Annotated in this window: 56 protein-coding genes and 2 tRNA genes (1 of these 58 cut by a window edge); 26 read left to right on the top strand and 32 right to left on the bottom strand. The window is 64.7% G+C overall.

The annotated features are described in order from the left end of the window. The 4 genes from V7Q53_RS03710 to V7Q53_RS03695 all read right to left on the bottom strand — a co-directional run. Positions 1-73: the 5' portion of an LptA/OstA family protein gene (locus tag V7Q53_RS03710; protein WP_333827031.1), read on the bottom strand. The gene continues 422 nt to the left of window position 1, outside the view; the window shows 73 of its 495 coding nt (coding positions 1-73); its start codon is at positions 71-73; its stop codon lies off the left edge, out of view. Between the two features lie 15 nt (positions 74-88). Beyond that, positions 89-661, bottom strand: coding sequence for a hypothetical protein (locus V7Q53_RS03705; RefSeq protein ID WP_333827030.1), 573 nt, complete (start codon positions 659-661; stop codon positions 89-91). A gap of 58 nt (positions 662-719) precedes the next feature. Further along, positions 720-1,331 carry a ribonuclease D gene (locus V7Q53_RS03700; protein ID WP_333827029.1) on the bottom strand — a complete coding sequence of 204 codons (612 nt, stop codon included), beginning with the start codon at positions 1,329-1,331 and terminating at the stop codon, positions 720-722. A 35-nt stretch (positions 1,332-1,366) separates the two neighbouring features. Next, positions 1,367-1,453: transfer RNA gene (locus V7Q53_RS03695), tRNA-Leu, on the bottom strand. Positions 1,454-1,679: 226 nt separating this feature from the next. On the opposite strand from V7Q53_RS03695, the gene V7Q53_RS03690 reads away from it, so the two are divergent. Beyond that, entirely contained in the window at positions 1,680-2,669 is a 990-nt protein-coding gene (locus V7Q53_RS03690) for a complex I NDUFA9 subunit family protein (RefSeq protein WP_333827028.1), read from the top strand. Between the two features lie 62 nt (positions 2,670-2,731). On the opposite strand, the gene V7Q53_RS03685 is transcribed toward V7Q53_RS03690, so the two are convergent. Beyond that, positions 2,732-3,538, bottom strand: coding sequence for an undecaprenyl-diphosphate phosphatase (locus tag V7Q53_RS03685; RefSeq protein WP_333827027.1), 807 nt, complete (start codon positions 3,536-3,538; stop codon positions 2,732-2,734). Between the two features lie 208 nt (positions 3,539-3,746). Here V7Q53_RS03685 and V7Q53_RS03680 point away from each other — a divergent pair, with 208 nt between their 5' ends. The 11 genes from V7Q53_RS03680 to V7Q53_RS03630 all read left to right on the top strand — a co-directional run bounded on the left by V7Q53_RS03680 (position 3,747) and on the right by V7Q53_RS03630 (position 17,167). Further along, positions 3,747-5,183 (top strand): NAD(P)-dependent oxidoreductase, encoded by a 1,437-nt coding sequence (locus V7Q53_RS03680; RefSeq protein ID WP_333827026.1) that lies wholly within the window; start codon positions 3,747-3,749, stop codon positions 5,181-5,183. Then, positions 5,180-5,644, top strand: coding sequence for a GFA family protein (locus V7Q53_RS03675; RefSeq protein ID WP_333827025.1), 465 nt, complete (start codon positions 5,180-5,182; stop codon positions 5,642-5,644). Before V7Q53_RS03680 ends, V7Q53_RS03675 begins: the two co-directional genes overlap by 4 nt. Beyond that, entirely contained in the window at positions 5,641-10,188 is a 4,548-nt protein-coding gene (gene gltB, locus V7Q53_RS03670; protein WP_333827024.1) for a glutamate synthase large subunit, read from the top strand. Before V7Q53_RS03675 ends, gltB begins: the two co-directional genes overlap by 4 nt. 120 nt (positions 10,189-10,308) lie before the next feature. Further along, positions 10,309-10,809, top strand: a complete 501-nt coding sequence (locus V7Q53_RS03665; RefSeq protein WP_333827023.1) for a Na+/H+ antiporter subunit E — start codon at positions 10,309-10,311, stop codon at positions 10,807-10,809. Next, positions 10,806-11,141, top strand: coding sequence for a monovalent cation/H+ antiporter complex subunit F (locus tag V7Q53_RS03660; RefSeq protein WP_333827022.1), 336 nt, complete (start codon positions 10,806-10,808; stop codon positions 11,139-11,141). Before V7Q53_RS03665 ends, V7Q53_RS03660 begins: the two co-directional genes overlap by 4 nt. Further along, positions 11,131-11,427 (top strand): cation:proton antiporter, encoded by a 297-nt coding sequence (locus V7Q53_RS03655; protein ID WP_333827021.1) that lies wholly within the window; start codon positions 11,131-11,133, stop codon positions 11,425-11,427. The genes V7Q53_RS03660 and V7Q53_RS03655 overlap by 11 nt, the downstream gene beginning before the upstream one ends. Beyond that, positions 11,427-12,350, top strand: a complete 924-nt coding sequence (locus V7Q53_RS03650; RefSeq protein ID WP_333827020.1) for a hydrogenase subunit MbhD domain-containing protein — start codon at positions 11,427-11,429, stop codon at positions 12,348-12,350. The genes V7Q53_RS03655 and V7Q53_RS03650 overlap by 1 nt, the downstream gene beginning before the upstream one ends. Continuing rightward, positions 12,347-12,637 carry an NADH-quinone oxidoreductase subunit K gene (locus tag V7Q53_RS03645; protein WP_333827019.1) on the top strand — a complete coding sequence of 97 codons (291 nt, stop codon included), beginning with the start codon at positions 12,347-12,349 and terminating at the stop codon, positions 12,635-12,637. Before V7Q53_RS03650 ends, V7Q53_RS03645 begins: the two co-directional genes overlap by 4 nt. Next, positions 12,634-14,073, top strand: a complete 1,440-nt coding sequence (locus tag V7Q53_RS03640) for a complex I subunit 5 family protein (protein WP_333827018.1) — start codon at positions 12,634-12,636, stop codon at positions 14,071-14,073. Before V7Q53_RS03645 ends, V7Q53_RS03640 begins: the two co-directional genes overlap by 4 nt. Next, the gene (locus V7Q53_RS03635; RefSeq protein ID WP_333827017.1) at positions 14,070-15,533 is read left to right on the top strand and encodes a complex I subunit 5 family protein; all 1,464 of its coding nucleotides are present in this window, start codon (positions 14,070-14,072) and stop codon (positions 15,531-15,533) included. Before V7Q53_RS03640 ends, V7Q53_RS03635 begins: the two co-directional genes overlap by 4 nt. Then, positions 15,530-17,167, top strand: coding sequence for a complex I subunit 5 family protein (locus V7Q53_RS03630; protein ID WP_333827016.1), 1,638 nt, complete (start codon positions 15,530-15,532; stop codon positions 17,165-17,167). Before V7Q53_RS03635 ends, V7Q53_RS03630 begins: the two co-directional genes overlap by 4 nt. A 399-nt stretch (positions 17,168-17,566) precedes the next feature. Here V7Q53_RS03630 and V7Q53_RS03625 read toward each other — a convergent pair whose 3' ends face one another. The 8 genes from V7Q53_RS03625 to V7Q53_RS03590 all read right to left on the bottom strand — a co-directional run bounded on the left by V7Q53_RS03625 (position 17,567) and on the right by V7Q53_RS03590 (position 22,885). Further along, positions 17,567-17,920: a hypothetical protein gene (locus tag V7Q53_RS03625; RefSeq protein ID WP_333827015.1), complete on the bottom strand. Its 354-nt coding sequence runs from the start codon at positions 17,918-17,920 to the stop codon at positions 17,567-17,569. Between the two features lie 16 nt (positions 17,921-17,936). Continuing rightward, on the bottom strand, positions 17,937-18,323 hold the full coding sequence (locus tag V7Q53_RS03620; protein ID WP_333827014.1) for a response regulator: 387 nt from the start codon (positions 18,321-18,323) through the stop codon (positions 17,937-17,939). A gap of 17 nt (positions 18,324-18,340) precedes the next feature. Further along, positions 18,341-19,225, bottom strand: coding sequence for a CheR family methyltransferase (locus tag V7Q53_RS03615; RefSeq protein ID WP_333827013.1), 885 nt, complete (start codon positions 19,223-19,225; stop codon positions 18,341-18,343). After that, positions 19,222-19,689: a chemotaxis protein CheW gene (locus V7Q53_RS03610; RefSeq protein WP_333827012.1), complete on the bottom strand. Its 468-nt coding sequence runs from the start codon at positions 19,687-19,689 to the stop codon at positions 19,222-19,224. The genes V7Q53_RS03615 and V7Q53_RS03610 overlap by 4 nt, the downstream gene beginning before the upstream one ends. Before the next feature lie 4 nt (positions 19,690-19,693). Then, the gene (locus V7Q53_RS03605; RefSeq protein WP_333827011.1) at positions 19,694-21,781 is read right to left on the bottom strand and encodes a chemotaxis protein CheA; all 2,088 of its coding nucleotides are present in this window, start codon (positions 21,779-21,781) and stop codon (positions 19,694-19,696) included. Next, the gene (locus V7Q53_RS03600; RefSeq protein WP_333827010.1) at positions 21,778-22,158 is read right to left on the bottom strand and encodes a response regulator; all 381 of its coding nucleotides are present in this window, start codon (positions 22,156-22,158) and stop codon (positions 21,778-21,780) included. The genes V7Q53_RS03605 and V7Q53_RS03600 overlap by 4 nt, the downstream gene beginning before the upstream one ends. Further along, entirely contained in the window at positions 22,155-22,445 is a 291-nt protein-coding gene (locus V7Q53_RS03595) for an STAS domain-containing protein (RefSeq protein ID WP_333827009.1), read from the bottom strand. Before V7Q53_RS03595 ends, V7Q53_RS03600 begins: the two co-directional genes overlap by 4 nt. 95 nt (positions 22,446-22,540) lie before the next feature. After that, positions 22,541-22,885, bottom strand: coding sequence for a protoglobin domain-containing protein (locus V7Q53_RS03590; protein WP_333827008.1), 345 nt, complete (start codon positions 22,883-22,885; stop codon positions 22,541-22,543). 245 nt (positions 22,886-23,130) lie between these two features. Between V7Q53_RS03590 and V7Q53_RS03585 the strand changes: the two genes are divergently transcribed. Further along, entirely contained in the window at positions 23,131-24,132 is a 1,002-nt protein-coding gene (locus tag V7Q53_RS03585) for a CheB methylesterase domain-containing protein (protein ID WP_333827007.1), read from the top strand. A gap of 7 nt (positions 24,133-24,139) precedes the next feature. Next, positions 24,140-24,688: a chemotaxis protein CheD gene (locus tag V7Q53_RS03580; protein WP_333827006.1), complete on the top strand. Its 549-nt coding sequence runs from the start codon at positions 24,140-24,142 to the stop codon at positions 24,686-24,688. A gap of 70 nt (positions 24,689-24,758) precedes the next feature. Here V7Q53_RS03580 and V7Q53_RS03575 read toward each other — a convergent pair whose 3' ends face one another. After that, a complete protein-coding gene (locus V7Q53_RS03575; protein WP_333827005.1) occupies positions 24,759-25,217 on the bottom strand; it encodes an Lrp/AsnC family transcriptional regulator in 459 nt (152 codons plus the stop codon). Positions 25,218-25,361: 144 nt separating this feature from the next. On the opposite strand from V7Q53_RS03575, the gene V7Q53_RS03570 reads away from it, so the two are divergent. Then, positions 25,362-28,763 (top strand): indolepyruvate ferredoxin oxidoreductase family protein, encoded by a 3,402-nt coding sequence (locus tag V7Q53_RS03570; RefSeq protein WP_333827004.1) that lies wholly within the window; start codon positions 25,362-25,364, stop codon positions 28,761-28,763. Positions 28,764-28,766: 3 nt separating this feature from the next. Here the strand turns inward: V7Q53_RS03570 and V7Q53_RS03565 are convergent, their stop codons facing one another. The 3 genes from V7Q53_RS03565 to V7Q53_RS03555 all read right to left on the bottom strand — a co-directional run bounded on the left by V7Q53_RS03565 (position 28,767) and on the right by V7Q53_RS03555 (position 32,284). Continuing rightward, positions 28,767-29,108: a carboxymuconolactone decarboxylase family protein gene (locus V7Q53_RS03565; RefSeq protein WP_333827003.1), complete on the bottom strand. Its 342-nt coding sequence runs from the start codon at positions 29,106-29,108 to the stop codon at positions 28,767-28,769. 77 nt (positions 29,109-29,185) lie between these two features. Beyond that, a complete protein-coding gene (locus V7Q53_RS03560) occupies positions 29,186-30,259 on the bottom strand; it encodes an NAD(P)/FAD-dependent oxidoreductase (protein WP_333827002.1) in 1,074 nt (357 codons plus the stop codon). 57 nt (positions 30,260-30,316) lie between these two features. Continuing rightward, complete coding sequence (locus V7Q53_RS03555) at positions 30,317-32,284, bottom strand: lytic transglycosylase domain-containing protein (RefSeq protein ID WP_333827001.1); 1,968 nt, start codon at positions 32,282-32,284, stop codon at positions 30,317-30,319. Positions 32,285-32,406: 122 nt separating this feature from the next. On the opposite strand from V7Q53_RS03555, the gene dapA reads away from it, so the two are divergent. Beyond that, entirely contained in the window at positions 32,407-33,282 is an 876-nt protein-coding gene (gene dapA / locus V7Q53_RS03550; RefSeq protein WP_333827000.1) for a 4-hydroxy-tetrahydrodipicolinate synthase, read from the top strand. A 21-nt stretch (positions 33,283-33,303) separates the two neighbouring features. Here the strand turns inward: dapA and V7Q53_RS03545 are convergent, their stop codons facing one another. The 4 genes from V7Q53_RS03545 to leuC form a co-directional block, all read right to left on the bottom strand. Then, complete coding sequence (locus V7Q53_RS03545; protein WP_333826999.1) at positions 33,304-34,344, bottom strand: endonuclease/exonuclease/phosphatase family protein; 1,041 nt, start codon at positions 34,342-34,344, stop codon at positions 33,304-33,306. 14 nt (positions 34,345-34,358) lie between these two features. Continuing rightward, a complete protein-coding gene (locus tag V7Q53_RS03540; protein WP_333826998.1) occupies positions 34,359-35,210 on the bottom strand; it encodes a hypothetical protein in 852 nt (283 codons plus the stop codon). Between the two features lie 242 nt (positions 35,211-35,452). Then, on the bottom strand, positions 35,453-36,058 hold the full coding sequence (gene leuD, locus V7Q53_RS03535; protein ID WP_333826997.1) for a 3-isopropylmalate dehydratase small subunit: 606 nt from the start codon (positions 36,056-36,058) through the stop codon (positions 35,453-35,455). Between the two features lie 12 nt (positions 36,059-36,070). After that, on the bottom strand, positions 36,071-37,492 hold the full coding sequence (gene leuC / locus V7Q53_RS03530) for a 3-isopropylmalate dehydratase large subunit (protein WP_333826996.1): 1,422 nt from the start codon (positions 37,490-37,492) through the stop codon (positions 36,071-36,073). 344 nt (positions 37,493-37,836) lie between these two features. On the opposite strand from leuC, the gene rsfS reads away from it, so the two are divergent. Together rsfS and rlmH are read left to right on the top strand one after the other, a co-directional pair. After that, positions 37,837-38,256, top strand: a complete 420-nt coding sequence (gene rsfS, locus V7Q53_RS03525) for a ribosome silencing factor (protein WP_333826995.1) — start codon at positions 37,837-37,839, stop codon at positions 38,254-38,256. Further along, a complete protein-coding gene (gene rlmH, locus V7Q53_RS03520; RefSeq protein ID WP_333826994.1) occupies positions 38,256-38,726 on the top strand; it encodes a 23S rRNA (pseudouridine(1915)-N(3))-methyltransferase RlmH in 471 nt (156 codons plus the stop codon). Before rsfS ends, rlmH begins: the two co-directional genes overlap by 1 nt. 15 nt (positions 38,727-38,741) lie before the next feature. Here the strand turns inward: rlmH and lpxK are convergent, their stop codons facing one another. The 8 genes from lpxK to V7Q53_RS03480 all read right to left on the bottom strand — a co-directional run bounded on the left by lpxK (position 38,742) and on the right by V7Q53_RS03480 (position 46,020). Next, entirely contained in the window at positions 38,742-39,737 is a 996-nt protein-coding gene (gene lpxK, locus V7Q53_RS03515; protein WP_333826993.1) for a tetraacyldisaccharide 4'-kinase, read from the bottom strand. Beyond that, entirely contained in the window at positions 39,734-40,921 is a 1,188-nt protein-coding gene (locus V7Q53_RS03510) for a 3-deoxy-D-manno-octulosonic acid transferase (protein WP_333826992.1), read from the bottom strand. Before V7Q53_RS03510 ends, lpxK begins: the two co-directional genes overlap by 4 nt. A gap of 7 nt (positions 40,922-40,928) precedes the next feature. Further along, positions 40,929-41,171 (bottom strand): DUF4170 domain-containing protein, encoded by a 243-nt coding sequence (locus V7Q53_RS03505; protein ID WP_333826991.1) that lies wholly within the window; start codon positions 41,169-41,171, stop codon positions 40,929-40,931. Then, complete coding sequence (locus V7Q53_RS03500; RefSeq protein WP_333826990.1) at positions 41,168-42,025, bottom strand: 3'(2'),5'-bisphosphate nucleotidase CysQ; 858 nt, start codon at positions 42,023-42,025, stop codon at positions 41,168-41,170. The genes V7Q53_RS03505 and V7Q53_RS03500 overlap by 4 nt, the downstream gene beginning before the upstream one ends. Beyond that, entirely contained in the window at positions 42,012-43,364 is a 1,353-nt protein-coding gene (locus V7Q53_RS03495; protein ID WP_333827075.1) for a TldD/PmbA family protein, read from the bottom strand. The genes V7Q53_RS03500 and V7Q53_RS03495 overlap by 14 nt, the downstream gene beginning before the upstream one ends. A 73-nt stretch (positions 43,365-43,437) precedes the next feature. Continuing rightward, positions 43,438-44,796 (bottom strand): class-II fumarase/aspartase family protein, encoded by a 1,359-nt coding sequence (locus V7Q53_RS03490; RefSeq protein ID WP_333826989.1) that lies wholly within the window; start codon positions 44,794-44,796, stop codon positions 43,438-43,440. A 1-nt stretch (position 44,797) separates the two neighbouring features. After that, positions 44,798-45,523, bottom strand: a complete 726-nt coding sequence (locus V7Q53_RS03485) for a response regulator (RefSeq protein ID WP_333826988.1) — start codon at positions 45,521-45,523, stop codon at positions 44,798-44,800. Then, positions 45,520-46,020, bottom strand: coding sequence for a MarR family winged helix-turn-helix transcriptional regulator (locus tag V7Q53_RS03480; RefSeq protein WP_333826987.1), 501 nt, complete (start codon positions 46,018-46,020; stop codon positions 45,520-45,522). The genes V7Q53_RS03485 and V7Q53_RS03480 overlap by 4 nt, the downstream gene beginning before the upstream one ends. Before the next feature lie 169 nt (positions 46,021-46,189). On the opposite strand from V7Q53_RS03480, the gene V7Q53_RS03475 reads away from it, so the two are divergent. Both V7Q53_RS03475 and V7Q53_RS03470 read left to right on the top strand, forming a co-directional pair. After that, positions 46,190-47,056, top strand: a complete 867-nt coding sequence (locus V7Q53_RS03475) for a branched-chain amino acid aminotransferase (RefSeq protein WP_333826986.1) — start codon at positions 46,190-46,192, stop codon at positions 47,054-47,056. Between the two features lie 156 nt (positions 47,057-47,212). Further along, positions 47,213-47,689 (top strand): hypothetical protein, encoded by a 477-nt coding sequence (locus V7Q53_RS03470; protein WP_333826985.1) that lies wholly within the window; start codon positions 47,213-47,215, stop codon positions 47,687-47,689. Here V7Q53_RS03470 and V7Q53_RS03465 read toward each other — a convergent pair. Then, the gene (locus tag V7Q53_RS03465; RefSeq protein WP_333826984.1) at positions 47,680-48,336 is read right to left on the bottom strand and encodes a winged helix-turn-helix transcriptional regulator; all 657 of its coding nucleotides are present in this window, start codon (positions 48,334-48,336) and stop codon (positions 47,680-47,682) included. The two genes, V7Q53_RS03470 and V7Q53_RS03465, sit on opposite strands and share 10 nt — an antisense overlap. An 86-nt stretch (positions 48,337-48,422) precedes the next feature. Between V7Q53_RS03465 and V7Q53_RS03460 the strand changes: the two genes are divergently transcribed. The 4 genes from V7Q53_RS03460 to V7Q53_RS03445 all read left to right on the top strand — a co-directional run bounded on the left by V7Q53_RS03460 (position 48,423) and on the right by V7Q53_RS03445 (position 50,823). After that, on the top strand, positions 48,423-49,148 hold the full coding sequence (locus V7Q53_RS03460) for a DUF1428 domain-containing protein (protein ID WP_333826983.1): 726 nt from the start codon (positions 48,423-48,425) through the stop codon (positions 49,146-49,148). Continuing rightward, a complete protein-coding gene (locus tag V7Q53_RS03455) occupies positions 49,145-49,819 on the top strand; it encodes a glutathione S-transferase family protein (RefSeq protein WP_333826982.1) in 675 nt (224 codons plus the stop codon). The genes V7Q53_RS03460 and V7Q53_RS03455 overlap by 4 nt, the downstream gene beginning before the upstream one ends. 89 nt (positions 49,820-49,908) lie before the next feature. Beyond that, complete coding sequence (locus V7Q53_RS03450; protein WP_333826981.1) at positions 49,909-50,388, top strand: VOC family protein; 480 nt, start codon at positions 49,909-49,911, stop codon at positions 50,386-50,388. A gap of 171 nt (positions 50,389-50,559) precedes the next feature. Beyond that, positions 50,560-50,823 (top strand): I78 family peptidase inhibitor, encoded by a 264-nt coding sequence (locus tag V7Q53_RS03445; protein WP_333826980.1) that lies wholly within the window; start codon positions 50,560-50,562, stop codon positions 50,821-50,823. 193 nt (positions 50,824-51,016) lie between these two features. Here the strand turns inward: V7Q53_RS03445 and V7Q53_RS03440 are convergent, their stop codons facing one another. Both V7Q53_RS03440 and V7Q53_RS03435 read right to left on the bottom strand, forming a co-directional pair. Then, on the bottom strand, positions 51,017-52,531 hold the full coding sequence (locus V7Q53_RS03440; protein WP_333826979.1) for an ABC-F family ATP-binding cassette domain-containing protein: 1,515 nt from the start codon (positions 52,529-52,531) through the stop codon (positions 51,017-51,019). A gap of 327 nt (positions 52,532-52,858) precedes the next feature. Further along, a tRNA-Arg gene (locus V7Q53_RS03435) sits at positions 52,859-52,935 on the bottom strand. A gap of 225 nt (positions 52,936-53,160) precedes the next feature. On the opposite strand from V7Q53_RS03435, the gene V7Q53_RS03430 reads away from it, so the two are divergent. Both V7Q53_RS03430 and V7Q53_RS03425 read left to right on the top strand, forming a co-directional pair. Then, a complete protein-coding gene (locus tag V7Q53_RS03430; protein WP_442954408.1) occupies positions 53,161-53,745 on the top strand; it encodes an ImuA family protein in 585 nt (194 codons plus the stop codon). After that, a partial coding sequence (locus V7Q53_RS03425; RefSeq protein ID WP_333826977.1) for a Y-family DNA polymerase occupies positions 53,660-54,832 on the top strand: 1,173 nt, incomplete at its 3' end. The genes V7Q53_RS03430 and V7Q53_RS03425, both read left to right, overlap by 86 nt.

Here is a 54,832-nt window from a genome sequence, read left to right as displayed (position 1 = left end):
GCATGTCCTGCGCCAAGACCGCGCTGGTGCTCAGCAACATGGCCAAGGTGATTGACAGAAAACTGCGCAGCATCGGCCTCTCCTGGGTCTAGGGTTGGTATATCAAACGCACACCGCCGCCGAAAACAAGCTTATACGCCGCAGGCCCGGTCGTTGCAGCCTCGATCAGCAGATTTCCGGCAGTGATTTCGCCCGCCGGCCCCGCGCCCGTCAGGGTGCCGGGCACCTCGATGCGGGTGTTGTCAAGCAGGCCGGTCATCCGCCCGGTTTCAAGCCGGTAGCCCGGTGAGGCGGAAATTTCGACCGTGCCATCCATGGAAAAGATACCCTGCCCACGGTCCAGCGCACCGGCCTCGGCGCGGGCCTCGATGGTTTCGCCGCGCGGCCCGTCCAGATAGAGTTCAAGCCCCGTGACATCAAAGCGCAGCATGGCAAGCGGATCGGTGCGCACGGTTTCGGTGACAAGGCGCAGCGCGGCGCCGTCATCGGTCACTCCGGCAAAGCGCGCGCCCGAAATGCGCGGGTCGCGCGCCCGCTCTTCGACATCAATCTCCGCCATTTCGATGGCGCGGCTGGTATCGACCGGGCGGGCCAGCAGAAACACCATCGACAGAAGCGCCAGCGCCGTCAGCGGCAGAACCAGCTTGAGCAGGCTAATCATCCGCGAGTACCGTTTGGCATGTAGCAGCGAGCGTATCATGGCGCTGGCCTAGCACAGCTCAATGGGCGAAGATATCGACATCCGGCCAGCCCGCCAGGTCCAGATCGGCGCGGGCGGGAAGGAAATCAAAGCAGCGCTGCGCCAGTTCGCTGCGCCCCTCGCGCGCCAGCATCGGCTCAAGCGTGGCTTTCAGCCGGTGCAGATGCAGCACATCGGACGCCGCATATTCCGTCTGCGCCACGCTGAGTTTGCCTGCCCCCCAGTCCGAGCTTTGCTGTTGTTTGGAGACGTCGACATTCAGCAGTTCCTGAAGCAGGTATTTCAGCCCGTGCCGGTCGGTATAGGTGCGCACCAGTTTTGAGGCGATCTTGGTGCACCAGACCGGCGCTGTCAGCACACCAAAGCGGTGGCGGAGCACGGCGATATCGAACCGGCCGAAGTGGAAAAGCTTCAGCACCGCCGGGTCAGCCAGCATCCGTGTCAGATTTGGCGCGGCGGTCTGATCCTGAGTGATCTGCACCAGATGCGCATGGCCGTCACCGCCGGACAGTTGCACAAGGCACAAACGGTCCCGGTAGGGCAGCAGCCCCATCGTTTCGCAGTCGATGGCAACGACCGGGCCAAGGTCAAGCCCGTCCGGCAGATCATTCTGGTAGAGGTGGATTGTCATGTCATATCCCTTGTTGCCAATTGCGGCGGGGATATTGGTGCCCAGGAGAGGACTCGAACCTCCACGCCCTTACGGGCACTAGCACCTGAAGCTAGCGCGTCTACCAGTTCCGCCACCTGGGCAGGTTGCGTGGAGGGTGATTATCCCCGGCCTGCGGGACTGTCAACGGGGGAGAGAGGGGAAAAATGATCCGCCCGGAAAAGTTTTGCACGGCGCAGGGCTGGTGAGGGCGCGGGGCGGGTGCGGCAGGTGGCGCGGCATGGGCGCGCGGCAAAGGGTTTTGGCTTGTCCGGGCTGGGGTGCGGCGGTATTGAGCAGGGGTAAGGCGACGCAGATGCGGAGGCAGGCATGACGAAACTGGTCACGATCATTGGCGGCTCGGGGTTTGTGGGGCGCTATATCGCGCGGCGCATGGCGCAGGCGGGCTGGCGGGTGCGGGTGGCAACGCGGCGGCCCAGCCAGCACCTTCAGGTGCGCACCTATGGCGTTGTCGGTCAGGTTGAGCCGGTTTTGTGCAACATCCGTGACGAGGCGTCGCTGCGCGCGGTGATCGCGGGTGCCGATGCCGTCATCAATTGCGCAGGAATTCTGGCGGAAAGCGGCAAGAACCGCTTCGCCGATGTTCAGGCCGAGGGGGCGGGCCGCGTGGCGCGGCTGGCTGCCGAGGCTGGTGTGGCGCAGCTGGTCCAGATTTCGGCGATCGGTGCCGATGCCGGGTCTGACAGTGAGTATGCGCGCACCAAGGCTGCCGGCGAAGAGGCCGTGAAAGCGGCCTTCCCCAACGTCGTGATCCTGCGCCCCTCGATCATCTTTGGCACCGAAGACCAGTTCTTCAACCGATTCGCCGGAATGGCCCGGTTTGGCCCCTTCCTGCCGATCGCGGAGGGCAACACGATGTTCCAGCCGGTCTATGTCGATGACGTGGCCAAGGTTGCCGCCATGGCCGCGCAGGGCACGGTTCCCGCAGGCACCTATGAGCTGGGCGGGCCGGATGTGCGCAGCTTCCGCGAGCTTATGGTGATGATGCTGGCCGAGATCCGGCGCAAGCGGGTGATCATCAACATGCCGGGCTTCATGGCGCGTATCGTTGCCTGGAAGCTGAGCGCGGCGCAGTTCCTGACCGCCGGGCTGTTCACCAATACGGTGCTCACCAAAGATCAGCTGCGCAATCTGGCGCGCGACAATGTGGTGTCACCCGGTGCGAAGGGCTTTGCCGATCTTGGGGTTGAGCCGGTGCCGATGGAGCTGGTTCTGCCCGGCTATCTGTGGCGCTTCCGCCCCGCCGGGCAATACACTGCCATCGGCGAATCGGCCAAGGGGCTGCGCCGTCAGGGCTGACAGCGTGGGGTGAGCGGGCAGGGCCTCCTCAGCCCTGCCCGCCGTTTCAGGCCTCGCAATTTTCAGGAATAAACAATCACCAGCAGCACAACGCCCAGAATGATCCGGTAGATCACATAGGGCGTGAAGCTGACCCGGTTGAGCAGCTTCATCATCACCGCCACCGCCAGATAGGCCGCGATGAACGAGAACACGGCCGCGATGCTGGCGTTCAGCAGCAGCTCATCGCTTACCGGGCTGCGCAGAACCTTCATCACCAGCAGCGCGCCGGTGGCCAGTGTGATGGGAATCGACATGAGCATGGCGACGCGCGCCGCCGCATGACGCTCGAACCCCAGAAACCGCGCCGAAGTCATGGTAATGCCCGAGCGTGACACGCCGGGGATCAGCGCAACCGCCTGCCACAGGCCCATGATGACCGCATCGCGCAGCCGCCATTCGGTCGCCGGGCGGGCCTCAGGGCTGTAGCGGTGCGCAACCCAGAGCAGGACGCCGAAGATGATCATCGTCCAGCCGATGATGGCAGTGTTGCGCAGCAGGTCAACCCAGCCGGTCAGCGCCAGCACCGCGCCCACCAGAACTGCCGGGATGGTGGCGATGATCAGCCCGAACGCCAGCCGTGATTCGTATCTGTCACGCTCACCGCGTGCCAGATGCCCCAGCCCGGCCAGCGCCGCGCGTACATCGGCCCAGAAATAGATGACCACCGCGCCGATGGAGCCCAGATGCACGGCGACATCAAGCGCCAGCGCATCGCCGGTCGGCCCGCCCAGTTCGTGCAGCAGCACAAGGTGGGCCGAGGAGGAGATGGGCAGGAATTCGGTGATTCCCTGAACGACGGCAAGGATGAAAAGCTGGAGGAGGGTCATGGGGGCTTCCGGTGTTTTTCGGCACAATAGCGGGCTGTGCGGGGAGGGGAAGGGGGATGATAGGTATCATTCACTGACCTAAAAACAGGGTAAAGTGGCGACTTATTTTATTCAGGAGCCATTTTTCTGCATAATAGGTAACACATGCTGACTTTTCTTTGTTCCGGACCCGGAGTATTCCGTCGCTGTACCTTTGGGAGGGCTCTCCATGGCAACGCAGCGTATGCTTCAATTCGTGACAAAAGCCCGGCAGATGCCCGAGAAACGGGATGCCGCCGACCGGCGCACCGATTTTGGCGAAATCTACCGCGAATACGCCTCTGAAAAGGCCGCTGAGCAGGCAAGCCGGTGCAGTCAGTGCGGTGTGCCCTATTGCCAGACCCATTGCCCGCTGCACAACAACATCCCCGACTGGCTGATGCTGACCGCCGCCGGACGCCTCGAAGAGGCGTATGAGATGAGTCAGGCAACGAACACCTTCCCCGAAATATGCGGCCGCATCTGTCCGCAGGACAGGCTGTGCGAAGGGAACTGCGTGATCGAACAATCCGGCCATGGCACGGTGACCATCGGCGCGGTGGAAAAATACATCACGGATACTGCCTGGGAAAAAGGCTGGGTCAAGCCCATCAAACCGGCGCAGGAGCGGGTGGAAACGGTGGGTATCATCGGCGCTGGCCCCGGCGGGCTGGCGGCGGCTGACCGGCTGCGGCGCGCGGGCGTTCAGGTCACGGTCTATGACCGCTATGACCGGGCGGGCGGGCTGATGACCTATGGCATTCCGGGCTTCAAGCTGGAAAAGCCGGTTGTCATGAAGCGGGTCGAGCAGCTTGAAGCGGGCGGCGTGCAATTCGTTCTCAACTGCACGGTGGGCGAGGATATCAGCTTTGCCGCGATCCGGGGTCAGCATGACGCGGTGCTGATTGCCACCGGCGTCTATAAATCGCGCGATCTTGAGGGGGCGGGGGTTGACCTGCCGGGGATCGAGCGCGCGCTGGACTATCTGACGGCCTCCAACCGCAAAAGCTTTGGCGATGACGTGCCCGAATATGACAGCGGCGCGCTGAATGCTGCTGGCAAGCGGGTGGTGGTGATCGGCGGCGGCGACACGGCGATGGACTGCGTGCGCACCGCCATCCGGCAGGGTGCGGAAAGTGTCAAATGCCTGTATCGCCGCGACCGTGAGAACATGCCGGGCAGCCAGCGCGAAGTGCAGAACGCCGAGGAAGAGGGCGTGGAATTCGTCTGGCAGGCCGCGCCCGCCGGGTTTGTCGGTGATGTGGCCGTGACCGGCGTGCAGGTGCAGCGCATGCGCCTTGGCCCGCCCGATGCCACCGGCCGCCGTGCGCCCGAGGTGATCGAGGGGGCCGACTACATTGAAGAGGCCGATCTGGTGATCAAGGCGCTGGGGTTCGAGCCCGAGGCGCTGCCCAAGCTGTGGGACGAACCCGAACTCTCCGTCACCCGCTGGGGCACGATCCGCGCGGAATACGGCACCCATGCCACCAAGTTGCCCGGCGTCTATGCCGTGGGCGACATCGTGCGCGGCGCCTCGCTGGTGGTCTGGGCGATCCGCGACGGGCGCGAGGCGGCGGATGCGATGCTGGAGTATCTGGCCCAGCCGGTCGCGGTGGCAGCGCAATGAGCGCGCCTGCTGTCCTCAGCACCCGCACGGGCGGTTGCCTGTGCGGCGCTGTCCGCCTCAGCGCCGGGCTGACCTCCCATGAATTCGGCGCCTGCCATTGCGAGATGTGTCGCCGCTGGACCGGCTCATCCCTGCTCGCCATCTCGGTCCCCGAAGTGAATGTTACCTGGCAGGGGGCCGAAAACATCGCCCGCTTCAAAAGCTCTGACTGGGCCGAGCGCGCGACCTGCCGCAAATGCGGATCGCCGCTTTTCTATCACATCACGTTGGACGGGCCGATGGCCGCCAATCTGGAAGTTCCGATCGGCCTGCTGGATGACGCCAACGGCCTGACCTTCACCAGCGAAATCTACATCGACCACAAACCCGACAGCTATGCCTACAGCGGCGACCGACAGCGCATGACGCGCAAGGAAACGCTGGCGCAACTCGGGATCTCGGATGAGGAAGACCTGACATGACCAAGTTTGACGAGAAGTGGGTTGCCGCCGAGGAAGCGAAGCGCCAGTGGCTGGACGAGAACGGCCTCTACAAGGCCGATGATGAGCACGCCTCCTGTGGGGTGGGGCTGGTTGTGGCGATCAATGGCAAGCCCTCGCGCCAGGTGGTGGAAAACGGGATCAACGCGCTGAAGGCCGTCTGGCATCGGGGCGCTGTCGATGCCGATGGCAAGACCGGCGATGGTGCGGGCATCCATGTGCAGATTCCGGTGCCGTTCTTTTATGACCAGATCCGCCGCACCGGGCATGAGCCGGACATGAACCGCCTGATCGCGGTGGGGCAGGTCTTTCTGCCGCGCACCGATTTCGGCGCACAGGAACGCTGCCGCACGATCATCGAATCCGAAGTGCTGCGGATGGGCTATTACATCTATGGCTGGCGCCATGTGCCGGTCGATATCTCGGTGCTGGGCGAAAAGGCCAATGCCACCCGCCCTGAGATTGAGCAGATCCTGATCAAGAACACCAAGGATATCGACGAAGAGACCTTTGAGCGCGAGCTTTACGTCATCCGCCGCCGGATTGAGAAGGCGGCGATTGCGGCGCAGATTCAGGGGCTTTACCTGTGCAGCCTGTCTTGCCGCTCGATCATCTACAAGGGGATGATGCTGGCTGAACAGGTTGCCACCTTCTATCCTGACCTGATGGATGAACGCTTTGTTTCGGCCTTCGCGATCTACCATCAGCGCTATTCGACCAACACCTTTCCGCAATGGTGGCTGGCCCAACCCTTCCGCATGCTGGCGCATAACGGCGAGATCAACACGCTCAAGGGCAACGTCAACTGGATGAAAAGCCATGAGATTCGCATGGCGTCGAACACCTTTGGCGAACTGGCTGAAAGCATCAAGCCTATCATCCCCGCCGGTGCCTCGGATTCGGGCGCGCTGGATGCGGTGTTTGAGGTGCTGGTGCGCGCCGGGCGCAACGCGCCGATGGCCAAGACCATGATGATCCCCGAGGCATGGTCCAAGACGGCGGTCGAGATGCCGCAGGCGTGGCAGGACATGTATTCCTACTGCAACTCGGTCATGGAGCCATGGGACGGCCCCGCCGCGCTGGCCATGACCGATGGTCGTTGGGTCTGCGGCGGGCTGGACCGCAACGGGCTGCGGCCCATGCGCTACGTCGTGACCGGCGATGGCATGCTGATCGCGGGCTCGGAGGCCGGGATGGTGCCGGTGGATGAGATGACGGTGCGCGAAAAAGGCGCGCTGGGGCCGGGGCAGATGATTGCTGTCGATATGAAGGATGGCAAGCTCTACCGCGACACCGCGATCAAGAACAAGCTTTCCGCCAGCCAGCCCTTTGGCGACTGGATCGAAAAGATCGTTGAGCTGAACAGCCTGCTGCGCGAAGTGCCGGAAACCGCCCTGCATCAGGGCGAGGCGCTGCGCCGCCGCCAGATCGCCGCCGGCTACACGATGGAAGAGATCGAGCAGGTTCTGGTGCCGATGGCCGAGGACGGCAAGGAAATGATCGCCTCGATGGGCGATGATACACCGCCGGCGGTGTTGAGCCAGGTCTACCGCCCGCTGAGCCATTATTTCCGCCAGAACTTCAGCCAGGTGACCAACCCGCCCATAGACAGCCTGCGCGAGGCGCGGGTGATGAGCCTGAAAACACGCTTCGGCAACCTCAAGAACGTGCTGGACGAAAGCTCGGCCCAGACGGAAATCCTGGTGCTTGAAAGCCCGTTCATCGCCAATGAGGAATTCGCGGTCATGGCCGCGCAGTTCGGCGACAGCGTGGCCTATATTGACTGCACCATCGGCACGGGAGCGGGCGGCGCTGGCGAGGATGCCTTGCGCGCAGGGTTGACGCGCATCCGCGCCGAGGCTGAGGATGCCGTGCGCTCGGGCGCGGGGCATATCGTTCTGAGCGATGAAAAGCAGGGGCCGGGCCGGGCGGCGATGCCGATGATCCTTGCCACCAGCGCCGTGCATTCGTGGCTGACAGGCAAGGGGCTGCGCACCTTTACCAGCCTCAATGTGCGTGCCGCCGAATGCATCGACCCGCATTACTTCGCGGTGCTGATCGGGTGCGGGGCGACCACGGTGAACCCCTATCTGGCGCAGGACACCATCGCCGACCGCATCGCGCGCGGGCTGCTGGAAGGCAACCTGACCGATGCGATGCGCCGCTACCGCGATGCGATTGACGCGGGCCTGCTGAAGATCATGTCGAAGATGGGGATTTCGGTGATTTCCTCCTATCGAGGTGGTCTGAACTTTGAGGCGGTGGGCCTGTCACGCGCCATGGTGGCCGAGTATTTCCCCGGCATGCACAGCCGCATTTCCGGCATCGGCCTGCACGGTATCCAGCGCAAGCTGGAGGAGGTTCATGCGCGTGGCTGGACCGGCGAAACCGGGGTGCTGCCGGTCGGCGGGTTCTATAAGGCGCGGCGTTCGGGCGAGAAACACGCCTGGGAAGCGCAGACCATGCATCTGCTGCAATCGGCCTGTGACCGCGCCAGCTATGACATGTGGCGCAAGTATTCCGCCGCGATTCAGGCCAACCCGCCCATTCACATCCGCGACCTGCTGGATTTCAAGCCGATGGGCCGCCCGCTGCCCATTGAAGAGGTGGAATCCATCACCGCGATCCGCAAGCGGTTTGTCACGCCGGGCATGTCGCTGGGCGCGCTCAGCCCCGAGGCGCATAAAACCCTCAATGTGGCGATGAACCGGATCGGCGCCAAATCTGACAGCGGTGAGGGCGGCGAAGACCCCGCGCATTTCCTGCCCGAGGCCAATGGCGACAATCCTTCCGCCAAGATCAAGCAGGTGGCCAGTGGCCGTTTTGGCGTGACGGCGGAATATCTGAACGCCTGCGAAGAGCTGGAAATCAAGGTGGCACAGGGTGCCAAGCCCGGCGAGGGCGGCCAGCTTCCGGGCATGAAGGTGACCGCGCTGATCGCCCGTCTGCGCCACGCCACCCCCGGCGTGACGCTGATCAGCCCGCCGCCGCACCATGATATCTATTCGATCGAGGATCTGGCGCAACTGATCTATGACCTCAAGCAGATCAACCCACGCGCCAAGGTCACCGTCAAATTGGTGGCATCAAGCGGTGTGGGGACGATTGCGGCGGGTGTGGCCAAGGCCAAGGCCGATATCATCCTGATTTCCGGCCATAACGGCGGGACGGGCGCCAGCCCCGGCACCTCGATCAAATACGCGGGCCTGCCGTGGGAAATGGGCCTGACCGAGGCGCATCAGGTTCTGGCGATGAACAACCTGCGCGAGCGGGTGACGCTGCGCACCGATGGGGGCCTGCGCACGGGGCGCGACATTGTCATGGCAGCGATGATGGGGGCCGAGGAATTCGGCATCGGCACCGCCGCCCTGATCGCCATGGGCTGCATCATGGTGCGGCAGTGCCAGTCCAACACCTGCCCCGTGGGCGTGTGCACGCAGGATGAACGCCTGCGCGCCAGGTTCACCGGCTCGGCTGACAAGGTGGTGAACCTGATCACCTTCTACGCCCAGGAAGTGCGCGAGATTCTGGCATCGCTGGGCGCGCGTTCGATTGACGAGATCATCGGGCGGGCCGATCTGCTGACGCAGGTCAGCCGGGGTTCGGCGCATCTGGATGATCTGGACCTCAACCCGCTTCTGATCACCGTCGATGGCGCGCAGAACATCCGTTATGACCGGGACAAGCCGCGCAATGCGGTGCCGGAAACGCTGGATTCCGAGATCATCCGCGACGCCGCGCGGTTCTTCGAGGAAGGCGAGAAGATGCAGCTGTCCTATGCCGTGCGCAACACGCACCGCACGGTGGGCACCCGCGCCTCCAGCCATATCGTGCGCCGTTTCGGGATGCGCAATGACCTGCAGCCGGACCATCTGACGGTCAAGCTGGCAGGAAGCGCCGGGCAGTCGCTGGGGGCTTTCGCGGTGCGGGGCCTGAAGCTGGAAGTGTTCGGCGATGGCAATGATTACGTTGGCAAAGGCCTGTCGGGCGGGCTTATCGTGGTGCGTCCGCGCATGTCCTCGCCGCTCAAGGCCAGCGAGAACACCATCATCGGCAATACCGTGCTCTATGGGGCCACGGATGGCGCGCTCTTTGCAGCGGGCCGGGCGGGTGAGCGTTTCGCGGTGCGCAACTCGGGCGCGAAGGTGGTGGTCGAGGGCTGCGGCTCCAACGGGTGTGAGTATATGACCGGCGGTGTGGCGGTCATTCTGGGCGATATCGGCGCCAATTTCGGGGCCGGGATGACGGGTGGCATGGCCTATCTCTATGACCCGGCACGTCTGGCGCAGCCGCTGATCAATATGGATACGCTGGTGAGTTGTCCGGTGACGGTTGATCACTGGGAAGCGCAGTTGCGCGGCCTGATCGAGCGGCATGTGGCTGAAACCGAAAGCGTGAAAGGCGCCGAGATCCTGCGGCGCTGGGATGTGGAAAAGCACCACTTCCTTCAGCTTTGCCCGAAAGAGATGCTGGCGCATATCCCGCACCCGCTGGTCATCGAACAGGCGGCGATGCCAGCCGAGTAACAGGGCCGGGTGAAGCTCAGGCAACGATCACAAACCGCACCCCGGTCAGGAACCGGGGTGCGGTTTACCTTGTTAAGTTGATGGGTTAGCTTTGATCAGAGGGGTTTAACAGGACACCCGATGCTGCCAGCCATCACCAAACGCACCCTGCTGTTCGCCGCGATCTGGGTCATCCTGACCGGGGCCGCGCCGGATGCGCTGCTCTTCGGTATGCCCACCGTCGCGGCCGCGGTGTGGCTCAGCCTGCGGCTGCTGCCGCCGGTCGGCGCGCTGCGGCTGATGCGGGCGCTCGCCATGCTGCCCGGTTTTCTTTCAGGCTCGCTCTCGGGCGGACTTGATGTCGCGCGGCGGGCGTTCAGCCTGCGCCCGGCGTTGCGGCCCGGCTGGGTCGCCTATCCCACGCTGTTACCTCGCGGCGGGCGGGTGGCGCTGGGCGGGGAGTTGTCACTGATGCCGGGCACTCTGGCCGCAGGCTGCGCCGAGGGGCAGCTGCTGGTGCATGTGCTGGACCGGGATGCGGGGTTTGAGGAGGGGATCGCGCGGGAAGAGGGGCGGATCGCCGCGATTGTGCGCCGCCGATCATCCGGCCGATCATCCGACCGAGCGCCGGAAAGGCAATGAACGGCTGGCTCGCCTTTGTTGCGCTGGTGCTGCTGGGTAGCCTGGCGGGTGCGCTGTGGCGGGTCTGGCGCGGGCAGGGGGATGCCGACCGGATGATGGCCGCGCAACTGGTGGGCACGGCGGGCGTGGGCCTTCTGCTGACTCTCTGGGCACTGGGCGAGCGCGCGGCGCTGGATGTGGCGCTGGTGCTGGCATTGCTGGCGGCGCTGGCGGCAGTAGGCTTCGTCAAGGCCGCCAGCCCCGATGGCGCAGGCGATCCTGAGGAGGAAGCGCCGGATGCCGACACCATCGCCAATGTCGCCACGCTGAAAGAACCCGCGCATGAGCCTTGATCTGTTGCGCGCGCTTGCAACCCTGGTGCTGACCGGCGCAGGGCTCGCGTTCTATCTGGCCGGAACGCTGGGCCTGTTGCGCTTCCCCGACACGTTCAGCCGCCTGCACGCCCTGACGAAGGCTGACAATCTGGGCCTTGGCCTTCTGGCGTTGGGGCTGGCGTTTCAGGCCGAGGGCTGGGCCGACGTGGCGAAACTGGCACTGATCTGGGTGCTGGCGCTGTTCGCCGCCGGAACCGTGGCGCAGCTGGTGGCACGCGTGGCGCTGGTGCGGGGCGGGCGCTGATGGCGGTGTTTGATCTGGCCCTGTGTGCGCTGATCCTGCTGGCTGCCACGGCGGCGGTGGCGGGCCCGGGGATGTTTCGCGCCGTGGTGTTCTTTGTCGTCTACGGTGTGCTGATCGCACTGGCATGGGTGCGGCTGGGCGCGCCTGATGTCGCGCTGGCCGAGGCGGCGATCGGCGCCGGGTTGACGGGTATCCTGCTGCTGGGTGCCGTGGGCCGTCTGGCCCGCGCCGGGGCCGATGAACCCCCCGCGCCACTTGTTGACTGGCCGGTGGCAGCGGCGGCAATGGCGGTGGCGGCGCTGCTGGTCTGGGCGGTTCTGTCCATCGTGCCCGGCCCGGGCCTTGCGCCGCAGGTGGCCGGGGTCTTGCCGCGCAGCGGGGTGGAAAACCCGGTGACAGCGGTGCTTCTGAACCTGCGCGCTTGGGATACGCTGCTGGAAAGCGTGGTGTTGCTGGCCGCGCTGATCGGCCTGTGGCCGCTGGCGCAAGGGGGGGCGTGGCAGGAACCGGCAGGCCCCGCGCATCACGCCAGCCCGGGCGGCGTGCTGGCCGGATTCGGCAGGTTGCTGCCGCCGGTCGCGCTGATGGTGGGGGTCTATCTGGTCTGGGCCGGGGCGAGCCAGCCCGGCGGCGCGTTTCAGGGCGGCACGGTGCTGGCGGCGGCAGGTGTGCTGTGTGTCATGGCCGGGCTGGTGCGCGCGCCGGGCATGGCCGCGCCCCTGTGGCGGCTCGCGTTGATTGTGGGGCCTGCGCTGTTTCTGGCGCTGGGTCTGGCGGGCCTTGCCATGGGCGGATTCCTGACATTTCCGCCCGCGCTGGCCAAGGGGATGATTCTTGCCATCGAGATGCTTCTGACGCTGTCCATCGCGGTGACCCTTGCACTGATGGTGCTCGGCCCGCCCGAAAACGGGGGCGCGCGATGATCGTCTATGCCGTGACCGGCGCGCTTCTGGTGGCTCTGGGCCTGTACGGGCTGATCGCCGCGCGCGGGCTGTTGCGCCGGGTGGTGGCGTTCAATGTGGTGGGCTCGGGCGTGTTTCTGATGTTCGGCGCGCTGGGCTGGCATGAGGGGCGCACTGATCCGGTGCCCCAGGCGCTGATCATCACCGGCATCGTGGTGGCTCTGTCCGCCAGCGCGCTGGCGGTGGGGCTGGTGGTGGCCTATGCCCGCGCCACCGGTCGTCAGGTGCTGGAGGATGACGCGCCATGAGCGCCTTGATCACTCTGCTCGCCCTGCCGCTGGCCGGTGCGCTGGCGACAGTGGCCGCACCGCGCCGGGGTGTGGTGATCGCCGGGGCGGTGGTGCTGGCCTCAGTGGTGGCGCTCGCGCTGCTGATCGGGCAGATGACCGGCACAGGCGTGGTGCGGGTGGCCCCGGGCGGCTGGGGTGCTCCGCTGGGTATCGTGCTTGAGGCAGACGGGCTGGCGGTGGTTTTCATGGTGCTCGCGCTGGCGGTGATGGCCGGGGTCTTTGCCCTTGCCGCCGCCATGCCGGGCCTCCCTGCGCCGTTCTGGCCGCTGGCGATGCTTGCCTGGGCCGCGCTGAACGCGATCTTTGTGTCGCGCGATCTGTTCAACCTCTATGTCGGGCTGGAACTGCTGACCCTTGTCGCCGTCGCGCTGGTGGCCACCGGCGGTGACAAGGCGCTTGGGGCGGCGCTACGCTATCTGTTCTTCGCGCTGAGCGGGTCTATTCTGTATCTGGCCGGGGTCGTGCTGACCTATGCCACCCATGGCGTGCTGGATATCGCGCTTCTGGCCGCCGCACCCCGCGCGCCCACTGACACGCTCGCCATGGCGCTGATGAGCGTGGGGCTGCTGATCAAGACCGCGCTTTTTCCGTTCCATGTCTGGCTGCCGCCGGCCCATGCCGCAGCGCCCGCCCCGGCCTCGGCCATGCTGTCGGCGCTGGTACCGAAAGCATCCTTCGTGATTCTGCTCAGGCTCTGGTTCGAGGCGATGCCGGGTGCCGCCGACGCGCGCCTGCTTCTCATGCTGGGGGCGCTGGGCGCGCTTGCGGTGGTGCATGGTGGCATACTGGCGCTGCGCCAGGGGCGGCTGAAACAGATCATCGCCTATTCGACCGTCGCGCAGATCGGCTATCTGTTTCTGGTCTTCCCCCTCGCGGGCGGCGACAGCGTGGCGCAACCATGGGCGGCAGGGGCATGGAGCGGCGTGGTCTTTCAGGCGCTTGGCCACGGGCTGGCAAAGGCGTCGATGTTTCTATGCGCGGGGCTGTGGATTGTCGCCGTCGGCTCTGACCGGCTGGAGGCGTTGCGCGGGCTGGCGCGGGCGCTGCCGATGACCGCCATGGCCTTTGCCATCGCCGCCGTCACGCTGGTGGGCCTGCCGCCCTCAGGCGGGTTCACGGCGAAATACCTGATGATGACCACGGCCTTCGCCTCGGGGCAGGCGGGCTGGGGGCTGGTCCTGCTGGGCGGCGGGCTTCTGGCGGGGGCTTATCTGTATCGCCCGATGGCCGCCCTTTTTGCCCGCGAGACACCGGAGTTTACGCCCGTGCCACGCGCACTGCAGGCGGTGCCGCTGGTGCTGGCCCTGCTGGCGGTTGCCATGGGCCTTCTGTCAGACGGGATCTATGGTTTTGTGCAGATCGGGCGGCCCGGCGCCGCCGAGGCGGGGTTATGAGCGCGCTCCTGCCCGTGGCGATCCTGCTTTCGTCGCTGATCCCGGCGGGGGTGACCTTTTTTCTGGCGCAGGAAAGTCACCGGCTGCGCAATACCCTGTGTCTGGGCGGCGCAGCCGTGAAACTGGCGCTCATCGTGGTGATGCTGGTCGCCGTGGGGCAGGGCGCGGAATATGAGGCGCGACTGAGCCTTGCACCGGGGCTTTTCCTGCTGCTGCGCATCGACGCGCTGTCGCTGCTGTTCATGTCCCTGTCGGCGGTGCTGTGGCTGCTGACCACGATCTATGCGATCGGCTATTTCGGCTCCAAGCCGGATCTGTCGCGCTTTTTCGGCTTCTTCAGCCTGTGCGTTGCGGCCACGACGGGGCTGGCCATGGCGGGCTCGCTGATCACCTTCTTCATCTTCTTTGAGCTGCTCACCCTCTCCACCTGGCCGCTGGTGGTTCACAAGCAGGATGCGAAGTCGCTTGCGGCAGGGCGCAGTTATCTGGCCTTTGCCCTGCCGGGAAGTGCGGTCCTTCTGGTGGCGATCGTCTGGCTGGAAAGCGCCACCGGGCCGGTCGAATTCGCCCGCCCGCCGGACCTGTCGGTTCTGCCCGAGGCCAGCCTGCGCTGGATCTTCGCGCTGTTCATCGCCGGGCTGGGGGTGAAAGCGGCGTTGGTGCCCCTGCATGGCTGGCTGCCCGGCGCGATGGCCGCGCCCGCGCCGGTATCGGCCCTGTTGCACGCGGTGGCGGTGGTCAAGGCGGGGGCCTTTGGCATTGTGCGGGTGGTATATGATGTTTTTGGCATCACCACGGTTCAGGAACTGGGGATGGGCACACCGCTGGCCGTGCTGGCCTCGGTGACCATCCTGTGGGGGTCGCTGCGCGCGTTGCAGCAGGACGAGATCAAGAAGCGGCTGGCGTTTTCAACGGTTTCGCAGGTGTCCTACATCGTGCTGGGCGCGGCGCTGGCGGGGCCCTATGCAACCATCGGCGGGCTGGCGCATCTGGTGCATCAGGGGTTGATGAAGATTACCCTGTTCTTCTGCGCCGGAATCTATGACGAGCGCGCCGGGGTGAAACGGATCGAGGGGCTGAACGGGATGGGCGCGCGGATGCCCGTGACCTCGGTCTGTTTCTCGCTGGGCGCGCTGGGGATGATCGGCCTGCCGCCGATGGCCGGGTTTGTCAGCAAGGTCTATCTGGGAATCGGTGCGTTGCAGGCCGATGCGCCATGGGTGCTGGCCGTGCTGGCGGGCTCCACCCTGCTGAACGCGGCGTATTTTCTGCCGCTTCTGTACCGGCTGTGGTTTCTGCCCGCCGCTGACGATGCCGCAGGCGATGAGCGTGCGCCGATGCTGGTCTGGCCCGCCGCGGTGACGGCGCTCGCCTCGCTGGCGGTGGGGGTCTTCGCGGCCTCCGTGCTGAGCCCGCTGGGCTGGGCCACGCTGATCGTCATGCGGGAGTATCTGCCATGACCCTCTGGACCGGCCCGTTTCTGCCCCTCGCCGCGCTGATCTGGCCGCTGCTGCTGGGCCTTTCCATGGCTCTGCCCCGCCTGCGCCCGTATGCCCTGCGCCTGTTGCTGCTCGCCCCCTTGCCGGCGCTGCTTCTGGCACTGACCGGACAGGAGGCCACCACCGGCGCGCCCGAGGTGCTGCTGGGGGTAACGCTGGCGCTGACCGAGGCGGGGCGCCTGCTGCTGGGCATGACGGCGGGGTTGTGGCTGGCCGCGGGCCTCTTTGCCCAGTCCATGGCGGGCGGGCGTAATCTGGCGCTGTTCGCGGGCTTCTGGTGCCTCACGCTGGCGGGCAATCTGGGCGTGTTTCTGGCTGCGGATGTGATCACCTTTTATGTCGCTTTTGCAGCCGTCTCGCTGGCGGCATGGGTTCTGGTTGTCCATGAGCGCACGGCGGAAGCCCTGCGGGCAGGGCGGCTCTATATTCTGCTGGCGGTTGTGGGCGAGGTCTGCCTGCTGATGGGGTTTCTGATCGGCGTGCAGGCGGCGGAAAGCTTTGTTATCGCCGATATCCGCGCGGCGCTGGCGGAGGCGCCCCTGAGGGCGGTGGCCGTGGCGCTGATGGTTGCGGGTTTCGGCATCAAGGCGGGGATGGTGCCGCTGCATATCTGGTTGCCCCTCGCGCATCCGGCAGCGCCGGTCGCGGCATCGGCGGTGCTGTCGGGGGCAATCGTCAAGGCGGGTCTGGCCGGTTTCTGGCTGTTCCTGCCGCCCGGTGCTTTCGCTGAGGGGTTGGTGGTGTTGGGGCTGGCGGGTGCCTTCACGGCAGCGCTCTGGGGCGTGACGCAGATCAATCCGAAGGCGGTGCTGGCCTATTCCACGGTCAGCCAGATGGGGCTGATGCTGGCGCTGATCGGCGGCGGAGTGGCCCCGTTGTCGGTTGCGTTCTATGCGCTGCATCATGGGCTGGCCAAGGGGGCTTTGTTTCTTTCGGTAGGGGCAGTCAAGGGTGCTGTCGGTCGCGCCCGATGGCTGATGCTGGCCATGGCAGGGCTGGCGGCCCTGTCGGTTGCAGGCCTGCCCCTGACCGGCGGAAGCGCGGTCAAAGTCGCTGCGAAATCCGACCTCTCCGGTGCTTTGGCGCTGGGGGTCACAGCGACGGGCGTGACCACCGGGCTGGTCATGGCGTGGTTCTTGCTGCGCCTCGCCCGCTCCGGGGCGGGGCCGTCGCACAGGCTGGTCTGGCAGCGCCTGCCAGTCATCGCGCTGGCACTGGCGGCTCTGGCGCTGCCCTGGATGCTCTGGCCGCCGGGCATCAATGTTGCGCCGGGATATGCGCTGTCCGGCGCAGCCCTGCGCGACGGGTTCTGGCCGCTGGCCGTCGCTGCGGCACTCGTGCTGCCAGCAAAGCTGTTTCGCTTTGCTCCACCTGTGCATCGCCCGGGCGGCATGCTGGCGAAATTGCCTGTACGGGGGCGTCCCTTCGGCGGGATTTCCAGCATCGACACTGGCCTGGCCGCAACGTCTGCGTTGCGTGTTGCAGGGCGTGTGGGCTGGCTGGCTGAGTCTGTCGAGAGGGCGCTGATACGGTGGCGCTGGTCTGGTTTGGGCGCGGTGATGGCATTTCTTGCACTAACCCTGATGATGCAATGAGCTGTGTGGAGCAGTCTTCTTGCAAGCGCCCGCCGGACGACTACCACCGGGGCCGGGGGTGGAGAGGCCGAGCCAGATCGCTCCGCTTCGGCAGCGCTTGATCCATCGCTGCCGGAGCCGGCAAGGCCTTGCAAGGCACCGCATGGCCCCCACCCGTTTGGAACCTCTGGCTGCAGCCTGCGCGACGACGCGGTCACGGTCCGATCAATAGAGACGCCTGAAGAGCGGTATGGGCAGGAGCGGTTTGGGCAACGGAAAAGCGCCGTACTGCTGCCCCGGCCTATGTCAGCCGGAACTTTCCTGTCAGAACGGGAATTTACTGGCACCATCCTCTCGCGATGTCCTTCTTTGGCTCGAGCAGGAACGATCTCAGCGCGCAGGGGCATCACGCGCGTCTCGTCAGAAAAAGCAAGTGTCATGGTTGTTTGGGCGTAGCGCAGTGCCATCCGGATACGCCACGCCAGCCAGATCTCGCGCCAGGTCACGAAGTGGCAGCGGCTCTGCTGCCAGGACCGGATCAACAACGACGGTATCGTTAAATTGACCTGCAAGGCTGCCAGCGTAATGCGTGAGGCATTCCAGCGACTGGCGGAGAAGATCGACTCTTTGCAGGGCAGTCAGTGCTTCACCATCCATGTCGGTGGCAATCGGTAGCCTGCCTATCGCGCGATCAATGGCTGCGGCGAGGCTGGCAAGACGGTCCAGCTCCTGCGCCAGGTTGACAAGGACTGTTCCGAGAGGTTGGCTGTTCATTGCTTTGCATTCCCGTTCAAAGCTTGCCGACGACGCGCTCGATACAGGCTTTCAGGCTTTCAGGCGAGAACGGCTTCTTGATATAATTGTTCATGCCCAGTTCCTGACCGCGGCGCAGCACCACCGGATCGGTAACGCCGGTGACCAGAATGAACCCGATCTTCTGGGTGGCGCGGTTTCGGCGTAAGCCCTCCAGCAGTGTGAGGCCGTCGGCGCCCGGCATATTGAAGTCCGACACCACAAGATGCACCGGCTTGGCGATCAGGCGCTGGAATGCAGTATTGCCATCGGTCGCAAAATCGATGTTGCGGATTCCCATCCATTCCAGCGCCTGTATGATGAGCCCACGGCTGGTTGCCATGTCATCGACAACCATTACATGCAATTGGTTCTTAATACTCATCCTCATACTCCTATGTGTCAGGGGTCGGCGACAGACGCCGCGACTGCGACCTCGGTGCGGCGGTACTGCGTTATCCCGGTCGTCGCAAAATATCGTTCAGCAGCACGCCCGAGACGCTCGGAATGACCGATGAACAAATGGCCGCCCGGTGGGATCAGGCTGGCGAAGCGCTGCCAGAGCTTTTCTTGCGTGGCGGAGTCGAAATAAATAACCACATTGCGGCAGAAAATTACATCGAATGCACCGCGGATCGGCCAGTGTCCCACGAGGTTCAACGGCGCGAAGGTTATCAGGTCTTTCAGCGCTGGCGTGGCTTCGTAGGTCCCCGCGGACCCCGAAAAATAGCGGGCGCGGCGACCTGCAGGAACCCCAGCCATGGCACTGTCCGAATATCGTCCCGCACGTGCTGTCGCTAACACATGCGGATCGATGTCAGTCGCCAGTATGCGAATGTCGAGCGCGGCTGCGTCCGGGCACAGTTCAAGAAGTTCCATCGCAAGGCTGTAGGGTTCTTCGCCGGTAGAGCAGCCCGCAGACCAGACCCGAACCCGGCCCCGTCCGCGTGCCCTTTCGATAAGGCCGGGATAGATCTGCTTTTCCAGCGACCGGAAATGATGATCCTCCCTGAAGAACTTGGTTACGTTTGTGGTCAGGGCAGAAATCAGTTTGGCACGCTCATCCGCGCCGTCTTCTGATTGCACCATTCGGCAGTATTGCGCGAAATTGCGCAGGCCCAGGTCACGCAATCGTCTGGTCAGGCGGGAAACTACAAGACCCCTTTTTGCATCGGCCAGCACGATTCCGCTCTCGTCGTGGACGAGTTTTGCCAAAGTGGCGAATTCGCGGTCTCCGATCGAAAGCTCTGGGGAGTCTCCGAAGGAAGCCTGAAACGATGCAGTCATACCAGGTCTCTGCCGTTCGCGGGAAGAACCTTGGACAGGTCGATTTTCCGGATCATTTTTTCCTGCGCGACAACCACACCCGAAATATAGGCACGGGCGGATTCCGAGGCGATTTCCGGAACGGGTTGCATCGCCTCATCGTTGACCGTGAGGATATCGGAAACCACTTCCGCCAGCAGACCGATGGTCTGCGTGCCGATAACAGTGATGATGATGACATCCCTCGGCCCCGGATCAATCATGCCAAGACCAAGACGTTCTGATAGATCCACCACCGGAACGACCGATCCACGAAGATTGATCACACCTTTCACATAGCGTTGCGCATGGGGGAGGATGGTGGTTTCAGTCCAGCCACGAATTTCACGGACTGACATGATATCAATGCAGAAGTCCTGTCCCGCGACACGAAAAGTGACGACTTCACGGTCAGCTGCACGCGTTCCTGTTATATCATCGAGCATTGTTTTATCCTGCAGAAAGGAATTGAAGTTCTCCCCCGGCGTGGCCGGTGGCATCCCGTATGATCCCGTCGGGATCAATAATGAGCGCTATGCGCCCGTCCCCAAGGATCGTGGCAGCAGCGACACCGTTCACATGGCCGTAGTTGCTTTCCAGACTTTTTATCACGACCTGCCGCTGGTCCTGGATCCCGTCAACGATCAACGCGCAATGCCGGTTGTTGTCGGTTTCAACGAGCAGCAGAACCTGGTTGTCGAGCACTTCGGGGGCGGATCGAAAGCCGAAGACTTCCCCGAGGTCGACAATCGGTACGAGCCGCTCACGATTTACCACAACACGCCCTTCTTGGCCGATTGGGTGAATTTCAGCTGTCTTGGGTTGAAGCGTTTCCTGGATCGCGGTGATCGGCACGACCATGGTCTGCCCTGCGACTTCGATGACCATGCCCTCCAGTACGGCGAGGGTGAGGGGCAGGCTGATTGAGAAAGTCGTGCCCTCGCCGGGGTTGGATGTGATCGACACACGGCCGCCAAGGGCCTGCACTTCGCTGCGGGCGACATCGAGCCCGACACCGCGACCGGAGAGGGCGGACACCTCTTCTTTGGAGGAAAAGCCGGGAAGGAAAAGGAGATTGTCGATCTCTGTCGGGCTCAGGTCGGCATCGGGAGAAACGAGGCCCTTTTCTTCCGCGATCTTGCGAACTCTCGCACGGTTGATACCGCCGCCATCATCCGAGATGTCGATCATTACGCGGCCTGACCGATGTGCGGCAGACAAAATCACGGTACCCTCGTCGGGCTTGCCGGCCGCGCGCCGGGTCTCGCTGTCTTCGAGACCGTGATCGACGGCATTGCGGATCATGTGGGTCAATGGATCGACCAAGCGCTCGATCACGGTCTTATCGACTTCCGTGTGTTCACCCTGTGTTACGAGGCGGACACGCTTCTTGGTCGCGATACCAGCCTCGCGTACGATCCGGGACATCCGCTGGAACATGGGCTTGACGGGCTGGGCGCGGATGGCCATCACGCCTTCCTGAATTTCCCCGGCGAGTTGCTTGAGGCTTTCCAGCCCGACCGAGACTTCGTTCTCGGAAGGCAAGGCTATCTTGGTAATCGATTGCGAAAGCATTGCCTCCTTGATGACCAGTTCGCCGACCAGATTGATGAGCTTGTCAACGCGCTCAAGATCAACCCGGATCGTGGCACTGGTGTTCCGGTTTGAAGGTTCTGTGCGCACTGCAGCAGGTTGAGATTTCAGCGTGGGGCGCGTTTCCGACAGGAGGCTCGTGGCGGAAGGATCAACCGCTTCGAGAAAAGAGAGTCCGGGGCCTGCAGGGTCTGCCGGGGGGGCCGTTTCTTCTGAGATCTCGAGGCGACACATGCCTTCGACGAACTCAAATGCATCGGTGATTGCTTCGAGGGTCTCGTCGCTTTCAAGAGCCAGTTTCCAGACGAGATGCGGTCTTGTGCAATCCAGCTCGGAGAAAGGGGGGAGAGCGGAGCTGTCAAGCGTGACGGTCAGTGCGCCGAGCCGGGAAAGGGAACGAAAAAGCAAAGCAGGTTCATTGCCGGACCGGAACAACTCAGGCCAGGGTTCAAAAGTGATCTGATAGCGACCAGAGGCAACCGGCCCGAGAGATATGTCAAGATCCAGCCCCATGGGCTGAAAATCATGCGTATCCATGGCCTCCTCTGCGGGTGCGGTGCCTATCACTTCGTTGAGTTCCGAATGCAGTTGAGCACCGACGGAATCCTCCAGCGGGGCCCCGTCCCGGGCGGCGGCAACGAGGTCTGCGAGATGGTCGCCGCAGCGCTGAAACAAACTCAGGACCTCGTCCTCAAGATCGAGCTTGCCTGAGCGCAACCTGTCGAGCGCCGTTTCAAAGTGATGGGCGAAGCCCACGAGCGCATCGAGACCGAAGGCACCAGCGCCGCCCTTGATGGAGTGAACTGCGCGAAAGACTGCATGAACGGTCTCCATCTCATGCTGATCATCCGCCATGAGGCGAAAACCATCATTCATGGCTTCAAGAAGATCTTCGCATTCCTGATAAAACGATTCTCGGAAGTCATCAGATATGACAATACTCATGCTTCGCCTCTCGAGACTGCGACGCGCTCAATGGCTGCGACGAGTTTGACTTCGTCAAATGGCTTGACGATCCATCCGGTGGCACCTGCGGCGCGCGCGCGGGCTTTCAGTTCCGGTGCGCTTTCAGTTGTCAGGACAAGGATTGGCAGGTTCCGGTTGTTGTGCGACCCGCGAACGGCCTCGATAAAGCCGAAGCCATCGAGTCGTGGCATGTTGATGTCGGTAATCACAACATCAGGGCCGGTCTCCAACAGTTTCTGAAGACCGTCTTCTCCGTCCTCAGCCAGATGAACATCGAAGCCTGCCTGATGCAGCGCGGCGCTCAGAAGGTTGCGCATGGTGCGCGAGTCATCCACTGCCAGCACTCGCAGAGTCATTGCAGCACCTCTGCGGTTTCTTCAATTCTCAGGCTTGAAGCGGCGACACCGAGCAGACTGATGCCGTCAAGGAATGCCGCGGAGGGATTGATGATCTGGAATGACTTTCCGTCGTCCTGCCATTGCCGATACGAGGCGAGCAGTAGTTGCAGGGCGAGTGCGCCCAGAAACGTAACCTGACCGGCGTCCAGCATTACCGAATGCCCGCGCATTTGCGTGAACTCCGATGCGAGATGCTCTGTTGCCAAACTGTCCAGACAGGCGGCGAGCTTGAGCGATCCTTTCATTTTCTGATCCCTGATAGAGCGGAACACGGGTTTTTCGGCGGGTTCCGGTTGCAGTGAATTTTGCGGAGCGTGGAATTGGGGGCATATCATGGCTGTCAGCTTTCCATACGGAACTGGTCGACAAGCCCCGGCATGGCGCAGTTCTCATGCGCCATTCCGATGCGCCGGGTCGATTCGACACATCCGGGGCCGAAGTTCCCCAATGCGATCTGGAGCCCATGTGCTTTCCGAGCAGCCTCGGCGCCTTCGATGTCCTCACGAAACAGCCGCCGCAGTTCAGACCGGGAGCGGACTGCTTTGTACAGATGTTCCAGCGCCTGATCGACGCCCTCTTCCAATACCGGCGCAAGGCGTCTCAGCCGATTGCGGGCGTCTTCGTCGATTCGGACGAACTGCCGCCGCTTACTGATCTCATCGGCCTGCAGGTATATCGCTTCCATTCACGGTCTCCGAATCAAGGTGGACTCTGTGCGTATCGTCCCGGGCTGACGGCACCATTCGGCTGCGTTCCGGTGCGTTCCTTCCTCAGGCCTAACGCCTGCGGGTGAAAAACGTCTTAACGGCAGAAAAGCGATCATGCGGAAGCGCGAAATAGTTCCGATCTTTCGGAGCTCTTAATCTTTTGGGGTCATGCATGTTCTGTGGCCGGTGATCCTGGCCGCGACAAACAGTGCAGGAAACGCCAGTGACTCGACCTCGTGTATTGCTTGCTGACGACCGTCCGAATCGGTTGCGCCGCGTTGCGCAACAACTCGCGGCAGATGCGTCGATAGAGCTGATGGCGCCGCTGTCAAACCTGACCGACGCGTATAATCTGACGGAGCTTCATCAGCCCGATGTGGTTGTTCTGGGTGAAGAACTTGCGGCACAGCCGGAGTTTCTGATGTTCGGCGCCCTGCTGGAGGCCTTGGGATTGCGCTGTGTCATCTTTGGCGGCGCGGGCTCCCTGTATGCCCGCACCGGCGGGAGGGCAGAGTTTGCGGTGTTTGACGACAGCTTCAATGCCGATTCGATCCGGCTTTGCGTTGCAGGCAAGCCAAGGATTACGCCGATGGAGCGGCTTCGGCCCACGGCGTCACCGCCGAGGCAAGCCGACGCGGCCTATTCGCGCTGTGTGGTTATCGGCTCTTCGACCGGCGGCATTGAGGCACTGCTGAGCGTTCTCTCGGCCTATCCGCCGAATTGCCCGCCAACGCTGATCGTGCAGCATATCCGACCTGAATTCGTTTCGGGGCTGGTTCAGCGGCTGGACCGGCATTGCCTTGCCAGGGTGAGCGAGGCGCGAGAGGGCGCGCCGCTCGCGGCCGGGCAGGTCTATGTTGCGCCGGAAGACAGGCGCCATCTTGTGGTTCGCGCCGGCAGAACACCGTATTGTCGTCTGATTCACGGTGAGCCCGTGTCAGGCCATCGCCCCTCGGTTGATGTGCTGTTTCAGTCGGCAGCGGCGCTGGGCGAGAGTGTTGTTGGCGTGTTGTTGACCGGTATGGGGCGAGATGGCGCTGAAGGACTGCTGGAAATCAGGCACAACGGCGGCCGGACCATCGCGCAGGACAAGCATACCAGTACGGTGTATGGCATGCCGCGCGCGGCGGTCGAGATCGGTGCGGTCATGCAGGAATTGCCGTTGCCGCGCATCGGATCGGCGATCCTGATGGCGTGCCGGGATTCCGGTGCCTTGGCAGGTTGAGGGCATCATGGCTGAGCAGGGAAAGAACATCATCAATGTCATTCAGGGGGAGTTTCGGGTTTCGAAGCGCCCGGAGGATGTCATCACCACAATCCTTGGTTCCTGCGTTTCTGCCTGTATTTATGATCCGGTGCGTCGAATTGGCGGGATGAATCATTTCCTGCTTCCCGGCACCGATCCGCGCGAGCGCCAGAATATCAAATACGGCGCTTATGCCATGGAACAGCTGATCAACGCTCTGTTGCGGGGCGGGGCACAGCGCAGCAGTCTGGAGGCAAAGCTTTTCGGCGGCGCGAGCGTGGTGCGACAGCTTTCAGATATCGGGAAGAACAACGCGGAATTCGCCAGGGCATTCCTGAAAGACGAAGGGATTCACCTGGCGGCCCATTGCCTCGGCGGGACGCAGGGCAGAAGGATCCGGTTCTGGCCGCACACCGGGCGGGCGCAGGCAATGCTGATGCAGGCGACGAATGACGGGCCGGCCGTGCCCTCCGAAATCTTCAAAAGCCAGGCCATACCGCTGGCGCCGACAGCCGGGGAGGTGGATCTCTTCTGAACGCCGACCGTGCCGCCGGGCCTGCACCGACGACACATCAGCCCGGGGGCTGCTTTTCCCGGCTCTGCGCTCAGCCGCGGATGACGGTTTTGCTTTTCACATGCCTGAGTACAAGGTTCGTCTGGATGTTCGCAATCCCATCAAGGCGGAACAGGGTGCGCTCCATGAACGCGTTGAAGGCATCCAGATCCCGGCAGAGAATGCGCAGGTGGTAATCAGCCGTCCCGGTGGTGGCAAAGCAGTCCAGCACCTCGTCATGGCGCAGAACTTCGGCAATGAAGCGGTCAACAATCTCGCGCGTGTGGCGGGTGAGTTGCACATGCAGGATGGCATGAAAACCCATTCCGGCGGCACGGGCATCCACTGCGGCACGGTAGCCCGTGATGATTGCCGCCTCCTCAAGCTGGCGCACCCGCCGCCAGCAGGCTGAGGGGGACATCCCCACGCGATCGGCCAGTTCCTGATTAGTCAGCCGGGCATCCGCCTGCAGATGCTCCAGCAGCCGCCAGTCCCGTTCTTCCAGTTCCATGTTTCTTTCCGGTTATTTTCACCGTTAGAATGCCGATTTCTGATCAAAATAACAACGATCAAACCGCAAAACCGGCACATCTGGCACCTCTTTCCGGTTCGGACGCAGTAAACTTGGCGGCCACCGAACCGGAAAGGCCCAGCCATGAATGCTCCGCTACGCCCGTTGGATGATTATGCCATCAGTGACCGCTACACCCGTCAGGAGGGGCGTGTGTTTCTCACTGGCACGCAGGCGCTGGTGCGGGTGATTCTGGATCAGGCGCGGCGGGACCGGGCGGCGGGGCTGCGGACAGGCGGTCTGGTCTCGGGCTATCGCGGTTCGCCGCTGGGGGCGCTGGATCTGGAGCTCTGGCGCTCGCGCGATCTGCTGAAGGACGGGCGCGTCGAATTTCTGCCTGCGGTCAACGAAGATCTGGCGGCCACGGCCATTCTGGGCAGCCAACAGGTGGAAACGAACCCGAACGCGCAGGTTCAGGGCGTATTCGGCCTCTGGTATGGCAAGGGCCCGGGGGTGGACCGGGCCGGTGATGCGCTCAAACACGGCAATGCCTATGGGTCCAGCCAGCATGGCGGGGTGCTGGTTGTGGCGGGTGATGACCATGGCTGCGTCTCGTCCTCGATGCCGCATCAGTCCGACGTGGCGTTCATGGCGTGGTTCATGCCCACGCTGAACCCTTCAAATGTCGCGGAATTTCTGACCTTCGGCGCCTGGGGCTATGCGTTGTCGCGCTATTCCGGCATGTGGGTTGGGTTCAAGGCCGTCTCGGATGTGGTGGAAAGCGGCATGTCCGTTGTGCTGCCGCGCGAGCGGGTTTTCGTGACGCCTGACCATACCCCCCCGCCCAGCGGCCTGCATTACCGCTGGCCGGACCTGCCCGGCTTCCAGATTGAAGAGCGGATGGAGGCCAAGAAAAAAGCGGTTTTCGCCTTTGCTGATGCCAATCCGATTGACCGGCGCATCCATGATCTGCCCCGCGCGCGCTTCGGCTTTGTCACCACCGGCAAGGCGCATCCTGACCTGATGGAGGCGCTGCGGCTGCTGGGCCTGTCGCGTGACGAATGCGCGCGGCTGGGGATCGACATTTACAAGGTGGGCATGGTCTGGCCGCTGGCGCGGCGGCATGCGCTGGAATTTGTTGCCGGGAAGGAAGAAATCCTCGTGATCGAGGAGAAACGCGGGATCATCGAGAGCCAGCTCAAGGAATATTTCTACGATTGGGATGGCGCCAAGCCGCGGCTGATGGTTGGCAAGAACGATGAGCGTGGCGAAAGGCTGATCCCCTGGACCGGCGAATTGTCGCCGCGTCAGCTTCTGCCCATCGTCGCGCGCCGGCTGGACCGGCTTTTCCCCGGCGAGGGCTTTCCCGCGCGTGCCGAAACCATTCTGGCCGGGCGCGCCAAGGTCCTGAACATCCCCGGGGCAACGCGAACGCCCTATTTCTGCTCTGGCTGCCCGCACAACACCTCCACCAAGGTGCCCGAAGGATCAAAGGCGCTGGCCGGAATTGGCTGCCATTTCATGGCGTCATGGATGAACCGAGAAACCACAAGCCTGATCCAGATGGGCGGTGAGGGGGTCAACTGGGCGGCCTCGTCAAGGTTCACGGGCAATGATCATGTGTTCCAGAATCTGGGCGAGGGAACATGGTATCACTCGGGCAGCATGGCGATCCGGCAAGCGATAGCGGCACGGGCGAATATTACCTACAAGATCTTGTATAATGATGCCGTAGCGATGACGGGCGGGCAGCCGGTTGACGGGCCCATCAGTGTGCAGGCCATCGCCCATATCTGCCGGGCTGAGGGCGTGGAGCGGATTGTGCTGGTGTCCGATGCCATCGACAAGTTCGCGAAGGGCGATTTCCCAGCGGGGACCAGTTTCCATGACCGGCGTGACATGGATGCGGTGCAGCGTGCTCTGCGGGAGGTCAAAGGGGTTTCGGTCCTGATCTATGAGCAGACCTGCGCGACGGAAAAGCGCCGCCGCCGCAAGCGCGGGACGCTCAATGACCCGCAGAAATTCGTGATGATCAACGAGCTGGTCTGCGAGGGGTGCGGCGATTGCTCAAAGGAATCGAACTGCCTGAGCGTGGAGCCGGTTGAAACGGAATTTGGCCCCAAGCGGCGGATCAACCAGTCGAATTGCAACAAGGATTTCAGCTGCCTGAACGGCTTCTGCCCCTCCTTCGTCACCATCGAGGGCGCGCCGCGGCTGAAGCCGGAACCCCGCGCCCATTCGGTGATCGAGGCCGCGCTGACCAGCCTGCCGGAGCCCGACCTGCCGCTGCTGGACAAGCCCTATGACCTGCTGATCACGGGGGTTGGTGGCACGGGGGTTGTGACGGTCGGCGCGCTGATCTCAATGGCTGCGCATCTTGAGGGGCGGGGGGCGTCGGTGCTGGATTTCACCGGATTCGCGCAGAAATTCGGCCCGGTGCTGAGCTATCTGCGACTGGCGCCACGGCCCGCCGAACTGCAGCAGGTGCGCATTGACGCGGCTAGTGCCGATGCGCTGATCGGTTGCGATATCGTGGTGTCGACCGCGCCCAAGGCCAGCGCCTGCCTGCGCCCCGGCACAAGGGCCGTGGTGACGCTGACGGGTATGCCCACCGGGGATATCGTGCTCAACCGTGACGCCAGCCTGGAAATTCCCCAGCGCCTGCAAGCACTTGAGGAAGCGGTGGCGGGGCCGGTCGGGGCGATGGATGCGGGCAGGATGGCTGAAATCCTGCTGGGTGACACGGTCTATGCCAATATGCTGATGCTGGGTTTTGCCTGGCAATCGGGCCTTGTGCCGGTGTCGCTGGCGGCGCTTGACCGGGCGATTGTACTCAACGGGGTCGCGCCTGATATCAACCGCCGCGCCTTTGAGCTGGGGCGGCTGGCGGCCATCAACCCTGCGCTTCTGACTGACGCGGTGGGCGGCGCCCCCAGGGCCGAGACGCTGGAAGAGGTCATCGCGCGGCGGGTGGCCTTCCTGACGGATTACCAGAACGCGGCCTATGGCGCGCGGTATCGGGCAAGGCTGCAGCCGGTGCTGGCGCTGGGCGATGAGGCGCTTTCGCTGGCCGCAGCCCGAAGCCTTTTCAGGCTGATGGCGTATAAGGATGAATATGAGGTCGCGCGCCTGCATCGTGACCCGGGTTTTGCCGCGCGCATCGCGCAAAACTTCGGGCCGGGCGCAAAGATCAGCCACCACCTTGCGCCGCCGCTGTGGCCCACCGGCCATGATGCCCGCGGACGGCCCAACAAACGCCGGTTTTCGGGCGCGCTGACACGCCCGGCCTTTGCGCTGCTGGCGCGGATGAAGGGGCTGCGTGGCACGCCGTTCGATCTGTTCGGCTATCATCCGGAACGCAAGCTGGAACGTGACCTGATCGACTGGTTCGACGCGCTGCTGGCCCGCGCCGCGGCTGAGGCCGGGGCGGACCTGCGGCGCTGGCGGGCCATTCTGGCCGCACCGATGGGCATTCGCGGTTACGGCCCCGTCAAGGCCGAAGCCGCGCGGGTGGTGCGGGCCGAGGTGGAGGCGCAGCTGGGCTGACGCTCAGCCCTGCGCGGCCAGTTGGTCCCAGCATTCCAGCGCTTTGCCCGCGTACATCACTGACGGGCCGCCGCCCATCTGAATGGCCATGCCCAGCACATCGGCCAGCTCTTCGCGGCTTGCGCCGGCCTTCATCAGCGCTTCGACATGAAACCCGATACAGGCCTCGCAGCGCACGGCAATTGAAATGCCAAGCGCGACATATTCCTTTTCCTTCACCCCCAGCACGCCCCCCTCCTTGACGCCCTTTGACAAAGTGGCGAAGCCCTTCATCGCGTCAGGAACGGTTTTGGCCAATACGCGGCTGCGGTCACGGGTGGCGGCGATATAGTCGATATAGTCCATGACATTCTCTTTCATGCATGTGATTGCCGTGCATCGCATGCACAAAGGCGCGGTGCCTTGACCTGAATCAAGCTGTTTCAGCGAAACCGGGCGGGGCTGAGGGCGGCGAGGATATCGGGCGCAAAGCCCGAAGGGGCGCCGCCTGCGCTTTCCTCCATCACCCGCGCCGCGCCGACCGAGGCCAGAAAACCCTGACCGCCCTGACCGGCACACCACAGAAACCCGGGCTCCAGCGGGTCCGGCCCCAGAACCATGGTGCGGTCCGGCGCGAAAGAGCGCAGCCCGGCCCAGGAGGTTTCGACCCGCGTCACCGGCGTGGTGACCATTTCCTCATAGCGCGCGAGGCCCTCGGCCAGAACCATGTCATCGGCCCAGGCGTCATGCGGCTCTGCCGGGTCTTCCTCTGCGGGCGAGACCAGCAGTTTCCCCGCCTGCGGCTTGGCATACCATGTCTCGCCGGTGCCAAAGATCATCGGCCAGTTGCCGATATCCAGCCCGCCCGGCGCCGGAAGCTGGGCCATCGAGCGGCGATAGGGCTGAATGCCGACGGGCGGCAGCCCCGCCATCCGGGCGACAAGGTCGGCCCATGCTCCGGCGGCATTGACGATGCGCACGGCCTCGATCACCTCGCCGGTGCCCAGTGTGGCGCGCCAGAACCCGGCCTGCCGTGCCAGCGCGACGACAGGCGCAGCGGTGCGCAGGGTACCGCCGTTCTGGCGTAGTTTCCGGGTGTGAAGCTGCATCAGCAGATCGGTGTCGATGTCCTGCGCGGCATCGGTAAACGCGGCCAGCGCAACCCGGTCAGGGTTGAGAACGGGCACGATCGCCAGCGCCTCGGCGGGGCTGATCGCGGTCATCCGCAGATCGTCACGGTCGGTGGCAAAGGCTGCGCTTTCATGGCGCTGCGCCACCAGCAGAAAGCCGCGCGGGCTGAGAACGCCCATATCGGCCAGTTCCTCCCCGCTGGCCCGGGCCATGGCGATGGTGGCGGGTGCGCCGTAATCGGCCTCATAAAGCGCGGCGGAGCGCCCCGATGCGTGGAAGCCCGCCGATGCCTCCGCCTCCACCACCAGGACGGAACCCAGCGCAGACAGGCGCGCCGCAGTGGAAAGCCCGGCAATGCCGCCGCCGATGATCAGGTAATCCAGCATGGTCCCTCATGTTTCGCATGCGAAACTGGCAGAAGCCCGCCGCCGCTGCAAGCCACTCTACTGCCCGCGCAGGATCTCGCTCAGCCGGACCGGGCCGCTTTCGCCGCTCAGGATCGCGCGATACAGGATCAGCGATTCCAGCACCCGCATCACATAGTTGCGGGTTTCGGCGAAAGGAATGCGCTCCACCCAGTCGATCGGGTCAGTCGCCGGGTCGCGCGGGTCGCCGAATTCGGTGATCCAGCGGCGCGGGCGCCCGGGCCCGGCATTATAGCCCGCTGCAACCAGCGGCAGCGCGCCGAATTCGCTGATCAGCTGCTCCAGATAGGCGGCGCCCAGAAGGGCGTTGAACTCAGGGTCGGTGGTCAGGCGCGCGGGGTCATAGGCAATGCCAAGCCGCCGCGCCATCAGCTCTCCGGTGCCGGGCAGAACCTGAAGCAGACCGCGCGCATCGGCATGGCTGACCACGGCAGGGTCAAACTCGCTTTCGCGCCGGGCAATGGCCATGACCAGATCTGTGGGGGCGGGCAGGGTGGTATTCTCAAGCCCGGTGCGCGGGAAATAGGCTGTGGGCAGAACGATACCTGACTGAACCGCCAGCTTGGCGATGTTGACCGCAAAGTTGGGCTCCCCACGCTCCAGCCAGAGTTGGGAAAGCGCGCCCAGCTCGGCCTCAGTCTCAAGCGAGCGGGCAAGATGGAGGATGAAGCGGCGCGCCTCATGCCACTGACCGGCGCGGTGCAGCAAAAGGGCGACCTGCAGCAGATCAGATTGCGCCAGCGAGGTTTCACGCCAGTCCGGATAGTCAGGGGTGGACAGCAAGGCCGGGTCAATGGGCAGGCCCGCGCGCTCGGCGGCAAGCTGGCCATAATAGGCGGTCTGGTGCTCGGCCCCGAATTCATAGGCGGCGCGGGCATTCCCCGCCTGACCCAGCGCCTCATAGGCGCGCCCCTCCCAGTATCCGGCGCGGCCAAGGCTGATGGGGCTGGACACCCGCACCCGGATCGCCGCGAAATGGCGCAGCGCGTTTTGCGGATCGTTCAGGTGGCGTAGGGCGAAAAAGCCCGCCAGCCACTCCAGATCGACCATCTGCACGCCGTCTTCCAGCCCGTGACGGGCCGCCATCTCATAGCCCGCCTGATATTGCCCCTCAGCCAGTGCGCGGCGCACCAGCCGTTGGCGGCCCGTCGCCCAGGCCGCCGGGCGACCCAGCCGGTCAGGGGAGCGTTCGCGCAGCAGCTCCGCCGCCTCATCCAACAGGCCGCTGTTCAGTCGCCACTGGAAGCGGTCATGGGCAAGGCCCGGATCATCGGCCAGCGCGGCGGGAACGGCGCCGATCAGCGCATTCACCCCGCTTTCGCGTGCCTGAAGCGCCAGCCGGGCACGACCAAGCGCTGCGTGGCCAGCCGATACCCGCTCAACCATGCGCGAGGCGCTCTGTGTGGCGCCGCTCCAGAGCATGGCATCAAGCCGGGCGGTGTGAAGCTCAGCCAGTTGCGTGCCAAAGCGGGCCAGCAGCCGGTTTTCCTGAGCCGCGCTCAGAACCTGCCCCTGCCACATCGTGCGGGCCAGCGCGAGCGCGCGGTCATGATCGCCGGTCGCTTCGAGCGCGGAAAAAAGGGCCATGGCGCCGGTCGCGGTCAGCGGCTCGTGCGCGGCGAACCAGGCGATCACCTCCTGCGGGGTGGCGTTGCTCAGCGTGGCTTCGGCCTGCCTGCGCAGGGTGTCAATCGCGGGCCAATGCGGATAGGCCTCGATAAAGCCCGCATAGTCAGCAAGCCGGGGGCTGAGCCCGTCACGCAGGTATTGCCACAGGGCGATGCGTGTGCCCAACTGCCCCGCCAACGCCTGAAGCTGGCTGATGCGGGCAGTGTCGCCCGCCTCGAATGCGCCGACCAACGCGCCGATGGCCCCGGCCGCGCGGGGCGGCGGGGGTGTTTCGCGGGCGGTCACGGTGCCGGTGGTCAGGGCCAGCAGGCCCGCTGCCAGCGCGGTTTTCAAAGGGGCTGTCAAGGTGATGCGCATCGTTGTGTCTTGAAAAGGTCCGGAAGAGAGTCTAACCGCCTGAAGCGCATGCGCAACACACAAACCAGTCAGCCTTGGCGCGCAGGAACTGCTCACAGCACCGTCAGAAGGAGAAGATAAAGATGTTTCGAGGATCCCTTCCTGCGCTGGTGACGCCGTTCAAGGACGGCGCCGTGGACTTTGCCGCGCTTGAAGCGCTGGTGGAGTGGCATGTGAGCGAGGGCAGCCATGGTCTGGTGCCGGTTGGCACTACTGGGGAAAGCCCGACGCTGACCCATGAGGAACACGAGCAGGTGATCGACGCGGTGGTCAGGGCCGCTGCCGGGCGCATCCCGGTGATCGCGGGCGCCGGATCGAACAACACCGTTGAGGCGATCCGCTTCACGCGTCACGCCGAGTCGGTGGGGGCAGCGGCGGCGCTGATTGTGACGCCCTATTACAACAAGCCCACGCAGGCCGGGCTGATCGCGCATTTCCGCGCGGTGCATGATTGCTGCGATCTGCCGATCATCATCTACAACATTCCCGGTCGCTCGGTCGTTGACATGATGCCGGACACGATGGGCGAACTGGCAAAACTGCCGCGCATCATCGGGGTGAAGGACGCGACCGGCAAGATCGAGCGCGTGTCGATGCAGCGCGAAAGCTGCGGCGCGGATTTCATCCAGCTTTCGGGTGAGGATGCGACGGCGCTTGGCTTCAACGCGCATGGCGGGATTGGCTGCATTTCGGTGACGGCGAATGTTGCGCCGCGTCTGTGCGCCGAGTTTCAGGAGGCGACGCTGGCGGGCGACTATGCCAGGGCGCTCGCCTATCAGGACCGGCTGATGCCGCTGCACACCGCGATCTTTCTTGAGCCGGGGCTGGCGGGCGCGAAATATGGCCTTTCGCGGCTGGGCATGTGCAGCGAAGAGGTGCGCCTGCCGCTGCTGACGGTAACCGCAAAGACGCGGGACGCGATGGATGCCGCGATGCGCCATGCCGGGCTGATCAACTGAGGCACCTTCCGGGGGGGCGCATCAGGGCCCCTGCGGCAGAATATCTGTCCAGACCAGCGCATGGCGCGCCGGTGGCTCGGGCCAGAGGGTGCCACTGTCCAGCACCTGCGCCGAGGCGTCCGGCAGGATAAAGCTGACCCGCATGGGGCCGGGCGCGTCCGGCCAATAGGCTGTGGCGGTGTCATCGGTCGTTGTGCCGGGGCGGCGGCCCGCCGGCTGCGGGTCTTGCAGCGCGGGATGGGTGAGCAGTGCCTGCATGGCCGAACGGATGCCGTCACCGGCATCCGGATCAAGGTTGCTGTTCCCCATCAGTGCAAAGGGCGCTGTCGGTGGCGTGACGGGCAGCGCGCCGTTCAGAAGGTGCTGCCAGAAGGCGTTTTCATCATGGTTGCGGCGCCGGTTGCGATCAAGCCGGCCGCCAAAGACAGGCGGCCCGGCATGCCATGTGAGCAAGGTCAGAACGCGGCCATCGGGAAGGCGTACAGGCACCTGCCAGTGGCCGGTGCTGGAAAGGCGCTGAATTGCAAAGACCTCCGGTGACGGGAAGGTTGCGCCGTCTTGCAGCGGGATCAGGGCATCGGGAAGGTCGCGCCACAGGAAGGCGGAATGGTCCTGCACGGCATCCCCCCCGATCGGATAGCGCGAGAGGATCGCCATGCCGCCCGCCCCGGCAAACCGCCCGTAGCCCTGCGCATCATCGGGGGTGCCGGTGCGCCCGTCACCATCCAGATCAAGCCCCGTCGCCATGCCGGTATTGGGCCGCAGCGCAAAGCGATGCGGAAGCGGGTGCCCGCCCTCGCCCAGCAGGTCGGCGAAGGCGTGCAGGGCGGTGTTGTTCAGGTCATAATCCATGCGCAGAAGCAGCAGGATATCGGGGCGGGTGGCAAGGATGACATCGCGTGCGGCGAGGATGTCCGCCTCATTCCGGCGGATATCACGCAGCAGCAGGCCCGGCCCGTCGCGCCCCAGTTCGGAGTGAAGAACCGCCAGCCGCAGGGGTTGCGCCATGGCGGCAAGGGGAAACAGCGCAAGCAGGGTAAGGGTGGCCAGCAGCAGTTGCACTGCAGCGGTGGTAGTCAGGCAGCGGCGAAAGCGTTGCCTTCGGTATCGGCAAAGCGACGCCGGTTGGCGCGGATCATCCGTGCCACGCGGATCATCGCAACGCCGCGCATCATCAGACTGACCGGCAGATAGGCCCAAAGCGCAATTCCCCAGACAAACCCCGTGGGCGATTGCAGTGTCAGCGGCTGCACCAGCAGCGCCGAGGCAAAGACAAGTCCCGGCAGCAAGAATGGCAGCAGAAACCCTAACAAGATATTAATGCGGGCCTGACGCAGCAGCCGTTGCACCACGTCATTCCCCGCCGTCGGGTCAAAAGTGGGCAGGTTGATCCAGACGTTGAACGGCCCGCTCCCCATGGGCCAGACGTCCAGCCGGATCGCGGTGACGAACCCCAGCACCGTGGTGATGCCGAGAAGCAGCGCGAGCGAAGCCCCCTGCTGAACCATCGCCAGATGCTCAGCCGGAAGGTTGTCTGGCAGGGCACTGACCAGAAAGCGGACAGGGCTGAAGGCAAAGTCGAATAACGCGGCGCAGCTCATCGCAAGCCCGTTCACCAGCGTCGAAAGATCGCCCGGGTCACTCTGATGGCGCAGGATCAGGGCCAGAAGCGTGGCCAGCAGCGCCAGCAGCATGAAGCGGGTGCGGTTGAAGGGCGCGGCAAAGCGGAATTCGATCAGGCCCGGATAGGGGGACGAATATTCGGCAAAGATGACACCTGCCGCGAAGAGGGCGAGCAGAATGACGATCTGCGCGGTTTCCGGTGTTGTCACGGGAACCATGACCGCAGGCAGGATGACCAGCGCGGCAACCAGAAAGGCCCGCAATGCGGCCCCGGGGAAATTCGACTTCACCTTTGGCTCACCCATGCTCGTGCTGTATCCCGGCCGGGTTGTACCGGGTGCCTTGTTGTTGCGACCGCCGAATGTGGCGGCCCGCCTCAATTTTGACACAATCCTGCCCAATTTGACCGGCCCCCGCAATGCTTTAACGGAGTGTCCTGAATCTCTGCAGCATTTTCGAGGTGAAAGTGTCGCAGGTTTGCATCAATTCTTTGGAAAAAATAAGGCACCCCGCCGGGGTGCCCCAAGATGTTGTGTGCTGCCGGCTGTCAGGCCCAAGGATACAGTGTCTTGGCTTTTCCCTCAAACGCGTCGATCGCGCTCACTTTTTCCAGCGTCAGCCCGATATCATCCAGCCCGTTGAGCAGGCAGTGCTTCTTGAAAGCGTCAATCTCGAAGGGGAATTGCTTGCCGTCCGATGCCGTGATGACCTGATTTTCCAGATCGACGGTTATGCGGGCGTTGGCACCCTTGCGGGCATCCTCCATCAGGATGGCGACCTGATCTTCGGGCAGAGTGATCGGCAGGATGCCGTTCTTGAAGCAGTTGTTGAAGAAGATATCCGCGAAAGAGGTGCTGATGACGCAGCGGATGCCGAAATCCAGCAGCGCCCAGGGCGCATGTTCGCGCGACGAGCCGCAGCCGAAGTTATCACCGGCGATGATGATTTCGGCATTGCGATACGCGGGCTGGTTGAGCACGAAATCCGGGATTTCAGCGCCGTCCTGCGTGAAGCGCATCTCATCGAACAGGTTCTTGCCCAGCCCCGAGCGCTTGATGGTCTTCAGGAACTGCTTGGGGATGATCATGTCGGTGTCGATATTGACCAGCGGCATGGGTGCGGCGATGCCGGTCAGGGTGTTGAATTTATCCATGTTCTCTCTCCCTCAGACCGACTCGGCCATCATCTCGCGCACATCGGTCAGACGGCCGGTGATCGCCGCCGCCGCTGCCATGGCGGGGCTGAGCAGATGGGTGCGCCCGCCGCGGCCCTGACGGCCTTCAAAATTGCGGTTTGACGTGGCCGCACAGCGCTCACCGGGAGAAAGCTGGTCCGGGTTCATGGCCAGACACATCGAACAACCGGCCAGACGCCATTCAAAACCGGCGTCAATGAAGATCTGCGCCAGCCCCTCTTCCTCGGCCTGCGCCCGCACAAGGCCCGAGCCGGGAACGACCATGGCGCGCAGCCCGTCCTTGATCTTCTTGCCCCTCAGGATCGCGGCGGCGGCGCGCAGGTCTTCGATGCGCCCGTTGGTGCAGGAGCCGATGAAAACGGTATCAATGGCGATATCGGTCAGTTTCTGGCCCGGGGTCAGGCCCATGTAGTCCAGCGCGCGTCGGACCGCCTCCACCTTGCCGCCGGTGAAATCCTCGGGCGCGGGGACCACGGCGGTGATCGGCAGCACATCCTCGGGCGAGGTGCCCCAGGTGACGACGGGGGCGATGTCTTCGCCCTTCAGCGTGACAACCTTGTCGAAATGCGCGCCTTCGTCGGTGTAGAGGGTCTTCCAGTAGGCCAGCGCGGCTTCCCATGCGGCGCCCTTGGGTGCGTGCGGGCGCCCTTTGACGTATTCAAAGGTGGTTTCGTCGGGCGCAATCAGGCCCGCGCGCGCGCCACCCTCGATGGCCATGTTGCAGACCGTCATGCGGCCTTCCATGCTCAGCGCGCGGATCGCCTCGCCGCAATATTCGATGACATAGCCGGTGCCGCCCGCGGTGCCGGTTGCGCCGATGACCGACAGCGTGATGTCCTTGGCGGTCACACCCGGGCGCAGTTTGCCGGTGATTTCCACCTTCATGTTCTTGCCCTTGCGCTGGATCAGCGTCTGGGTGGCGAGAACATGCTCAACCTCCGAAGTGCCGATGCCATGCGCGAGCGAGCCGAAGGCGCCATGCGTGGCGGTGTGGCTGTCACCGCAGACTACGGTCATGCCCGGCAGGGTCCAGCCCTGTTCAGGGCCGACAATATGCACGATGCCCTGACGGATATCAGACACGGGATAGTAATGGATGCCGAAATCGACCGCGTTCTTGTCAAGCGCGGCGACCTGGATGCGGCTTTCCTCGGGCATCTGGTCAGGGTTTTCGCGGCCCTCGGTGGTGGGCACGTTGTGATCGGGCACCGCGATGGTTTTCCCGGGTGCGCGCACCGTGCGGCCCGTCATGCGCAGGCCTTCAAAGGCCTGGGGCGAGGTGACTTCATGCACCAGATGACGGTCGATATAGAGCAGGCAGGTGCCATCCTCGGCTTCATCCACCAGATGGGCATCCCAGATTTTATCGTACAGGGTTTTCGGAGCGGTCATGGCTCTTTCTCTTCAATGCAGGAGATTTGGCAAGACAGGGGCGCAGCACCGGGCCGCGCGGAGCAGCGCTCAGCGCAGTCGCGCAAGAACCGACCGGTTTTCGCGGCTGAAGCGCTGCGGCAGGCGCGCGTGGTCGGTCATGTCGAAATACCTGAACATGGCGGCTTGATACGCGCGAATCGCCCTTGAAGCAACCACATTGACGCCGTATCCGGGCAGGCGGGCTGAAGCGCGGTCTGCCCGCCTGCGCGCCGTCCTGCCTGCTGGCAGGGCTGACGCGGCTGTGATAAGCGCCGCGCATTGAGAATCGCCCACATCAATGTTATCTTTGCTCCATCGAAGAAATGCAGGAGGACAGTATTCTGTCGCATATCGACCTGGCCGCCCCTGCGGCCCCCGCCCCGAAGGCTGCGCATGTGACCCCCACAAGCGATGCCATTCTGGAACTGGTCCTGCAATCCCTTGACGATGACAAGGCCGAGGAACTCGTGCAGATTGATCTGCGCGGTCGTTCTTCGGTGGCTGATCACATGGTGATCTGTTCGGGCCGCTCGTCGCGTCAGGTGGCTGCCATTGCCGGAAAGTTGCTGGACCGGCTGAAGGAAACGTTCCGCATCAGCGCCCGTGTCGAAGGCAAGGAAACCGGGGATTGGGTGCTAATCGACACCGGCGATGTGGTTGTCCATGTTTTCCGGCCTGAGGTGCGCGAGTTTTATCAGCTTGAAAAGATGTGGCAAATGATGCCCGGAGGCGAGCGCGTCTGATGCGCCTCCATCTGTGTGCGGTGGGGCGGCTGCGGCCGGGCCCTGAGCGCGTATTGATCGACGATTATCTGCAACGCTTCAACCGGACCGGCCGCGCGCTGGGGCTGGGGCCTGTCACCGAGCATGAGGTCGAGGACCGGCGCGGCAGCGGCATGGCGGGCGAAGCCGCGCTTTTGCAGCGCGCCAGCCCGGCGGGTGCGCGCAGTGTGGTGCTGGATGAGCGCGGTACCCTCCTCTCTTCGCCGGATTTCGCGGCACTGATCGCGCGCTGGCGCGACGACGGCACCGGCGATCTGGCATTTTTTATCGGCGGCGCGGACGGGCTGGACCCGGCGCTGCGCGCCAGCGCCGATTATGCGCTTTCCTTCGGGGCGATGGTCTGGCCGCATATGCTGGTGCGGGTGATGCTGGCCGAGCAGCTTTACCGCGCGGCCAATATTCTGTCTGGCGGCCCTTATCACCGGGTCTGAGTTCAGCCACAGGGTTCAGGCGCGCGGCGGCAGGTTCAGGACCTCCAGCAGCGCCTCCGGGTTTTCCAGTGACAGGCGCACGGGCAAGGTCAGAACCTTGGCGCGCATCGCACGGGGCAGGCGCACCGCATCCTTTTCGGTGGTGACAAGCTGCGCACCAAGCGCGCGCGCCTCATGCTCCAGCCGGGTCAGCAGCGCCGTGCTCAGGGGTTGGTGATCATCCAGCGCCTTGGTGCCGGCGAGAACCACGCCTAGCGCTTCCAGCGTATCGAAGAACTTCTGCGGGCGGCCGATCCCGGCGAAGGCAAGCGCGCGCAGCCCCTGCCACTGCATCCCGGTTTCCAGCGGAGTCAGCGCGGCCCCCAGCACCGGCTTGCCCGTCAGTGCCTGCGCCCATTGCGCGGCGAAGTGGTCGCGGGCGTCACGGGGGCCGATGACCAGCACCAGATCGGCCCGTTTCAGGCCCACGGCGACAGGTTCGCGCAGCGGGCCTGCGGGCAGACAGCGGCCATTACCGAAACCCGCCACGGCATCAACCACCACAATCGCGCGTGTCTTGATGACCGAAGGGTTCTGCAAACCATCGTCCATCAGCACAATCCCGGCCCCGGCCTTTTGCGCGGCGCGAACCCCGGCGGCGCGGTCCTGCGCCACCCAGACGGGCACGAAAGCCGCAATCAGCAAAGGCTCGTCGCCCACCTGTGCGGCGGTATGGCGGCGTTCATCTACCTGCACCGGGCCGCGCAGTGACCCGCCATACCCGCGCGAGACCACCTGCACCGGCCAGCCCTGTGCCGCCAGCATCTGCGCCAGCGCGATGACCACCGGCGTCTTGCCGGTGCCGCCCGCATTCAGATTGCCCACGCAGATCACCGGCACAGCCGCTTGCCAGCCGGGCTGCGCCAGCCTGCGGCGCGTGGCGAAAGCATAAAGGGCGCCCAGCGGCGCCAGCAGCCGCGCCTGCCAGCCGGGCCGCTGCGGCGGGTTAAGCCAGAAGCGGGGCGGTTTCATGATACGCTCTGCCGGTTGAGCTGCATCCAGTCGCAGATCGCCCGCGCCAGATGATAGGTGGCGTCGCTGCCCTCGGTGGCCAGTGTCCAGGCCTTCAGCGCGGCCTCGGCGCCGATCTCGGGCGACAGAAGCGCGCTGACGGCCTCGCCCAGATCCCCGGCGGCGCTGATCCGGCGGCCCCCTCCGGAGCGGCGCAGTTGTTCCAGAAAGACGCGGCAGTCAGCCTCGGCATGCGGGCCAAAGACCAGCGCTGACCCCAGCGCTGCGGCGGTCAGCGGGCCGGGCGTGGCGGTGGCGGGCGACAGAGAGCCGCCCAGATAGCTGACGGGCGCCAGACGCAGGAACAGGCCCGGCTCATCCTCGGCATCGGTGATATAGATCTGCGTCGTCTCGTTGATATCGTCGTCGCGCATCCGCTGGGCGCAGGAAAAGCCCAGCTCACTCGCGCGCGCAGCCAATGCATCGCCATCGCGCTGATCACGCGGGGCAAGGATCATCAGCAGCCGGTGCGAGCGGCGCAGCGCCTGCGCATGGGCGGCCAGGGCGGCCTCGGTCTCGCTCTGCGGCAGGCTGTAGGCAAACCAGACGGGCCGCCCGGCAAGCATGGTGCGCAGCGCGGCCAGTTCGACGTGATTGCAGGTCGGTGCAGGCGGAAAGCGGGCCAGTGCCCCCCCCGCAACAACGGATGCAGGGCTGCGCAGCTGGCGGGTGAACCACTGTGCCGCACCCTCGCTGCGCGTGTGAATCTGCGCGAAAGCGGCCAGAAGCGTGCGCGAAAAGCCGGGCCATGCACGCCACCGGCCCGGGGCACCGGCATGGGTGGCATTGACCAGCATCAGCGCGATGCCGCGCGCCCGCGCCCGCTCGATCAGGTTGGGCGGCAGGACCGTTCCGGCAAGCACGATCAGCACCGGGCGCGTCCGGTCAAGCCAGGCGTCGATCACGCGCGGGTTCTCTCCCGGCCCGGGGCGCGCGCCGCCACCTGTCACCAGACATTCCGGGGCATTGCGCTGCTCCGCCAACTGCGCGGCCAGCAGTTTGAGCGCCTCATGCTCACCCGGATCGGTGGCGTGAAGCCAGCATATCGGGCCTGCCCCGGCGGCGGGCAGGTCCGTCTCTGTGGAAGGGTCGGCGTTGTGGCCGCCCAGCATGCGGTAGGCCCGCAAACCGGAGATACTGCCCATCGGCCTGTCAGACGAGGCTTTGAGTGGGGCTGTGCTCGTTGCTCTCTTCCATCAGACGGTGCAGATGCGCGATGAAATAACGCGTCGTCGCGTGATCGACGGTGCGCTGCGCCTCTGCCTTCCAGGCGCGATGGGCGCTGGCATAATCGGGGAAAAGCCCGACAACATGGATCTTCGCCGGGTCGACAAACTCGTTCGACGCAGGAGAAACGAGTTCACCGCCAAAGACGATGTGCAGTCGCTGGGTCATGAGAGGCTCCGTTTCAGGGTGGGGGCAGGGGGGGATCCGGCAGTGCCCGCGGGCAGACCGCGCGCGCTCAGCAGCGTGGAATGCAGCGGGGCGGGGGCGGCGAGAACGCCGGGGTTTCTGGCTTCGGGCTGGTTGAACCGCAGCGGCGCGCCATCCCGGGTGCTGACGCGCACCCCGGCCTCGGTCGCAATCAGCGCGGCGGCGGCAATGTCCCAGTCCCATGAGTCACGCAGGGTGATCAGCGCGTCAAACGCGCCCTCGCCCACCAGCGCCAGACGCCAGGCCAACGAGGGGCGGCAATGGCGTTCCACATCCGGCACACCGCCGGGCCAGTGCCGGGGCTCAAAGGCGGGGCGGGTGGCAAGGACGCGCGCGCCCGTCAGATCGGTGCGCGCCGAGGCCCGCAGGGGCTGGCCGTTGAGAAAGGCGCCGTGCCCGCGCGTGGCGGTATAGGTCAGATCAAGCAGCGGCAGATGCACCACCGCCGCCACCGGCATGCCGTCGATCACCACGGCCAGCGCATGGGCAAAGCTTTTCTGCCCCTCGATAAAGGCGCGGGTGCCGTCTATCGGGTCAATAACAAAGGTCGCCTCCGTCCGCAGCCGCGCCAGATCGCCCAGCGGGTCGCTTTCTTCGGACATCCAGCCATAGGCCGGGCGGGCCGTGGTGAGTTTGGCCTGAAGGTAGTCATTCACCGCCAGATCGGCCTCGGTCACCGGGCCAAGGCCGCCGCCCTTGTCCCAGCTTTTTGTGCCGCGCGCGAAATGGCGGGCGGCGATGGCGCCCGCGCCTTTTGCCGCATCACCGAGCAGGGCCAGATCATTGGCGAATGGGTCGGTTTCAGGCCCCCGCAAGCGTCAACCCTTCCACCAGAAGCGAGGGAACGACGGTGCCCAGATGCTGGCGCGCGTCATTCGCCGGGGTCATCCGCAGCAGCATGTCGCGCAGATTCCCCGCGATGGTGCATTCATTGACCGGATAGCGGATCTCACCGCCCTCCACCCAGAAGCCAGAGGCCCCGCGCGAGTAATCGCCCGTGGTGGGGTTGATGGTCGAACCGATCAGCGAGGTGACCAACAGACCCGTGCCCATCGCGCGGATCAGGTCATCGCGGCTTTGCGCGCCCTGCGTCAGCGCCAGATTGGACAGGCTGGGTGAGGGGGGCGCGCTGGGGCCGCGGCTGGCGCTGGCGGTGCTTTCCATCCCCAGCTTGCGGGCAGTGGCAAGGTCCAGCACCCAGCCCTGCAACACCCCGTCCGCCACCAGCAGGCGGCGGGCCGTCGCCAGCCCCTCCGCGTCAAACGGGCGCGAGCCGGAGATGCGTTTGCGGTGCGGGTCTTCGGTCAGCGACAGCCCGGCGGGCAGCACCTGCTGACCCAGCGCATCACGCAGCCAGCTTGAGCCGCGCGCGATGGCGGTGCCGTTGATGGCCGCCGCCAGATGCCCGATCAGCGAGGCCGCGATGCGTTCATCATAGAGCACCGGAAATGCCCCGCTGGGCGGTTTGCGCGCCCCGGCCCGGGCCGCCGCGCGCTCGCCTGCCAGTGTGCCCACGCTTTCAGCGCTGGGAAGATCGGCCTGAAAGATGCGCCCTTCGGCAGCCCAGTCCCGCTCCATGCCGGTGCCTTCGCCGGTGATTGCCACGCAGGAGATGGACCGGGAGCTGCGCAGATAACCGCCCGAAAACCCGTTCGTTGCGGCCAGATGCACCATCCGTCTGCCATAGCCTGCCGAGGCTGCGTCGATCTGGCTGATGCCCCTGACGGCCCGTGCCGCGGCTTCGGCGCGGCAGGCATCATCCTGCAGGGCGGCGGGGTCAGGCTCTGCCGCCGGGTCATGCAGCTCAAGCCCGGTGCCATCGCGCCACTGCGACAGTTGCGCCGGGTCCGCCAGCCCGACGAAAGGGTCTTCGGGCGCCTCGCGCGCCATGGCGACCGCGCGTTCGGCCATCGCCGCCAGCGTCTCGGGCCGCGCATCGGAGGATGAGACACAGGCCTGCCGCTGCCCGATCAGGACCCGCAGGCCAAGGTCCATGCCTTCGGCGCGCTCGGCATGCTCCAGTGTCCCGCCGCGCACATCCACAGACACCGAGGTGCCTTCGATCACGATGGCATCGGCGGAATCGGCGCCAGCCTTGCGGGCGGCGTCAAGCAGCGCTTCGGTCAGTTGGGCAGGGGCGGGGGTTTGGGTCATCATCGGGCCTTGTTATGCGCGGGTATCGCGTGATTACCGCGCGCGGCGTGCGATGAAAACCCGCAACCGGCCTTCAGGCCAGCCCTTCGCCGCGCGCCAGTTCCAGAACGGCATCGACCATCGCGCCCGCCGAGCCGGTGTAATTGCCGGGCTCCAGCAGATGATCAAGCGCCTCGGTTGTCAGATGGGCCATGACATCCGGGTCTTCAAGAAGCGCGGCGCGCAGACTGATACCGTGCTTAACGGCGTGTTGCGCCGCTTTGGTGGCCATCGCATGCGCCGCCGCGCGCCCGGCGCGGGGCGCAAGGCCCATCATCACCGCCTCGGACATCACCAGGCCGCCGCCCGCATCGAGATTGGCGCGCATCCGGGCGGCATCCACTTCCAGCCCCTGCAGGAGCGGCAGGGCATGGGCCATCGCGCCAGAGAGCAGCAGGAAGGCCTCTGGCAGAACGGCCCATTCCACGGGCATCGCCCCCGTGCCGCGCTCATGGTCCTGCACCATCGCATCCAGTTGCCCGCCCGGCAGGTCGCGCAGCCGCCGGGCCAGCGCGATGATCTGCGGGCTGGCGACCGGGTTGCGCTTTTGCGGCATGGTGGAAGAGCCGCCGCGACCGGGCACAAAGGGCTCGCGCACCTCGCCCACCTCACTGCGCATCAGCATGGCGATCTCGGTGCCGATCTTGCCCAGTGTCGCGCCGACCATCGCCAGCCAGTGCACCAGCTCAGCCCAGCGGTCACGGGCGGTGTGCCAGGTGATCGGCGGGGTGCCAAGGTTCAGGGCCTGCATCATGGCCGCGCGCACCGCAATGCCGTCCGTGCCCAGCGTGGCCAGCGTGCCGACGGCGCCGCCGAACTGACCCACCAGAACCCGCTCGCGCAGCGCGGGCAGGCGGGCGCGGTGGCGCAGCATCTCGTCCAGCCAGACGGCGGCCTTGTAGCCAAAGGTGACCGGCACCGCCTGCTGCTGGAAGCTGCGCCCGGCCATGACCGTATCACGGTGCTGCCGGGCCAGCGCGGCGATCGCCCGGATCAGCGCGTCAAGGTCAGCCTGCACCAGCCCCAGCGCATCGCGGATCTGAAGGGTGAAGCCGGTGTCCAGAATATCCTGCGTAGTGGCGCCCCAGTGGACCCAGCGGCGGGTCTCGGCGCTGCATAGCGCGCCCAGATGCTTTACCAGCGGGATGATCGCCACGCCCGACAGGTCATAATCGGCCTTCATCGCCGCCAGATCCAGCGCATCCACCTTCGCCACGCGGGCAATTTCCGCTGCGGCCGCGGCGGGGATCAGCCCCAGCCCCGCCTGTGCCTGCGCCAGCGCCACCTCGGTTTCCAGCCACGCGCCGATGCGCGCCCGGTCGGCAAACACTGCCCGCATGGCCGGGGTGCAGAACTGGTCGCGGAAATAAGGGGAGTCGAGGGCGGTTGTCATGTCATCCGACCGTCAGCATATAGCCTTCGCCGCGCACGGTCTGCAGATAGCGCGGGCGCTTCGGGTCAGGCTCTATCTTGCGGCGCAGGCGGGTGATCTGCACGTCGATCGCCCGCTCCTGGGTCATCTCGCCGCTGGCCCCGCCCCGGTCACGGCCCAGATGGTCCACCAGTGCCTCGCGGCTGACAACCTGCCCCTGCGACGCGGCCAGAAGCCGCATCAGCGCGCCCTCGGTCTGGGTCAGGCGCACGGCTTCGTTGCCGTCGCGCAGCTCGCCGCTTTCGGGCTCGTAGCGCATCTGGCCAAGGATCAGCACCTGCGGCTTGTGCGCCGTGGCCTCAGGGCGCGGGGCGCGGCGCAGGATGGCGTTGATGCGCAGGACCAGTTCGCGCGGCTCAAAGGGTTTGGGGATGTAATCATCTGCCCCGGCCTCCAGTCCCGCGATCCGGTCGCGGGCCTCGCCGCGCGCGGTGAGCAGGATCACCGGCACCGGAGACAGTTTTCGCAGCCATGCCGTCAGGCTGATCCCGTCTTCGCCCGGCATCATCACATCAAGCACGATCAGATCGAACGACAGCCCTTGCAGCAGCCGCCGCGCCTGCGCCGCATCGCGCGCGGCGGTCACCATGAAGCCCTGCCGGATCAGGTATTTCTGAAGCAGGCCGCGAATGCGCTCATCATCATCAACAACCAGAAGATGGGAGGCGCCGGGGTCAGGAATGCTCATATACGAACCTCTTTGAGCGACTGATACTGCGTGCGGATCTGATCGTCCATCATCGCTTCAAGCACCTGCCGGAAGCCTGCCACCGCCTGCGGCCCCGCCCGGCGATAGGCGGCGCGCATCCGGGCGCGCTGTGCCTCGGACAACTGGCGCTCCAGTTCAGCGCCCTTGACGGTCAGCATAAGCTGCCGCTCTCGCCGGTCGGTGCGGCCCACCCGGCTTTCAACCAGCCCGTCTTCGATCAATGTCCGTAGGACGCGGTTCAGCGATTGTTTTGTCACGCCAAGCACCGTCAGCAAGGCGTTCACCGTCAGCCCGGGGCTGCGGTTGATGAAATGCAGCGCGCGGTGATGGGCGCGGCCATAGGCCATTTCCGACAGAATCCTGTCCGGGTCGGCGGTGAAGCCGCGATAGGCGAAAAACATCGCCTCGATGCCCTTGCGCAACTGTTCGTCGGTGAGAAAGAGCAGGTTTTCCCCGCCCGCGTTGCTTTGGTTCATTCTCTGCCTTCCCGGTCTGAGGCGTGCCTGTTTTTTGCGCTCGACTGAAATCATTTTATGTCAGTCTTGTTGACTTTCCAAGAATCAATTGTTAGCGATCCTGCGTTTTGACGCAACTTTATGTCCGAGTCGGCCCTAAGGGGCGCAATATTCGGAATAGGAGAGACCAATGGCCGCTTACGACGATCGCGATGGGTTCATCTGGATGGATGGCAAGCTGGTGCCGTGGCGTGAGGCCAATGTGCATGTCCTGACCCACGCGCTGCACTACGCCTCGTCGGTCTTTGAGGGCGAGCGCTGCTACAACGGCAAGGTCTTCAAAAGCCGTGAGCATTCTGAACGGCTGCTGGAATCCGGGCGGCTGCTGGATATGACGATCCCCTATACCGTCGATCAGATCGAAGAGGCCAAGGCCGCCGTGCTCAAGGCCAACAACCTTACCGATGCCTATCTGCGCGTGGTGGCATGGCGCGGTGCGGGCGAGGATATGGGTGTAGCATCTGCCCGCAACCCGGTGCGGATGGCGGCGGCCGCATGGGAATGGGGCGCCTATTATGGCGATGCCAAGATGCAGGGCGCCAAGCTCGACATCGCCAAATGGAAACGCCCCTCGCCCGAGACAATCCCGACAGCAGCCAAGGCCGCAGGGCTTTACATGATCTGCACTATGTCCAAACATGCCGCCGAGGCCAAGGGCTGCTCAGACGCGCTGTTCTTCGACTATCGCGGATATGTGGCCGAGGCGACGGGCGCGAATGTCTTCTTCATCAAGGACGGCGAAGTGCATACGCCGATCCCCGATGCCATCCTCAACGGCATCACCCGCCAGACCGTGATCAGCATGCTGAAGGATATGGGCGTGACGGTGCATGAGCGCCACATCCTGCCTGAGGAACTGCCGGGCTTCCAGCAGTGCTTCCTGACCGGCACCGCCGCCGAGGTTACCCCGGTGGGCCAGATCGGCGAGTATCATTTTCAGGTCGGCCAGCTGACCCGCGACATCTCGGTCGCCTATGAAAAGCTGGTTCGGAGCTGACCCACCGGCCCCTGAGGCAGGAAGCGGCGCGCTGTCTTCAGCGCGCCGTTTTTGCTTTCGCAGCCCTCCGGTCACAGTGTCTCTGAACTGAAGACCTGATGCTTTATCCTGATTGCGGACAACCCAGTGATACTGATCCCGGAACAGGAGGAACGTATGAAGCTGCCCCAACTCGACACCGACCGCTTCACGGCAGAAGAAGGGCTGCGGATCATCGTGCAGGTGCCTGACCTCCGCGCGCAGGAGGTTGTCGATGCCGTCCTTGCCGTCTGCACCCTGAAGTACGGCGATTATAACAGCGTGACCTTCAGGACCGTGCCGGGAACTCAGCAATTCAGGTCATTGGGCAGCGGGCGCAATGCCGCCACCGAGGATGTGCTGGAGGTGCCCTGTGTGGAGCTGTCGTTCTTTCTGCCGGATGACGGCAAAACCGCTGTTGAGGTTCTGAAGGCGGTCTATGCAACCCATCCCTACGAGGAACCCGTTCTTTTCGTCCAGCCCTGTGTGCGGACCCTGCATATCCGCGGGATGGATGAGGATAATCCGAACAGATTCTGGAACCGCGCGCCGGAAGAATGGGTGCCTGACGCGCAGAAGTCACTGCCTGACCGCTCTGGCAGCCCTCACGCCTGACGCTCAAGCCGGAACAGGGAAAGGAATTCCCCGGCGGCAGCAATGTCGCCCTCCACACCGACCACGCCCCCGGCGACCAGCTTTGGCAGGGGGACCGGGCCATAGACCGCCATCGCCTGCTGGTTGCCATTCCCTGAAAGGATAAAGGGGGCCGCAGGGCGGGTGACAGCGCGTGTCTGCACCTTTCCGCCGGCCAGTTGCATCTCAAAGGCCTCATTGCCGAAACTGAACCCCGCAAGCGCCCTGCGCTCCGGCGGCAGATCACGGATCAGGTTCACCCCCATCGAGATCATCAACGCTGAGGGGCTGATAAAGCGCGAAGGGTCGTGGCCCGGCACGATCAGCGCCCAACGGCAAAGCGCCTCAAGCACCGGCAACACCGCGCGCCCCGCCTCCGTCAGGGCATAGATGCCCAGTCGCTCATCGTGCTCAACCACCCCGGCCTGCGTCAGTTGCGCCAGTCGCCCGGTCAGCACGCTGGCCGTAATGCCCGGCAAGCCCGCCCGGATCATCTGGAAGCGCTTGGGCGCGAACATCAGCTCGCGCACCACCAGCAGCGCCCATCGGTCGCCGATCAGGTTGAGCGAATGGGCCGCCAGACAGCCTTCATCATAGCGTAGGCGCGGGATTTCCGCCTGTTTACTCATTTTTTCATACTTATGGTTGTTTTTTACTACTAACGCTGGCACGCTCAGGAAGCAAGCAGAATCGGCTGCACGAAAGGGAGAGAAGGATGGCGTATTACACAGGTTCGGTAGGGGCGGTGCCCACTGCGAATAAAGGCAAGTATCTGGAACATCTTACCGCCGCATGGCCGCTGTTCAACTCCTATGGCGCAACGCGTATGGTTGAAACATGGGGCGTGGACGTGCCCAAGGGCAAGGTCACCGATTTCTACGGCGCGGTCGATGCACGCGACGATGAATCCATCGTGTTTTCGTGGATTGAATGGCCGGACAAGGCGACCGCTGACGCCTCGTGGCAAAAGATGACGAATGATCCGGCGATGAAACAGATGCCCGAAATGCCCTTTGATGGCAGCCGCATGATCTTTGGCGGGTTTTCCCCGGTGTATGAGGCCGGTCAGCATACCGGCGCGGGGTATTATCAGGGCTTCCTGCTGGCGGTGCCGGAAAAGAACAAGGCTGCCTACGCCGCCATGGCAGATGAAGGCTGGAAGATGTTTCAGAAGGGCGGCGCCAGCGGGATGATGGAGGCCTGGGGCGAAGACGTTCCGCGCGGCAAGAAAACTGACTTCTACCGCGCCACCAAGGCCGAAGCCGGCGAGGTCGCGGTGTTCAGCTGGACGGCATGGCCTGACCGCGCCACCTGCGACGCCGCCGCCAAGGCGATGGAGGCCGAGATGGGCGATATGGACACCTCCACCATGCCCTTTGATGGCATGCGGATGATGTGGGCCGGGTTCGAGCCGCTGTTCGACTCGAAAGCCGACGCATGACACTGACGCTCATAACCTTCGACTGGTTGCCGGATTTTCCGCGCGGCTTCGTGCGCGACATGCGGGTGCGCTGGTGCCTTGAGGAACTGGGCCGCCCCTACCGCGTGGAAACCGTGCCCTCCCATCCCAAAAGCGATGCCCATTGGCAGATGCAGCCCTTCGGGCAGGTGCCGGTGATCCGCGAGAAGGATCTGACGCTGTTTGAAAGTGGGGCGATCCTGATGCATCTGGCCGAGGGCAGTGCGCTGCTGCCCGGCCCCCGGCGCGCCTTGGTCACGCAATGGATGTTTGCCGCGCTGAACACGGTTGAGGAGGCAAGCGCGCGCTGGGTGCTGATGGTGCTAGCAGTGCGGATGCCGGACTTCTTTGGCCCGGCACCGGACAAGCAGGTCATCGAATTTGCGAGGCAGGGAATGAACGCCCGGCTGGCACCGCTGGAAGAAAAGCTCGCCGCGCAGGACTGGCTGGCGGGTGATTTCAGCATTGCCGATATTGCGATGATTGACGTGCTTCGGGTGGGCCGGTCGGAAGGCGCGCTGGAGGGCTGGCCAGCGCTTGCCGCCTATGTCGCGCGCGGCACCGCGCGGCCAGCGTTCCGAAAGGCGATGGATGATCACATGGCCCACTGGCAGGCTGCGGACCATGCGCGCATGGCTGCCGCCCCGGCCTGAAAGGGCACCCTGAAACCTGCCTTGCCCGGTCGCGGGTCTGTCGCGGGTGCCGACATTTCCCACCCGTTCAAGATGAGGATGCACAATCAATGACCCTTCCCAAGAACACAATCTGCCTCTGGTATCATAGCGAAGCCGAGGCCGCCGCCCGTTTTTATGCCGAAGTCTTTCCTGACAGCGCGGTCAAAGCCATCCATCATGCGCCCAGTGACTATCCATCCGGCAAGGAGGGGGATGTGCTGACGGTGGAGTTCTCTGTCCTCGGTATTCCTTGTCTGGGCCTGAACGGCGGGCCTGCCTTCACGCATAGCGAGGCCTTCTCCTTTCAGGTTTCCACCGAGGATCAGGAAGAGACCGACCGTTACTGGAACGCCATTGTCGCAAATGGCGGTCAGGAAAGCGCCTGCGGATGGTGCAAGGACAAATGGGGCATCTCATGGCAGATTACGCCGCGGGCGCTGATAGAGGCGTTGGCCGCAGGTGGTGCAGAGGCGAAACGCGCATTCGAGGCGATGATGACCATGCACAAGATCGACGTCGCCACCATTGAGGCCGCCCGCAAGGGCTGACGCGGAGCGCCGGGCACCCGGGTATCCCCGGTAAGGCCGGTGCATCGGCACATTGGCGGCATATTGCCGACCGGTTTTCGCCTGTCCGGCCGCTGGCGCCGCCAGACAGGTTGACCGTTCCACCGGCGTTGCGCACAGATTGGCATCGAGCCCCAACAAGTGGATATACCGATGAGAGCCGCCCTGATTGTTTCCGCCCTGCTTCTTGCCGCCTGTCAGGCACCCGTGGCTGACAGCCCGTCCGAGGACACCTGCACCGCCGCCAACCTGCAGCACCTTGTCGGCGCGCCCGCCACCGCAGCCGACGCGATTTCCGCGCCCTCGGATATGCGCATCATCCGGCCCGGGCAGGCAGTGACGATGGATTTCCGCGCAGACCGTCTGAACATCGAGCTTGATGAGGACGACCAGATCAGCCGGATTTTCTGCGGCTGACACCCATGGTCCCAGCGGCGAAATCACGAAGACCGTTCCCGACGTGAGGGGCGCCGACTGGCCCGATGCATGTCACCGGCCAGCACTGCCGCCATTCGGCCCCGGCGCCCTTCGCAGCGCAGCGGACCCCTCGGGGACGTCGCGCACTCAACCAGCAATCATCTGATCCGGCCCCGTGACCCGGCGGGCCGGATCAGCCCGCCATCAGCCTCTCGAACACGGGATCAGGATCATCAACCTCGATCAGGCGCTTGTTGTCGATCACCCAGATGCGGGTGGCCACGGCCCGCACAAAGGCGCGGTCATGGCTGACCAACAGGCAGGCCGCGCCGTGTTCGGTCAACTCGCCCTGCAGCATATCTTGCCCATCAATGTCGAGATGGTTGGTCGGTTCGTCCAGCAGGTAAAAATTCGGCTGCGCCAGCCGCAGCATCAGCATGGCAAGCCGCGCCCGCTGACCGCCTGACAGGCGCGAAACGGGCGCTGTCTGGGCGTCAATGGCAGTCCCGGCACCCGCCAGCAGCGTGCGTGCCTGCTGGTCAGCCAAAGTGTTGGCGTGTTTCACCGCCTCCCATGGCGTCGGAAAGGCATCAAGTTGCGACAGGGCCTGATCGGAATAGCCCAGCCTCAGGCTGGCGGTGCCCCGGATTTCCGGATCCGCGCCGGACAATGCCTTCCGCAGCCGCGCGACCAGACGGGTCTTGCCGCTGCCGTTGGCACCCAATAGCGCCACCCGGTCGCCTTTCTCGATCCAGAGCTTGCCGGTGCGCAACAGCGCCCGCCCGTCCGGCGTTGTGATCGTGGTCTCGCCGAGTGACACCAGCGCTCTGGCATGGGTGCCGCTGTTGGTCAGGCGGATCGATCCGGCCGACCCCTCGCGATGCACCGGCTGCGCCCTCTCCTCCAGCCGGTCGGCACGTTCGGACAGTTGTTTCGTCTTGACCACCAGCAGATCAGAGCCGGAGTTGATGCCGATGTTCTTCAGCTTCGCCGCCTGCTGACGCAGGGCGCGGACCTTGCGCATGTCATTGCCGAACTGCCGGTCGCGCGCGGCGTCGCGCTCTTCCAGCGCGGCAAGCGCCCGCGAATAGGGCAGCGCGAAATCGGCGCTTTCCGTTGGCCGCAGGAACAGGGTGCGGCTGGTGATGTCATCGAGAAAGGCGCGGTCATGGCTCGCCACCACCACGGCGCAATCGCGGGGCAGGGCGGCGAGGAACCGCTCCAGCACACCGATCCGCCCGATATCCAAGTGGTTCGTCGGCTCATCGAGCAACAGCAGATCGGGCGCAACCACGGCGGCGCGGGCCAGCAGCATGACCCGCTGCCAGCCGCCGGAAAGATTGTGAACGGCGCGGTCGCGCAGATCCGCGTCCACGCCCAGATCGTCGAGCAGGATATCGACGCGCCAGCTAGCGGTTTCTGCGGCCTCGGTGTCCAGCGCGTCGCGCACGGCGTCATACAGGCTCAGGGGCAGCAGATGCGCCGGCGGGTCCTGTGGCGCAAAGGCGGTGATCAGGCCGCGCGCACGGATTACGCTGCCGGTCGTGGCCTCTTCCTGGCCCGCAAGGATCCGCAGCAGCGAGGATTTGCCGCGCCCGTTCGTGGCGACAAGGCCGAGGCGGTCGCCTTTGGCGATGGAGAGGTCGAGGTTGGCAAACAGGGTGACGCTACGCGTCAGCGAAAGGTCTTTGACCGCGATAAGGGACATGGGAGTCTCATCAGTTCAGACAGGCGCAAACAGCGCCGGAAGAGGCTGACGATGAGACGGCTATGCGCTCCCGGTCAGCCCCGCGAGATGAAGCGCGGGGCAGAGACAGGTCCTCGGGTGCGGTTATGGAAGCATTGGCACAACACCGGCTTCCCCCTCCTGTTCGATCCGATTGGACAAATGTAATCAGTTTTCGCTGAGAGGGCAACACCGGCCATCCCGTCCTTGATCCGTCAAGGGCCTTAGCCGGGTCAAGATGCGCCAGAACCTCTTGCAAGGTTTCCAGCCGGGTTTGGCTGTCGCGCTACAGGCAGCTTAAAGAAGTGGTGGCGATCCCGGGAGGACTCGAACCCCCAACATCCTGATTAGAAGTCAGGTGCTCTATCCAGTTGAGCTACGGGACCATGGCGCTTTTATACCGGTTCAGAAAAGGGTGCGCAACGCTTCGCCTTCTGCTTTGGGTCAGGGGCGCGATGGCTTGAGGCGGGCAGGGGGTGGCGGGGGCTCCGCGCCCTGTGGTGGTGCGCCTTTCGCGGGCTGAGCAAAACACGCCAGCCTGCGCATTTGTTGCAGTTCCGCACCGCAAGGGCCTCAACTTTCCCGGAAACTGCACTAGACTCCGGGCCATGATGAGCAGTCCGATCCCCGGCTTCCCCCTGCGCGCCGCCCGTGTCCATGAGGTTTATGGCCCCGGGGGCGCGGCCTTTTGCGCCATCGCTGCCGCCGCTGCCGGCGGGCCGGTGTTATGGGTGCGCGAAGACTGGCTGCCTGAGGCGCTGAACCCGGTCGGCCTTGCCGCCCTGCTTGACCCCGCGCATCTTCTGCTGGCCCGCACGGCGGATCAGACCGACAGTCTGGCGGTGACCGAAGAAGCGCTCAGGGACGGGGCGGTGGCCTTTGTCGTGACCGAAATCACCCGGCCGCTCAATCTGCGCGAGGGGCGGCGGCTGCAACTGGCCGCTCAGGCGGGGAACAGCACCGGGCTGTGCCTGACCCCCGAGGGGATGGGCTCGAACGCTGCCGAGACCCGCTGGCATGCCGCCCCGGTGCTTGATCCGGAGGGGGAGGACTCGACTCTGATGCGGTGGGAAATTACAAAGAACAAATCAGGAACACTTGGAGCCTGGAATGTTCGATGGGATCGAAAGGCGCATCGTCTGCATATGGTTTCCCCGGCTGTCCAGCGACCGGGTTCTGCGGGCCTGCCCGGTTGATGCCCCCTTTGCCCTGACCACCCGGCTGGACAATACCGAGCGTATCCATTGCCTCAATGCCCGTGCTGAGCAGGCGGTGCTGCACCGGGGCATGCCGCTGGCCGATGCCCGCGCTTTCTGCCCGGAACTTGTCAGCCGCCCCGCGCGGCCTGATCTGGACAAACGCTTTCTGGCCGCGCTGCGCCGCTGGGCCCTGCGGTATTGCCCCTGGGTTGGGCCTGAGGGAACGGATGGGCTGGTGCTGGACATTACCGGCGCCAGCCACCTGTGGGGCGGCGAAGAGGCGATGCTGGAGGATATGCGCGCCCGCCTGAACGCGGCTGGGCTGGAACTGCGGCTGGGGCTGGGCGCCACGCGCGGGGCGGCCTGGGCGCGGGCGCATTACGGCACCGAGGGGCAGGTGCTTGGCGCGCTGCCGGTGGCGGCACTGCGGCTGGAGGCGCAGACCGACACCGCCCTTCAGCGGCTGGGTCTGCGCACGATCGGCGATCTTTGCGCCGCGCCTCGGGGGCCGCTTGCCCGCCGCTTCGGGCAGGGCCTGCTGCTGCGGCTGGATCAGGCGCTTGGTCAGCAGCCAGAGCCGGTCACCCCTGCCACCGAGCCGCCGCATTACGGCGTGCGCCTGACCCTGCCTGAGCCCATCGGCATGGTTTCGGATGTGATGGCGGCCACCGCACGGCTGCTGGAATCGCTGTGCCACAAGCTGCGGGAGCAGGAGGTCGGGGCGCGCAGGCTGGGGCTGACGCTGCGCCGGGTCGATCAGGGCAGCCAGCAGGTGGAATTGCGGCTGGCGGCGGCCATGCGTGACCCGCAGCGCATTCTGCCACTTTTCGAGCGGGGGGTGAGTGCGGTGGAGGTTGGCTTCGGCATCGACCAGGTCCGGCTGGAGGCCACGGTGGTGGAGCCGCTGGCCGCCCAGCAGACCGGCCTGACCGCCACGCCCTACAGTCCGGACCGGCTGAGCGATCTGATCACCCGGATCGGCACCCGGATCGGGCTGGAGAATGTGCTGCGCTTCCTGCCTGCTGACAGCCACATCCCCGAGCGCGGTTTTCTGATTGCCCCCGCCGCCTATACGGTGCCCGAA

It is taken from the genome of Pararhodobacter sp., assembly GCF_036802785.1.
GTDB lineage: Bacteria > Pseudomonadota > Alphaproteobacteria > Rhodobacterales > Rhodobacteraceae > Pararhodobacter.
This window is presented reverse-complemented; position numbering and strand designations above follow the sequence as displayed.

Coding starts and splice junctions, on each gene's coding strand:
- V7Q53_RS03705 (WP_333827030.1), bottom strand. CDS start 661: ATGATTAGCCTGCTCAAGCTGGTTCTGCCGCTGACGGCGCTGGCGCTT.
- V7Q53_RS03700 (WP_333827029.1), bottom strand. CDS start 1,331: ATGACAATCCACCTCTACCAGAATGATCTGCCGGACGGGCTTGACCTT.
- V7Q53_RS03690 (WP_333827028.1), top strand. CDS start 1,680: ATGACGAAACTGGTCACGATCATTGGCGGCTCGGGGTTTGTGGGGCGC.
- V7Q53_RS03685 (WP_333827027.1), bottom strand. CDS start 3,538: ATGACCCTCCTCCAGCTTTTCATCCTTGCCGTCGTTCAGGGAATCACC.
- V7Q53_RS03680 (WP_333827026.1), top strand. CDS start 3,747: ATGGCAACGCAGCGTATGCTTCAATTCGTGACAAAAGCCCGGCAGATG.
- V7Q53_RS03675 (WP_333827025.1), top strand. CDS start 5,180: ATGAGCGCGCCTGCTGTCCTCAGCACCCGCACGGGCGGTTGCCTGTGC.
- gltB (WP_333827024.1), top strand. CDS start 5,641: ATGACCAAGTTTGACGAGAAGTGGGTTGCCGCCGAGGAAGCGAAGCGC.
- V7Q53_RS03665 (WP_333827023.1), top strand. CDS start 10,309: ATGCTGCCAGCCATCACCAAACGCACCCTGCTGTTCGCCGCGATCTGG.
- V7Q53_RS03660 (WP_333827022.1), top strand. CDS start 10,806: ATGAACGGCTGGCTCGCCTTTGTTGCGCTGGTGCTGCTGGGTAGCCTG.
- V7Q53_RS03655 (WP_333827021.1), top strand. CDS start 11,131: ATGAGCCTTGATCTGTTGCGCGCGCTTGCAACCCTGGTGCTGACCGGC.
- V7Q53_RS03650 (WP_333827020.1), top strand. CDS start 11,427: ATGGCGGTGTTTGATCTGGCCCTGTGTGCGCTGATCCTGCTGGCTGCC.
- V7Q53_RS03645 (WP_333827019.1), top strand. CDS start 12,347: ATGATCGTCTATGCCGTGACCGGCGCGCTTCTGGTGGCTCTGGGCCTG.
- V7Q53_RS03640 (WP_333827018.1), top strand. CDS start 12,634: ATGAGCGCCTTGATCACTCTGCTCGCCCTGCCGCTGGCCGGTGCGCTG.
- V7Q53_RS03635 (WP_333827017.1), top strand. CDS start 14,070: ATGAGCGCGCTCCTGCCCGTGGCGATCCTGCTTTCGTCGCTGATCCCG.
- V7Q53_RS03630 (WP_333827016.1), top strand. CDS start 15,530: ATGACCCTCTGGACCGGCCCGTTTCTGCCCCTCGCCGCGCTGATCTGG.
- V7Q53_RS03625 (WP_333827015.1), bottom strand. CDS start 17,920: ATGAACAGCCAACCTCTCGGAACAGTCCTTGTCAACCTGGCGCAGGAG.
- V7Q53_RS03620 (WP_333827014.1), bottom strand. CDS start 18,323: ATGAGTATTAAGAACCAATTGCATGTAATGGTTGTCGATGACATGGCA.
- V7Q53_RS03615 (WP_333827013.1), bottom strand. CDS start 19,225: ATGACTGCATCGTTTCAGGCTTCCTTCGGAGACTCCCCAGAGCTTTCG.
- V7Q53_RS03610 (WP_333827012.1), bottom strand. CDS start 19,689: ATGCTCGATGATATAACAGGAACGCGTGCAGCTGACCGTGAAGTCGTC.
- V7Q53_RS03605 (WP_333827011.1), bottom strand. CDS start 21,781: ATGAGTATTGTCATATCTGATGACTTCCGAGAATCGTTTTATCAGGAA.
- V7Q53_RS03600 (WP_333827010.1), bottom strand. CDS start 22,158: ATGACTCTGCGAGTGCTGGCAGTGGATGACTCGCGCACCATGCGCAAC.
- V7Q53_RS03595 (WP_333827009.1), bottom strand. CDS start 22,445: ATGAAAGGATCGCTCAAGCTCGCCGCCTGTCTGGACAGTTTGGCAACA.
- V7Q53_RS03590 (WP_333827008.1), bottom strand. CDS start 22,885: ATGGAAGCGATATACCTGCAGGCCGATGAGATCAGTAAGCGGCGGCAG.
- V7Q53_RS03580 (WP_333827006.1), top strand. CDS start 24,140: ATGGCTGAGCAGGGAAAGAACATCATCAATGTCATTCAGGGGGAGTTT.
- V7Q53_RS03575 (WP_333827005.1), bottom strand. CDS start 25,217: ATGGAACTGGAAGAACGGGACTGGCGGCTGCTGGAGCATCTGCAGGCG.
- V7Q53_RS03570 (WP_333827004.1), top strand. CDS start 25,362: ATGAATGCTCCGCTACGCCCGTTGGATGATTATGCCATCAGTGACCGC.
- V7Q53_RS03565 (WP_333827003.1), bottom strand. CDS start 29,108: ATGGACTATATCGACTATATCGCCGCCACCCGTGACCGCAGCCGCGTA.
- V7Q53_RS03560 (WP_333827002.1), bottom strand. CDS start 30,259: ATGCTGGATTACCTGATCATCGGCGGCGGCATTGCCGGGCTTTCCACT.
- V7Q53_RS03555 (WP_333827001.1), bottom strand. CDS start 32,284: ATGCGCATCACCTTGACAGCCCCTTTGAAAACCGCGCTGGCAGCGGGC.
- dapA (WP_333827000.1), top strand. CDS start 32,407: ATGTTTCGAGGATCCCTTCCTGCGCTGGTGACGCCGTTCAAGGACGGC.
- V7Q53_RS03540 (WP_333826998.1), bottom strand. CDS start 35,210: ATGGGTGAGCCAAAGGTGAAGTCGAATTTCCCCGGGGCCGCATTGCGG.
- leuD (WP_333826997.1), bottom strand. CDS start 36,058: ATGGATAAATTCAACACCCTGACCGGCATCGCCGCACCCATGCCGCTG.
- leuC (WP_333826996.1), bottom strand. CDS start 37,492: ATGACCGCTCCGAAAACCCTGTACGATAAAATCTGGGATGCCCATCTG.
- rsfS (WP_333826995.1), top strand. CDS start 37,837: ATGCAGGAGGACAGTATTCTGTCGCATATCGACCTGGCCGCCCCTGCG.
- rlmH (WP_333826994.1), top strand. CDS start 38,256: ATGCGCCTCCATCTGTGTGCGGTGGGGCGGCTGCGGCCGGGCCCTGAG.
- lpxK (WP_333826993.1), bottom strand. CDS start 39,737: ATGAAACCGCCCCGCTTCTGGCTTAACCCGCCGCAGCGGCCCGGCTGG.
- V7Q53_RS03510 (WP_333826992.1), bottom strand. CDS start 40,921: ATGGGCAGTATCTCCGGTTTGCGGGCCTACCGCATGCTGGGCGGCCAC.
- V7Q53_RS03505 (WP_333826991.1), bottom strand. CDS start 41,171: ATGACCCAGCGACTGCACATCGTCTTTGGCGGTGAACTCGTTTCTCCT.
- V7Q53_RS03495 (WP_333827075.1), bottom strand. CDS start 43,364: ATGACCCAAACCCCCGCCCCTGCCCAACTGACCGAAGCGCTGCTTGAC.
- V7Q53_RS03490 (WP_333826989.1), bottom strand. CDS start 44,796: ATGACAACCGCCCTCGACTCCCCTTATTTCCGCGACCAGTTCTGCACC.
- V7Q53_RS03485 (WP_333826988.1), bottom strand. CDS start 45,523: ATGAGCATTCCTGACCCCGGCGCCTCCCATCTTCTGGTTGTTGATGAT.
- V7Q53_RS03480 (WP_333826987.1), bottom strand. CDS start 46,020: ATGAACCAAAGCAACGCGGGCGGGGAAAACCTGCTCTTTCTCACCGAC.
- V7Q53_RS03475 (WP_333826986.1), top strand. CDS start 46,190: ATGGCCGCTTACGACGATCGCGATGGGTTCATCTGGATGGATGGCAAG.
- V7Q53_RS03470 (WP_333826985.1), top strand. CDS start 47,213: ATGAAGCTGCCCCAACTCGACACCGACCGCTTCACGGCAGAAGAAGGG.
- V7Q53_RS03465 (WP_333826984.1), bottom strand. CDS start 48,336: ATGAGTAAACAGGCGGAAATCCCGCGCCTACGCTATGATGAAGGCTGT.
- V7Q53_RS03460 (WP_333826983.1), top strand. CDS start 48,423: ATGGCGTATTACACAGGTTCGGTAGGGGCGGTGCCCACTGCGAATAAA.
- V7Q53_RS03455 (WP_333826982.1), top strand. CDS start 49,145: ATGACACTGACGCTCATAACCTTCGACTGGTTGCCGGATTTTCCGCGC.
- V7Q53_RS03450 (WP_333826981.1), top strand. CDS start 49,909: ATGACCCTTCCCAAGAACACAATCTGCCTCTGGTATCATAGCGAAGCC.
- V7Q53_RS03445 (WP_333826980.1), top strand. CDS start 50,560: ATGAGAGCCGCCCTGATTGTTTCCGCCCTGCTTCTTGCCGCCTGTCAG.
- V7Q53_RS03440 (WP_333826979.1), bottom strand. CDS start 52,531: ATGTCCCTTATCGCGGTCAAAGACCTTTCGCTGACGCGTAGCGTCACC.
- V7Q53_RS03430 (WP_442954408.1), top strand. CDS start 53,161: ATGAGCAGTCCGATCCCCGGCTTCCCCCTGCGCGCCGCCCGTGTCCAT.